Genomic DNA, 55061 nt, shown 5'->3' on the forward strand with positions numbered 1-55061 from the left:
GCGGGTCGTTCACGTACAGCGGTGCGGCGGGCGCGGGTCGGGCCGCGGGTGCGGCCCGAGCCGGCCGGGCGGATTCCGTTGGTGGTCAGGGGCGTTCGAGGATGGCGGTGACGCCCTGGCCGCCCGCGGCGCAGACCGAGATCAGGCCCCGGCCCGGCGCGTCCCGCTCCGCGAGGAGCTTGGCCAGGGTCGCCACGATCCGGGCGCCCGTCGCGGCGAAGGGATGACCGGTGGCGAGGGACGATCCGACCACATTCAGCCGGTCCCTGTCGACGGGTGCGAGCCCCTGCTTCTCCCAGGACGCCAGGGTGGCGAGCACCTGGGAGGCGAAGGCCTCGTGGATCTCGAAAAGGTCGAAGTCCCCGATGGTCAGCCCGGCGCGCTCCAGCATGCGCGGCACGGCGTACGCGGGCGCCATCAGCAGCCCGTCCTCGCCGTTCACGTAGTCCACGGCGGCCGTCTCGTACAGCGACAGGTAGGCCAGCGGCTCCAGGCCGTGGGCCTCGGCCCACTCCTCGCTCGCCAGCAGCACGGTGGCCGCGCCGTCGGTGAGCGGCGTCGAATTGCCCGCGGTCATCGTCGCGTCGGGGTGGTCCGCGCCGAACACCGGCTTCAGCGTGGCGAGTTTCTCCACCGTCGAGCCGGGGCGCAGGTTCTGGTCCCGGTCCAGACCGAGGTACGGGACGACGAGGTCGTCCAGGAAGCCCCGGTCGTACGCCGCGGCGAGCCGCTGGTGGCTGGTGGCGGCCAGCAGGTCCTGGTCCTCACGGGCCACTCCCCACTTACGGGCGGTGACCGCCGCGTGCTCGCCCATCGAAAGCCCGGTGCGGGGCTCGGCGTTGCGCGGGATGTCCGGGACGAGGTGCCCGGGGCGGACGGCGGCCAGGGCCTTCAGCCGGGCCCCCGTCGACCTGGCGCGGCGCGCCTCCAGCAGGATCCTGCGCAGCCGGTCGTTGACCCCGAGGGGCGCGTCGCTCGTGGTGTCCGCGCCACCCGCGACCGCCGAGTCGACGGCGCCGAGCGCGATCTTGTTGGCCGCGGCGATGACGGCCTGGAGACCGGTGCCGCACGCCTGCTGGATGTCGTACGCGGGGGTGCGCGGGTCCAGTGCGGAGCCCAGGACGACCTCACGCGCCAGGTTGAAGTCCCGGCTGTGCTTGAGGACCGCTCCGGCGACGAACTCGCCGACCTGCCGCCCCCGCAGGCCGAAGCGCTCGACGAGCCCGTCCAGCGCGGCGGTCAGCATGTCCTGGTTCGACGCCCGCGCGTACGGGCCGTCGGAGCGTGCGAACGGAATACGACTGCCACCGATGACCGCGACACGGCGCGGCTGCGGAAGTGCGAGGGGAATCAACTCGACCAGCTCATCTCGACAACTCCTGACCCTTGAGTAACCTTACTCAGGAGTAAATCTACGACCGAGCAGGAGTCCAGACAATGGCCGACCGCTATCTGCACTTCACCGGCACGGCATCCGGCCGCTTCCTGACCCGCAGGCTCGGCCTGCCCCAGCCCGCGCCCCTGCGCCGCTGGACGCTCGAAACCCCGTCCCTCGACGGGCCGTTGCTCCACCTCACCGCGGGCAGCTCCGCGCACGCGGACACCCTCGGCCCGGTACTCGCCACGACCGGCCTGAAGGTCACCGACCGGGCGGAACGCCCGGCCGCCGTCGTCCTGGACGCCACCGGCGTCACCACGGCCGCCGGGCTCGCCGACGTACACGCGGCGCTCCACCCCGTCGTGCGGTCGCTGGCCGGCGGCGGCCGCATCGTCGTCCTCGGCACCACGCCGTCCCCCGACGACCACCACCAGGCGGCCGCCCAGCAGGCCCTCGAAGGGTTCGTACGCTCGCTCGGCAAGGAGATCGGCCGGGGCGCCACCGCGCAGCTGCTGCGCCTGGCCCCCGGGACGGACGCCGCCTCGGCGGAGTCCACCCTCCGCTTCCTGCTCTCCCCGCGCTCCGCCTACATCAGCGGCCAGGTCGTCGAACTCACCACCGACGCACCGGGCGAGGTCGCCGACTGGGCGGCGCCGCTCACCGGGCGCACCGCCCTGGTCACCGGCTCGGCCCGGGGCATCGGCGCAGCGGTCGCCTCCGTCCTCGCCAGGGACGGCGCCCGGGTCATCTGCCTGGACGTCCCGCAGGCCGAGGAGGAGCTGACCCGCACCGCCGACCGCCTCGGGGCCACCGCCCTGCCGCTGGACATCACCGCACCGGACGCCGCCGACCTGATCGCCGAGGCCGTCCCCGACGGCCTCGACATCCTCGTCCACAACGCGGGCATCACCCGGGACCGCCGGCTCGCCAACATGCCCGCCGACCGCTGGGCCTCGGTCATCGACGTCAACCTCGACAGCGTCCTGCGCACCACGGACGCCCTCATCAAGTCCGGCACCCTGCGCCGCGGCGGCCGGATCGTCGCCACCGCGTCCATCGCCGGGATCGCGGGCAACAACGGCCAGACCAACTACGCGGCCAGCAAGGCGGGCATCATCGGCCTGGTCCGCTCCCTGGCCCCGCGTGCCGCCGCCGAGCACGGCATCACCGTCAACGCCGTGGCGCCCGGCTTCATCGAGACGAAGATGACGGCCGCCGTGCCGCTCTTCATCCGGGAGGCCGGCCGACGGATGAACTCCCTGTCCCAGGGCGGTCTTCCGGTCGACGTCGCCGAGACCACCGCCTGGTTCGCCCAGCCCGCGTCCGGCGCGGTCAACGGCCAGGTCGTGCGGGTCTGCGGCCAGAGCCTGCTGGGGGCGTGACCGATGACCGGTCTGAGCCTGTCCCTCGTCCGCGGAGCCGTCACCTCACCGTTCAAGCACGCCGGACGCCCCGGCGCCACCCTGCCGGCCACCCGGGAGACGCTCCCGGCCGCCCGCGTCGCCCCCGGCCCCCTCGCCGCGTACAACGAGATCTGCGGCTTCACCGGACCGGACACCCTGCCGCTCACCTACCCGCACGTCCTGGGCTTCCCCCTGGCCATGCGGCTGATGACGGGCCGCGACTTCCCCCTGCCGGTGCTGGGCCTGGTCCACACCTGGATCGAGATCACCGGACACCGCGAGCTGCACCCGGCGGACGCGCTCGAACTCACCGTGTACGCCGAGGAACTGACGCCCCACCGGCGCGGCACGGAGGTCACCGTGGTGACCGAGGCGCGGCTGGCGGGAGAGCTCGTATGGGAGTCACGCAGCGGCTATCTGTCCCGCCACACGACCCGCACCCAGGAAGCGCCCGGCTCCCTGCCTCCTCCGGCCGGGGAGCGCGCCCAGGACGCGCCCGGCTCCGCGTCTCCCCAGGCCGAGGAGCTGCCCGCCGTGACCGAGTGGCGGCTGCCGGCCGACCTCGGCCGGCGGTACGGGGCCGCGTCGGGCGACCGCAACCCCATCCATCTCCACCCCGTGACGGCACGGCTCTTCGGCTTCCCCCGTCACATCGCGCACGGCATGTGGACCGTCGCCCGCTGCCTGGCGGAGGCCGGCAGCGGGACGGATGCCGGCGGGCCGGGGCGGATCCGGTCCGTACGGGCCGACTTCAAGGCGCCCGTGCTGCTGCCGTCCACCGTCACGTACGCCGCCGAGGGCGCCGCCTTCCAGGTGCGCGGCCACAGCCGCGTCCACCTCACCGGCAGCATGACCCGGGAGGGCTGAGCGGGGCCGCGGCTCAGTCCTCCCGGGACTGCCAGCCGCGCCCGTGCATCAGGTTCTCCAGGCCCGCCCACGAGAAGTTCATCAGGGTGGAGGCGGCCTCCTTGGCCGAGACGCCGGGAGTGACGTTCGCCCAGCCGGCGAGCGCCTCCGCCGCCCCCACCAGCGCCTGCGCGAGCCCCGCCACATCCCGGTCGGGCAGCGCGGGATCGCTGTGCGCCTCACGCGCCGCCGCACCGATCAGACCCGTCACGAACGCAACGATCTCCTCACGCAGCGCCCCGACCTCACTGACGAACGGCTCCCCGTGCGAGCTCGCCTGCTGGTGCAGCACCGCCCAGCCGTCCGGGTTCTCCGCGGTGTGCGTGAAGAACCCACGGAGCCCCGCCCACAGTTGCCGGTCGGCCGGCATGCCCGGCTCCACCGCCGCCTGCACGGCTTCCACCAGCGCCTTCGACTCCCGGCGGATGCACGCGGTGAAGAGCTCCTCCTTGGAATTCAGGTACAGATAGACCAAGGGCTTGGACACACCGGCCAGTTCCGCGATCTCGTCCATCGAGGCGGCCCGGTAACCGCGCTGCCCGAAGGTCCGCACGGCCGCGTCCATCATCTGCTGCTCACGCACCGCGCGCGGCATGCGTTTGCTCTTCACTGCACTCACGTCGGACATCCCTCCCACCCCCTCTGCGCTACTCCTCGGTAAGGGTACGGCGCGGCCCCGCCGGCCGTCGTAAGGAAGGGTGGGGCCGGGCCACGATGGCCGGTAGTCGTCCGTACCGTCCGTCCCGTCCATCCACCCAGGGGCGGATCACCTACGCCTCCGGTCTCCCCCGAAATCACCCCAGGGTCCGATGCCTCTGCCCCCTTCCGCCGCCTAGCGTCCCTGACATGACGATCAGACTCCACGGACGGACGGCCGTCATCGCCCTGTCGGCGATGCTCCTGGCGGTCACGCCCGTCGCCACGGCCCAGGCCTTACCCGGCTCCGCGCCCTCCCAGGCCGCGCCCGCCGCCGCCACGACCCAGCTGCCCCGCCCGACCGGCCCGTACGCCGTCGGCACCGAGGTCCTGCACCTCACCGACCACAGCCGCGCCGACCCCTGGGTGCCGGAGGCCGGGGACCGCGAGCTGATGGTGTCCCTGTACCACCCCGCCCGCCCGGGACGGCCCGGCGCGACCGCTCCCTACATGACCACACGGGAGGCCGAGGCCGTGCTCGCGGGCCCCGGGCTGCCGGACGACGCCCCCGCCCTGGTCAGCTCGCTCGGCACCCATGCCCGCACGGGGGCACGGCCGGCCCGGGGGCGCTTCCCCCTGGTGCTGCTCTCCCCCGGCTTCGGCAACCCGCGGGCGACGATGACCTCGCTCGCGGAGGAGCTGGCGAGCCGCGGTTACGTGGTGGCGAGCGTCGACCACGCCTACGAGTCCGCCGGGACCGAGCTCCCCGACGGCCGGGTCCTGACCTGCGCGGCCTGCGACAGGATCGAGGCCGCGCCCTCCGACGAGGTCCGGCAGGAGCTGAGCCGGCTCGTCTCCACCGGACGGGCCGCGGACCTCTCCTTCGTGCTGGACCGGCTGACCGGCCACCGGCCCGCCTGGAAGAACGCCCGCATGATCGACCCGGAGCGGGTCGCCGTGGCCGGCCACTCCATCGGGGGCAGCGCGGCCGCCTCCGCGATGCGCGCCGACCCGCGCTTCGACGCGGGGATCAACATGGACGGCACGTTCCAGGAGCGCGTCCCCGCGTCAGGCCTCGGCGCGCGCCCCTTCCTGATGCTGGGCACCACGTCCGTCCACACCCCAGGCGGCGACGAGTCCTGGGACGAGGGCTGGCAGCACCTGGACGGCTGGAAGCGCTGGCTGGGCGTCGAGGGCTCCGGCCACTCCAGCTTCACGGACATACCCGTCCTGGAGGACCGGATGGGCGTGACGCTGGACCCCACGGTCACGCTCTCCACCGGCCGTCAGGTCCGCATCACCCGTGACTACGTCACCGCCTTCCTCGACCAGCACCTGCGCGGCCGCCACCAGCGCCTGCTGGACGGCCCCACCGCCGGCAACCCGGAGGTCGTCTTCCAGCACCCCTGACCGGGTCCCCCGACCACCCCGCGCACAGGAGCGCCCCCGGACACGGGGGTCCGGGGGCGCTCCTGTGCGTGCGTGGGTGTCACACCGTGACGGGGACGCCCTTCGGCTCCGCGTCGTGCACCTCGGGCTCCTCGACCGGGGAGGCCGACGCCGAGTTGTACGCGTCGTGGTCGAGGATCTTCTCGCGGGCCGAGACGATCACCGGGACCAGCGCCTGGCCCGCCACGTTCGTGGCGGTGCGCATCATGTCCAGGATCGGGTCGATGGCGAGGAGCAGGCCCACGCCCTCCAGCGGGAGGCCCAGCGTCGACAGGGTGAGGGTCAGCATGACCGTGGCGCCGGTGAGGCCGGCGGTGGCCGCCGAGCCGATGACCGAGACGAACGCGATCAGGATGTAGTCACCGATGCCCAGCTGGACGTCGAAGATCTGCGCGATGAAGATCGCGGCCAGCGCCGGGTAGATCGCGGCGCAGCCGTCCATCTTGGTCGTGGCGCCGAACGGGACGGCGAAGGAGGCGTACTCCTTCGGGACGCCGAGTCGCTCGGTGACCCGCTGGGTGACCGGCATGGTGCCGACCGAGGAGCGGGAGACGAAGGCGAGCTGGATCGCGGGCCAGGCGCCCTTGAAGAACTGCAGCGGGCTGACCTTGGCGACCGTGGCGAGCAGCAGCGGGTAGACGCCGAACATCACCAGGGCGCAGCCGATGTAGACGTCGGCGGTGAAGGTGGCGTACTTGCCGATCAGGTCCCAGCCGTAGTCCGCGATGGCGTAGCCGATGAGGCCGACGGTGCCGATCGGGGCGAGGCGGATGACCCACCACAGGGCCTTCTGGAGGAGCTCCAGGATGGACTCGCTGAGCGTGAGGATCGGCTGGGCCTTCTCGCCGAGCTTGAGCGCGGCGATACCGGCGACGGCCGCCATGAAGACGATCTGCAGGACGTTCAGCTCGGTGAACGGCGTGATGACGTTCTCCGGGATGATGCCGGTGAGGAAGTCGAGCCAGGAGCCCGCGTGCTCGGGCTTGGCGCCGTCCTTCGGGGTGAGGCCGGTGCCGGCGCCCGGGTTGGTGATCAGGCCGATCGCGAGGCCGATGGCGACCGCGATCAGCGAGGTGATCATGAACCAGAGCAGGGTGCGGGTGGCCAGCCTGGCGGCGTTGTTGACCTTGCGCAGGTTGGTGATGGACACCAGGATCGCGAAGAAGACGAGGGGCGCGACGGCCAGCTTCAGCAGCTGGACGAAGAGGTGGCCGACCTTGTCGAGCGTGGTGTAGAGCCAGGCGATCTCGTAGCTGCGGGTGATCCAGCCGAGCAGGACACCGAGGACGAGACCGGCGACTATCTGCACCCAGAAGGGGATGCTGGGCAGGCGGAAGCCGGAACCGGACGGCTTACCGGCTTCGGTCTCTGCGGCGGGCGCGGAATTCGCGGACACGGACACACTCCAGATGGGACGCATCGGGACGTACGGGGACAGACGTACGGTCGTGCGGTCGAACAGGGGGACGGGGGTGCGGCGCCCGCGTCAGGGGCGGCGCCGCTGCATGGTGCCGGTTCAGACGTTGCGGCAACAGACCGCGGACATACAGCGGCAGAGATCGACATGCAGGCGCGCCACGAGCGGGACGCCCGGGGCGTGACGGATGCGCACTGCGGTCAACATGTCGAATACGTTAACACTGCAACTTTGAGAACCTCAAAGGTACGCTTCTTGATCATTTATGGACGGCACTCGCACGGGCACGCGAAAACCCCGGTACGGGAGCGGCTGCTCCGGTCCGGGGCTTCGTCTGTCAGGGGTGCGGGTGTGAGGAACCTTACGCGGCGCTTACCCGGCGACGCTGTCCTCGCGGGTGCGGTTCGCCTCGAGCCTGGCCTTGGTCCGGTCGACCTTCGTCATGATCTGCTCGGACATCTCGTCACGCTGCTTGCGCAGCAGGATGTAGCTGAGCGGCGCGGAGAGCACCAGGCCGAGGAGGATGACCCAGACGACGTTCGAGCCGCCGACGCCGGAGGGCAGCACGCCGAAGTGGACGGCCACGCCGGCGACGAAGAAGCAGCCGACGAAAATCAGCAGGCGCATGGCGGTGTACCGGATCGTTGCGCTCGGCTTGGCAGCGGACACGGCTGGCCTTCTCTCTACGTCCGACGTTCCTGCGGTCGTGCAGTCTGAGTCCTGCCCGACCAGTGAAGCATGCCCCGAATTCGATCAGTTCGCAGGGTTGCCCCGGCGGGCCCGCCGGCCCTCCTCGTCACCCCGTCCCCCACCCCCCGGTCCCGGCGTCACGGGCGGAAGAGCGGGAGCAGCATGATCACGTCGTCGCGGTAGTCACCCTCGTCGACCCGGATGGCGTTCGGCACCCGGCCCACCTCCTTGTATCCGCAGGAGGCGTAGAAGCGGTCGGCCCCGGTGCCACCGCGGCAGGTGAGCCGGATGGCGTCGATGCCGTCGAGTCCCAGGGCGGCGTCGGCGGTGGCCGCCATCAGCGCGCGCCCGCACCCCTTGCCCTGGTGGCGGGGGTGGACCATCACCGTGTAGACGCCGATCCAGTGCCGCATGAGCCGGTGGGTGTTGTGGGTGAGGAAGGCGGTGGCGGTCACGGCGCCGTCCTCGTCGCGCCCGACCACCAGGTGGGTGCGACCCTCGGCCATCCCGGCGAGGTGCTTGACCAGCTCGGGCCTGACCTCGTCACCGGTGACGGGCGGCACGAAGCCGACGGCCCCTCCGGCGTTGCTGACGTCGACCCAGAGCGCGGTGATGCCGTCCCGCAGCTCGCGGTCGAAAGCGGGATCCACCTCGAATGTAAGTGCCATAAACGCAGATTAACTATTACGGGATGGGTGCTTCAAGCCGCGTCCACCACGCGAGAAAGCCCCGGCCGGGGGACGGCAGGCCGGGGCTTTCGGACAGCGGGACACCCGGGGCACCCGCTGCCGGTGCGGGGCGTCGGGCGGGCGTGCGGCCTCAGACCCGCATGGGCTGCGGCGTCTCGCGGCGATCGGCCTCCGGGCCGGGGTACTCGCGCAGGATCTCGTAGCGGGTGTTGCGCTCCACGGGCCGGAATCCGGCGTCGCGGATGAGGTCCAGCAGGTCCTCACGGCCGAGCTTGTTCGGGGTGCCGTAGTCGTCGGCGTCGTGCGTGATCTTGTACTCGACGACCGAGCCGTCCATGTCGTCGGCGCCGTGCTGGAGCGCGAGCTGAGCGGTCTGCACGCCGTGCATCACCCAGAAGACCTTGACGTGCGGGACGTTGTCGAAGAGCAGCCGCGAGACCGCGAAGGTCTTGAGCGCCTCGGCACCGGTCGCCATCGACGTACGCGCCTGGAGGGTGTTGCGGACCTTACCGTCCTTCATGTCCACGAAGTCGTGCTGGTAGCGCAGCGGGATGAAGACCTGGAAGCCGCCGGTCTCGTCCTGCATCTCCCGCAGCCGCAGCACGTGGTCGACGCGGTGACGGGGCTCCTCGATGTGCCCGTACAGCATCGTCGCCGGGGTCTTGAGACCCTTCTCGTGCGCGAGACGGTGGATGCGCGACCAGTCCTCCCAGTGGGTGTTGTGGTCGACGATGTGCTGGCGGACCTCCCAGTCGAAGATCTCCGCGCCGCCGCCGGTCAGCGACTCCAGACCGGCGTCGATCAGCTCGTCGAGGATCTCGGAGGCGGAGAGCCCGGAGATCGTCTCGAAGTGGTGGATCTCCGTCGCGGTGAACGCCTTGAGCGCCACCTCCGGCAGGGCTTCCTTGAGCGCGCTGAGCGAGCGCGGGTAGTAGCGCCACGGCAGGGTGGGGTGCAGCCCGTTGACGATGTGCAGCTCGGTGAGGTTCTCGCCCTGCATCGCCTTCGCGAGACGGACGGCCTCCTCGATGCGCATCGTGTACGCGTCCTTCTCGCCCGGCTTGCGCTGGAACGAGCAGTACGCGCAGGACGCGGTGCACACGTTGGTCATGTTGAGGTGACGGTTCACGTTGAAGTGGACGACGTCGCCGTTCTTCCTCGTACGCACCTCGTGGGCCAGCCCACCGAGCCACGCCAGGTCGTCGGACTCGTAGAGCGCGATCCCGTCCTCGCGGGTCAGCCGCTCGCCGGCCCGGACCTTCTCCTCCAGCTCGCGCTTGAGTCCCGCGTCCACCAGTGCCCCTCACATGTCTCTGTGCAGTCGTTCCGGCAGCCCACGGTACTCCCCCGCCCTCCGGGCGCGGCCACCCCCACTGCCGCTCCGCGTCAGACTTCCTCGGGAAGTTCCCCCACCCGGTTCTCCCACTTGGTGGAGAGCACGACGGTCGTACGGGTCCGGGAGACGCCCCGGGTGCCGCTGAGCCGCCTGATGGTCTTCTCCAGCCCGTCCACGTCGCCGACCCGGACCTTGAGCATGAACGAGTCGTCGCCCGCGATGAACCAGCAGTCCTCGATCTCGGCGAGGTCCTTCAGCCGGTGCGCCACGTCCTCGTGGTCGGCGGCGTCGGAGAGGGAGATGCCGATCAGCGCGGTGACGCCGAGCCCCAGCGACGCCGCGTCGACGGTCGCGCGGTAGCCGGTGATGACACCGGCGCTTTCCAGCCGGTTGATGCGGTCGGTGACGCTGGGCCCGGAGAGCCCTACGAGCCGTCCCAGCTCGGCATACGAGGCCCTGCCGTTCTCTCTGAGGGCCTGGATGAGCTGCCTGTCCACCGCGTCCATGTGACTGAAACCTTCCATTGTTCAGCAGTACCGCGAGTTTACGTGTAGAATCCAAGGCACAACAGGGTCAGACCCTGTAAATCTTTCTCATCATCCAAGAAATGCTTTCGAATCTTCAGGAGTGAACGACACCGTGTACTCGATCGAGATGGCCTACGCCCGGATGCGCGAGCTGCAGGACCTGGCCAACCGCTCGCGTGCCCATCAGCCCGCCGCCGCCCACCGCGTCGACCGTGCCCGCGCCCCGCGCATCGGCAGGAAGAAGCGCTGACCCCACCGGTTCAGCTCTGGGAGGCGCCACCGAGCTCCCCCTCCCACCGGCGGTACAGCTGGTGCGGCACCCCCGCCGCGTCCAGCACCCGCCCGGCGACGAAGTCCACCAGGTCCTGGATGTGCGTCGCCCCCGCGTAGAACGCCGGAGAGGCGGGCAGCACCACGGCGCCCGCCTCGTCGAGCGCGACCATCTGCTTCAGCGTCTGACCGCTGAGCGGCGTCTCGCGCACGGCGACGACCAGCTTCCGCCGCTCCTTGAGCGTCACGCTCGCGGCCCGCTGGAGCAGGTCCTTCGAGAGCCCCAGCGCCACCCCGGCCACACACGCCGTCGACGCCGGGACGATCAGCATCCCCTTCGCCGGGTACGACCCCGAGGACGGCCCGGCCGCCAGGTCGCCCGCCGCCCAGTGGCGTACGCCGGCGATGTCCGGCCGGAAGGTGTCGGGCTTCCCGTCCGCTCCCCGCGCCAGCCAGCTCCGCAGGTCCTCCTGCCAGTGGGCGTCGCGGAACGCGATGCCCGTCTCGTCCAGGAGCGTCAGCCGCGAGGCGCGGCTGACCACCAGATCGACGCTCTCCCCGGCGGCCAGCAGTCCGCGCAGCACCGACGCCGCGAAGGGCGTGCCCGATGCGCCCGACACCCCGACAATCCAAGGCCTGCGTTCCTGCTGAGTCATCGAAGTCCTGGCTGTCACACCGCCGAGCCTATCCGGCACCCCGCTCCAGGAACTGAGCCAGGGGCTCCGGACGTTGCAACGGATGAGGGAACAGCCATGGACAGGGGGTGACCATGACAGGCACACGGACGACCGCCACCGCACGGGCCGTCACGGCCGGCGCGGTCATGCTCGGCTGGGTCGCGCTCCTGTGGCTGCTCGAAGGCATCGACATGGCGACGGGCAACGCCCTCGACACCTACGGCGTCAGCCCCCGCGAGCCCGCCGAGCTGACCGACATCGTGCCCTCGGCGTTCCTGCACAGCGGCTGGGAGCACGTGGCGTCCAACAGCGTCCCGCTGCTGGTCCTCGGCTTCATCGCCGCGCTCGGCGGGATACGCAGGTTCGCCGCCGTGGTCCTCGTGGTGATCGTGACATCCGGGCTCGGCGTCTGGCTCACCGCGCCGCCGCACACGGTGACGCTCGGCGCGTCCGGTGTGGTCTTCGGCCTCTTCGGCTATCTGCTGGTCCGCGGCTTCGTCGACCGGCGTCCGCTGGACATCGTCGTCGGCGTGCTCATCGCCGCGGTCTACGGCTCGCTGCTCTGGGGCGTGCTGCCGACGGACTCCGGCATCAGCTGGCAGGGCCATCTCTTCGGCCTCATCGGCGGGGTGGCGGCGGCGTTCTTCTTCCGCCGCCCCCGCCGCCCGCAAGGGCCGGGCTACGTCACGGTGTGAGGCCCCGCACCAGCAGGTCGAGCAGCGCGCAGGCGAAGAGCGCTATCCCGATGAAGCCGTTGACCGAGAAGAAGGCCCGGTTCAGCCGGGACAGGTCGTGCGGCCGCACGACCCGGTGCTCGTACACGAAGGCGACGGCGACGATCACCATGCCGATCCAGTAGAAGATCTCCGCGTGCGTCGCCAGGCCGAACCACACCAGCAGCCCGGTCGTCACGACGTGGCAGACCCTGGCCCCCCACAGCGCGGCCGGGATCCCGAACCGCGCGGGGAAGGAGAGCACTCCGTGGGCCCGGTCGGCCCGCACGTCCTGGCAGGCGAAGATCAGGTCGAAACCGCCGATCCAGATGCCGACGGCCAGCCCCAGGATCACCGCGTCCCACGACCAGCTCCCGGTCACCGCCAGCCAGGCGCCGATCGGGCCGATGGCCTGGGCGAGACCCAGGATCGCGTGCGGGAAGTTCGTGAACCGCTTGCCGTACGGATAGACGACCATCGGCACGACGGCCACGGGCGCCAGGGCCAGGCAGAGGGGGTTCAGCAGCGCGGCGGCGCCCAGGAAGAACACGAGGGCCACGAGCGCGCCGGTCCAGGCGGACCTCACCGTGACCGCGCCGGTCACCAGCTCCCGGCCCTCCGTGCGCGGATTACGGGCGTCGATCTCGCGGTCGATGATCCGGTTGGCGGCCATCGCGAACGTACGCAGCCCGACCATCGCGACGGTGACGAGCAGCAGCGTGCCCCAGTGGAACGTGCCGTCCAGCTGGAACATCGCGGTCAGCGCGGCGATGTAGGCGAAGGGCAGCGCGAAGACCGAGTGCTCGATCATCACCAGCCGCAGGAACGCGCGGGGCTTGCTGCGGGGCTGGGGCACCGCGGCGGCGGAGGCGCTCACAGGCCGTACTCCTTCCAGCGGCGGTCGACCTTCGCCGCCGTATCCGGGTCGGACTCGACCATGGCCGGCCAGCCCCCGTCCCGGGTGTACCCCTCCTCGGGCAGCTTCCGGGTCGCGTCGATCCCCGCCTTGCCGCCCCAGAACTGCTGGTAGGAGGCATGGTCGAGATGATCGACCGGGCCCTCGGTGAGCAGCAGGTCCCGGGCGTAGTCGGTGTTGCCGAGCGCGCGCCAGGCCACCTCGTGGAGGTCGTGGACATCGCAGTCGGCGTCCACGACGACGATCAGCTTGGTCAGCGACATCATGTGCGCGCCCCAGACGGCACTCATCACCTTCTGGGCGTGCTTGGGGTACTTCTTGTCGATCGACACGATCGCACAGTTGTGGAAACCGCCCGCCTCCGGCAGGTGGTAGTCCACGATGTCCGGAATGATGATCTTGAGCAGGGGGAGGAAGAACCGCTCGGTGGCCCGCCCCAGCGGACCGTCCTCGGTGGGCGGCCGGCCCACGACGATCGACTGGAGCAGCGGACGCTTCCGCATCGTCACACAGTCGATCTTCAGCGCGGGGAAGGGCTCCTGGGGGGTGTAGAAGCCGGTGTGGTCGCCGAAGGGCCCCTCGGGCAGCATCTCGCCCGGCTCCAGCCACCCCTCGATGACGACCTCGGCCTGCGCCGGGACCTGGAGCGGGACGGTCTTGCAGTCGACCATCTCGATCCGCTTGCCCTGGAGGAAGCCGGCGAAGAGGTACTCGTCGATGTCCCCGGGCAGCGGCGCAGTGGAGGCGTACGTGACCGCCGGCGGCGCCCCGAACGCGATGGCGACGGGCAGCTTCTCGCCGCGCCTGGCGGCCACCTGGTAGTGGTTGCGGCTGTCCTTGTGGATCTGCCAGTGCATCCCGATGGTGCGCTTGTCGTGGCGCTGCAGCCGGTAGAGACCGAGGTTGCGGATCCCCGTCTCGGGGTCCTTGGTGTGGGTGAGGCCGAGGTTGAAGAAGGAGCCGCCGTCCTCGGGCCAGGTGAAGAGCGCGGGCAGCTGGTCCAGGTCCACGTCGTCGCCGGTCAGGACGACCTCCTGGACGGGGGCGCTGTCGGACTTCACCTTCTTCGGCGGCAGGTGGGTCATCGCGCCGAGCTTCCCGAACGCCTCCCGGATCCCGACGAAGCCCTGCGGCAGCTCCGGCTTGAGGAGGCCGCCGATCTTGTCGCTGATCTCGGCGTAGGACTTCAGCCCGAGTGCCTTGAGCAGCCGCCGGTCGGTCCCGAAGACATTCATGGCCAGGGGCATGGACGCCCCCTTGACGTTCTCGAAGAGCAGCGCGGGGCCGCCCGCCTTGTTCACCCGGTCGACGATCTCGCCGACCTCCAGATACGGGTCGACCTCGGCCTTGATGCGCTTGAGATCGCCCTCGCGCTCCAGAGCCCGGAGCAGGGAGCGAAGATCGTCGTAAGCCATACGGTCAAGTATCGGACACCGGCTACCCTGGGCCCATCACCGGGGGCGGTCCGTGCGCCCCGTCACCTCACCTCGGGGGATCTCCACGATGCTCAGGGCCCTGATCTACATCCTGCCGCTGGCGCTGACGATCTTCGCGTTCATCGACTGCCTGAACACCCCGGAGGACGAGGCGAAGCACCTGCCGAAGATCGCCTGGGTCTTCATCATCCTGCTGTTCTGGATCGTCGGTCCGATCGTCTGGCTGGCCGCGGGCAAGGTGCGCCACGCCCCCGGCGGCGGCGCTCCCTCGGAGTGGGCCCGCGGCCGCCGGAGCACCTGGGTGGCGCCCGACGACAACCCGGACTTCCTGAACTCGCTGAAGGACGGCGACAAGAAGAATGCCGGCAGGACGGCCGGCAGCACGCAGGACGCCGACCGGGCGGACGCCGAGGCGCGCCTCGCCGAGCGGGAGGCCGATCTGCGCCGCCGCGAGGAGGAGCTGAAGCGCCGGGAGAGCGGCTCCGGCCCCGAGGACCCGACGCCACCCGCCGCCTGACGGGCCGATGAGCTCATGAGCTCATGAGGACAGCAGGCGCCCCAGCCGTTCGAGCAGGGGCAGCAGAGCGGTGCGCTCCTCGGGGGTGAGGGCCTCCAGCGCGCCGTGCACCACACGCATCTCGGCACGGATCCGGTGCGCCAGCTCGGTGCCCTCCGCCGTGCGGGAGGCCACCTTGGAGCGGCGGTCGCCGGGCGCCGGGGTGCGGGTCACCAGGCCACGGATCTCCATACGGCCGATGAGCCCGGTCGCGTTGGACGCGTCGCACACCAGATGACTGGCGAGCGCGCTCATGGGCATGGGTTCATTGAGGGCGATCAGCGCCCGGGCCTGCGACGTACTGAGACCGTGGCGGCCCGCGACGGCGGTGAGGTCGTCGTGGTGACCACGGACGACGACTGCGAGGGGTTCCAGCAGTTCGTCCGGAGTAGGGACGGCGCGGGGTGCCGGTTCCGTCGTCATGGTCGGTCATCCTTCGATCGGTACGCGCGGTCCGGAGGCCCGGACCCTGTCCGCCACGCACCCGCATTCATTTGACATGCTCAACTTTGACCCGTTACATGAAGGGTATTGCTTGAGCATATCAAGCTTCACGTTCCACGCGTCTTACGTCTCGCGTCTCGTAGGGAGCACCCCCCATGCCCTCCGTACTCTTCGTCCTCAGCGGTGCCGACCACTGGACCCTCAACGACGGCACCACCCACCCCACCGGCTTCTGGGCCGAGGAACTGGCCGCCCCGCACCGCGTCTTCACGCAGGCGGGCTTCGACATCACCGTCGCCACCCCCGGCGGGGTCGCCCCCACCGTGGACAGCGTCAGCCTCACCGCCGAGAGCAACGGGGGCCAGGAGCAGGCCGACGCCGTGGCCTCCTACCTCGCCGCCATCGACGAGACGCTCCGCATCCCCGCCCGGCTGGAGGACGTGGTCCCCACCTCGTACGACGTCGTCTTCTACCCCGGTGGCCACGGCCCCATGGAGGACCTGGCCGTCGACGAGGCGTCCGGGCGGCTGCTGACCACGGCCCTGGACTCCGGCACCCACGTCGCCGTGCTCTGCCACGCCCCCGCCGCCCTGCTGGCCGCCCGCCGCGAGGACGGCAGCTGGCCGTTCGCCGGGTACCGCATGACCGGCTTCAGCAACGCCGAGGAGACGCAGGCCGGGCTGGCCGCCAAGGCGCCCTGGCTGCTGGAGAACCGCCTCGTCGAGCTCGGCGCCGACTACACCGCCGCCGACCCCTGGGCGGTGCACACCGTGCACGACCGCACCCTGCACACCGGCCAGAACCCGGCCTCCTCCGAGCAGCTGGCCCGCGAGATCGTGGCCGCCCTGTGAGCGCCGCCGGGACCGCGCGGGAGACCCCGGCCGAGGTCGTCGCCCGGCTCCGCGCCGCCTTCCGCACCGGCCGGACCAGGGACCTGTCCTGGCGCACGGACCAGCTGACGCGGCTGCGCGCGATGCTCACCGAGCGCGGCGACGCACTGGCCGAGGCCCTCCACGCCGACCTCGGCAAGAGCCGCAAGGAGGCCTACCGGACCGAGATCGACTTCACGGTCCGCGAGATCGACCACACCCTGGAGCGGCTGGCCGGCTGGCTGGAGCCCGAACCCGCCCCCGTACCGGCCGTCCTCGCCGGGGCGACCGCCCACACCGTCCAGGACCCTCTGGGCGTCGTCCTGGTCATCGCGCCCTGGAACTACCCGGTGCAGCTGCTGCTCGCCCCCGTCGCCGGGGCGCTGGCGGCGGGCAACACCGTCGTCGCGAAGCCCAGCGAGCTGGCGCCCGCCACCTCCGCCGCGCTGGCCCGGCTGCTGCCGGAGTACCTGGACGGCGACGCGCTCACCGTGGTGGAGGGCGGGGTCCCGGAGACCACCGCGCTGCTCGCCGAGCGCTTCGACCACATCTTCTACACCGGCAACGGCACGGTCGGCCGCATCGTGATGGCAGCCGCGGCGAAGCACCTCACCCCGGTGACGCTCGAACTGGGCGGCAAGTCGCCCGCGTTCGTCGACCGTGACACGGATCTGAAGACGGTCGCGGCCCGGCTGGTGTCCGGGAAGTTCCTCAACACGGGCCAGACGTGCGTGGCACCCGACTACGTCCTGACCGACCCGGAGACCGCGCCCGCCCTCACGGACGCGCTCGCCGCGGCGGTCGAGGAGCAGTTCGGTACGGACGCCTCGCAGTCGCCGGAGTACGGCCGGATCGTCAACGAGCGCCACTTCGACCGGCTGGTGGGCCTCCTGGACTCCGGCCGGACGGTGACGGGCGGCGCCCACGACCGGGACACGAAGTACATCGCCCCGACCGTGCTGGCCGACGTCGCCCCGGACTCCCCCGTGATGCAGGAGGAGATCTTCGGCCCGGTGCTGCCGGTCCTCACCGTGGACGGTCTCGACGAGGCCATCGGGTTCATCAACGACCGGGACAAGCCCCTGGCCCTGTACGCGTTCACGGAGTCCCCCGGCGTACGGGAACGGCTGCTGGCCGAGACCTCGTCCGGCGGGGTCGGGATGGGCCTGCCGCTGGCCCATCTGACCGTCTCCGACCTGCCGTTCGGCGGGGTCGGCGAGAGCGGGATGGGCAACTACCACGGCCGGTACTCCCTGGAGACGTTCAGCCACCGCAAGGCGGTCCTGGACACCCCGCTGGGCTGACCGTACGGACGACGGGAGGGCGCGACCGATGCGGTCGCGCCCTCCCGTCGTACGCGTGCGTACCGGTCAGACCCCGGCGTAGGAGTGCTTGCCGGTGACGAAGATGTTCACGCCGTAGTAGTTGAACAGCCAGCAGCCGAAGGCCACGAGGGCCAGGTAGGCGGCCTTGCGGCCCTTCCAGCCGGCCGTCGCGCGGGCGTGCAGGTAGGCGGCGTACGCGACCCAGGTGATGAAGGACCAGACCTCCTTGGGGTCCCAGCCCCAGTAGCGGCCCCAGGCGTCGCCCGCCCAGATCGCGCCCGCGATGATCGTGAACGTCCAGAGCGGGAAGACGGCCGCGTTGATGCGGTACGAGAAGGTGTCCAGGGTCTTGGCGGCCGGCAGCCGCTCCAGGACGGACGAGGCGAACTTCCCGGGCGTGCCGCCGTTCGCGATCTTGTTCTCGTAGTTGTCGCGGAACAGGTAGAGCAGCGTGCCGACGGCGCCGAGGTAGAAGACGGCGCCGCAGATGATGGCGGTGGAGACGTGGATCCACAGCCAGTAGGAGTGGAGCGCGGGCACCAGCTGGTCGCTGTCGGTGTACAGCGTGGTCGTGGCGATGCCGAGGTCCAGCAGGACCGTGGTGACCAGCAGCAGACCGATCCAGCGGACGTTCTTCCGCAGGGCCAGCAGGATGAGGTACGCGCCGACGGCCACCGTGGAGAAGGTGATCGAGAACTCGTACATGTTGCCCCAGGGGGCCCGCTGCACCGACAGGGCGCGTGCGACGACCCCGCTCGCCTCGACGGCGAAGGCGACGACGGTCAGGGAGACGGCGATACGGCCCCACAGGTCGCCCTTGAAGGTGCCGCCCGCCGCCCCGGGACCGTCCGGGACGTCACGGGTCCCGGTGGCGGAGCGCGTGACGATCCTGGGGCGGTCCAGCACGGCGGTGCCGCCCTGCTGCGCGACCTGCACCTTCACCGTGGAACCCGCGGACGCCGTGTCCTGCTTCAGCGCGGCGGCCGTGCGGCCGACCTTGCTGCGGCTGCCGAAGACCCACTCGGCGATGTGCGCGAAGAAGGCCAGGGTGTAGACGGCCATCGACGAATAGATCAGCACATTGCTGGTATGTGCCAGGTTCTCGTTGGTTGCGGCGGCGAGATTCACTTCTCAGCCCCTTCGGCAGGTTCTTCGGAAGGTGGTTCGGTCCCGGATCCGGGATCGGGCGCGGTGGGTGCCACGGCGTTGAGCGCGACCGCGAGATCACCCAGTTCCTCGGGCAGCTTCGCGGACTCGCTCCGCCCCAGGCCCGCCATCTCGACGACGGTGACGCCGTCCGCTCCCCGTACGGCCCGCACCCACACCCGGCGGCGCTGGATGAAGAGCGAACCGGCGAGCCCGAGGATGGCGGCGACGGCCCCGGTGAGCGCCCAGCCGCTGGCGGGCTGGCGGGAGATCTGGAAGCTGGCCCATTCCTCGACGCCCTCGAAGGTGACGGAGCCCGCGCCGTCGGGGAGCTTCATGGTCTCGCCGGGGCGCAGCCGCTTCTTCAGCTTGTCCCCGTTGCTGTCCTTGAATTCCTTCATCTTGGACGTGTCGAGCTGGTACACGTTCTGCGGCAGGCCGGAGTCGACACCCAGGCTGCCGTAGTAGCCGTTGAGCGCGAGGACCGGGTAGTCGAGGCCGGGGTACTGGGAGAACATCGTGCCCTGGCCGTCACCGGCGAACGTCGGGACGAAGAAGGCCTGGAAGCCCAGCTGGGTCTTCACGCCGTTCTTGTCCTTGTAGCCGTCCATCACCTTGATGGCGCCGGTCGAGGTGACGTTGTTGTCGATGGGCAGCAGGGGCACGGAGCTCTTGTAGACCTCCTTGCCGCTGCCGTCCTTGACCGAGATCACCGGGGCGTAGCCGTGGGCGTTGAGGTAGACCTTCGTACCGTCGACGACGAGCGGCTTGTTGACCTCGATGACCTTCTGCTTCTCCTCCCCGTCGGCGCCCTCGGCGTACGTGACCCTGGCCTCGTAGGTACGGGGCGTGCCGCGCTGGGGGCCGCTGCGCTCGTACGTGCCGACGAAGTCCTTCAGGTCGAAGCTGAACGGGGTGAGGTCGTCGTTGTCGAAGAGCGAGCCGGACTTGAAGTCGTCGTACTGGGTGATCGTGTTGGCGAACCCGTCGCCCTCGACCACGAGCTTGCCGCCCTCGGACTTGAAGAGCTGCCCGCCGGCGAACGCGACGAGCATGACGATCAGCGCGATGTGGAACAGGAGGTTCCCGGTCTCGCGCAGATAGCCCTTCTCGGCGGCCACCGCGTCACCGGCCGTGTGCGAGCGGAAGCGCCGGTTGCGCAGGAGGGCGAGCGCGGCCTCACGGACCTGCTCGGGCTCGGCGTCGGTGCGCCAGGTGGTGTACGCGGGCAGCCGGGTCAGCTGCTTCGGGGCGCCGGGCGGCCGGCCGCGCAGCTGGCCGATGAACTGCCCGGTACGCGGGACGATGCAGCCGATCAGCGAGACGAACAGCAGGATGTAGATCGCGGAGAACCACACCGAGCTGTAGACGTCGAAGAACTGCAGCTTCTCGTAGATCGGCGTGACCGTGGTGTGGGCTTCCTTGAAGGTCTGCACCTTCAGTTCGTCCACGCTGTTCTGCGGGATCAGGGAGCCGGGGATCGCGCCGAGCGACAGCAGGAAGAGCAGGATCAGCGCGACCCGCATCGAGGTGAGCTGCCGCCAGAACCAGCGGGCCCAGGCGATGACTCCCATCGCCGGCACGGCGGACGCGGACTCCTCGCGCGGGGCGGTGGAGAGCTGTTCCCCGGCCCGGCCGAGGTCGCGCTCGTCCGTGGTGTTCGTGTTGCTCATGGACTCAGATCCCCACAGTGAAGCCGTTTGACCAGGCCTGCATCTCCTGGATGAGCGCGTCCCACGCGCCCGTCAGCAGGAGTACTCCGGTCACGATCATCATGCCGCCGCCGATGCGCATGACCCATGCGTAGTGGCGCTTGACCCAGCCGAACGCGCCGAGCGCCCGGCGGAAGGCGATGGCCGCCAGGACGAAGGGGACACCGAGTCCGAGACAGTACGCGACGGACAGCACCGCCCCCCGGCCGGCCGTGGCCTGCTCGAAGGCGAGCGCGTTGACGGAGGCGAGCGTCGGGCCGAGGCACGGCGTCCAGCCGATCCCGAAGAGGGCGCCGAGCAGGGGCGCTCCCACCAGGCCGGTCACCGGACGCTTGTGGATCCGGAACTCGCGCTGCGTCATCCAGGGCATGAGGCCCATGAAGAAGATCCCCATGAGGATCATCAGGACGCCGAGGACCTTGGAGAGCGTCCCGCTGTACTCCTGGAGCGTCTGGCCGAAGAAGCCGAAGAGCGCGCCCCCGGAGACGAACACGACGGTGAAGCCGAGCACGAAGAGGGAGGCCCCGGCGACGGTTCTGCCGCGCCGCCGCTCGGCCAGGTCGGCGCCGCTGACGCCGGTGACGTAGCTGAGGTAGCCGGGCACCAGCGGCAGGACGCACGGCGAGAAGAAGGAGACGAGACCGCCCAGCAGGGCGATGGGCAGCGCCACTATGAGCGCCCCGCTGAAGACCGTCTCGTTTCCGCCGGTGACCGCGGCCAGGTCGAGCACCGGAGTCACTTGTCCGCGACCAGGGGGTCGATCATCTTCCGCAGCTTCTCCGCGTCGAGCGCGGCGAGCGAGCGGGCGGCGAGCTTCCCGTCCCGGTCGATGACCACGGTCGACGGGATGGCCTGGGGGTTCAGCGTGCCCTTCGGGAAGCGCAGGAGCAGCTTGCCGGTCGGGTCGTAGATGCTCGGGTAGGTGACCCCGAAGTCCTTCTCGAAGCTGAGCGCGAGGGACTTCTGGGGGTCCCGGGTGTTGACGCCGACGAACTGGACGCCCTCGGCCTCGGTCGCCTTCGCCACCTTCTCGAAGTGCTTGGCCTCGGCGCGGCAGGGGCCGCACCAGGAGCCCCAGAAGTTCAGGACGACGACCTTGCCCTTGTAGTCGGCGACGGCGAGGTCCTTGCCGTCCAGGGTGGTGCCGTCGAGCTTCGGAGCATCCGTGCGGTCAGCCTTGGCGACGGTGGAGATCCCTCCGCTGCCGGTGACGAAGTTCGTGTTGCCGCCGCCGCCGGCCTTGGTGCCGCCACTGCACGCGGACAGGATCAGGACACCGGCCACGGCGGTGGCGGCCAGCAGGGCGGAGCGGCGTCGGGGTGCACGGCCAGAGCTCATGTGAAAAGTTTCGCATGGCAGTTCCGGAGATCTTGGGCACCCCCCTCGGTGCCCGTAAAGCCCCTTGTCAGGCCTGTTTAAAGAAGGCGTTCCAGCCGCCCTCGGGAGCCTGTCCCACCTGGAGCGAACGGAGCTTCGTGAGCACCGCCGGGTCCTGTACGTCGAGCCAGTCGACGAACTGCCGGAAGGAGACGAGGCGCACATCCGGCTTCCCCGCGATGTGCTTGAGCGCTTCCTCGACGGCGTCCATGTAGATGCCGCCGTTCCACTCCTCGAAGTGGTTGCCGATATAGAACGGCGCGCGGTTCGTCTCGTAGGCACGGTCGAATCCGGCGATATACGCGTCGGTGGCCTGGGTACGCCACCCCGGATAGCGCGAGGGCATGCCGTTGGTCGAATTCTTCGACTGGTTGGCGAGGATGTTGTAGTCCATGGAGAGGACTTCGAAGGTGTGGCCGGGGAACGGAATGCCCTGGAGCGGAAGGTCCCAGACGCCCTGGCGCTTCTCGGGCCACATCTGGGTGCCGCCCGGCGAGCTCGCGTCATAACGCCAGCCCAGCTGCTTCGCGGTGGGCAGGAGATTGTCCTGGCCGAGCAGACAGGGCGTACGACCCCCGACCAGTTCCTTCCGGTAGTCGAACGGCAGCGGTTCGAGATCGTCCCATCCGCTGTTGGTCCGCCATTCGGTGACGAACGACACGGCCTGGTCGATCTCGCTCTGCCATTGCGCGGGCGTCCAGTTGCCGACCGATCCGGAACCGCCGCAGAAATGGCCGTTGAAATGCGTGCCGATCTCGTGCCCGTCCAGCCAGGCCTGACGGACGTACTTCAGGGTCTGCTTGACGTGGTCGTCGGAGAGATAGCCGATGTCGGAGGCGCCCCGGGGGTTGTTGGGCGGGCGGTAGAGGGACTTCTTCGACTCGGGCAGCACATAGAGCCCGGAGAGGAAGAAGGTCATCGCCGCGTCGTGTTCCTGGGCGAGTTCGAGAAAGCGCGGGAAGAGCCCGTTGCCGACCTCGCCCGCCCCGTCCCACGAGAAGATCACGAACTGCGGCGGCGTCTGGCCGGGTTCGAGCGGAACGGGAGCGGCGGGCTGATTCGGCTGCTTTCCGGTGTCGGCCGTGGAGCCGTCACCGATCAGCCTGACCTGTTTCTTGGGAGGGCCCCCGCCATTCCCGTGCGTCCCTTTGCCGCCCTTGGCGCCCTTCTCGGGATCCGGCTTGCCACTGTCCGAAGAGCCGAGGGAGCCGCAGCCGGTCATCGACAGTGCGGCTGCGGCTCCGATACCGGCCCCGAGCAGGCCCCTTCGGTTGATTTCACGCATAGCGTCCCCATCTGCGGTCGTATTACCTCAAGGCCATACAAACTGGCGATGGCTTAGATGAGGAAACCAACACGACGGTTCCACCGATAATCACAAAAGTTGTTACGTGAACACACCCTTACAGGTGCTGCACGCGGCCCACCAGAACGACGTGCGGCCCGGGGCGCGGAGACGTCTACGCCCCGAATGCCTTGGACTTCCCCTTGACCGGCTTCGCCCCCGCGAGGAGGTGCGCCGGCACCAGGTCCCGGGCCGGCTCGGTGTACCCGACGGACACGATCTCGTCGCCCTGGTACGTGAAGGTCGTCAGCGAGGCCAGGGTGCACTGCCGCTTGCGCGGGTCGTGCCACAGCCGGCGCCGCTCCACGAAGCTCCGCACGATCCAGATCGGCAGCTGGTGGCTGACGCAGACCGCCTCGTGGCCCCGGGCGGCGTCGCGCGCCGCGTCCAGGGCGCCCATCATCCGTACGACCTGCTCGATGTACGGCTCACCCCAGGACGGCTTGAAGGGGTTGGTCAGGTGCTTCCAGTTCTCGGGCTTGCGCAGCGCGCCGTCGCCGACCCCGAAGGTCTTGCCCTCGAAGACGTTGGCGGCCTCGATGAGCCGACCGTCGGTGGCCAGGTCCACGCTGTGCGACTTGGCGATCGGCGTGGCGGTCTCCTGGGCGCGCTCCAGCGGGGAGGCCACGACGTACGTGATGTCGCGCTTCTCCAGGTGCTCGGCGACCCGGTCGGCCATCCGGCGGCCCAGGTCGGAGAGGCTGTAGCCGGCGCGGCGTCCGTAGAGCACGCCGTCCGGGTTGTGCACCTCACCGTGGCGCATCAGGTGGACGACGGTGATGTCCTTCGCACTGTTCCCGCTCATGCGGTGGCCTCCGATGCGGCACGGGCGGCGGCGGGCAGCGCGGCGGCGATCCGCTCGATCGCCCGCTCGTCGTGGGAGGTGGAGACGAACCAGGACTCGAAGGCGGACGGCGGCAGGTACACGCCCTGCTCCAGCATCGAGTGGAAGAACGCGGTGAAGCGGAAAGCTTCCTGCTTCTTCGCGTCCTCGTAGTCGCGGACGGGCTCGTCGGTGAAGAAGACGGAGAACATGTTGCTCGCCGCCGACACCGTGTGCGCGACGCCCTCCTTGGTGAACACCTCGCCGACCAGGGAGCGCAGCTCCGCGGAGACCGCGTCGATCTTCGCGTACGCCGCGTCGTCCAGCAGTCGCAGCTGGGCGAGGCCCGCGGCGGTGGCGACCGGGTTACCGGAGAGGGTGCCCGCCTGGTAGACCGGGCCGGCGGGGGCCAGGTGCGCCATCACGTCGGCGCGGCCTCCGAAGGCCGCGGCCGGGAAGCCGCCGCCCATGACCTTGCCGAAGGTCATCAGGTCGGGCCGCACCCCGTCGATGCCGTACCAGCCCGCCTTGGACGTACGGAAGCCGGTCATCACCTCGTCGGAGATGTACAGCGCGCCGTTGGCCGCGCAGATCTCCTTCAGCCCGGCGTTGAAGCCGTCCGACGGCGGGACGACGCCCATGTTGCCCGGCGACGCCTCGGTGATCACACAGGCGATCTCCCCGGGCTGCGCGGCGAACGCGGCGCGCACGGCCTCCAGGTCGTTGTACGGCAGCACGATCGTGTCGCCGGCCTGGGCGCCGGTCACACCGGGCGTGTCGGGCAGACCGAAGGTGGCGACCCCGGAGCCGGCCGCGGCCAGCAGCGCGTCGACGTGGCCGTGGTAGCACCCGGCGAACTTCACGACCTTGGCGCGCCCGGTGAATCCACGGGCGAGCCGGATCGCGGACATGGTCGCCTCGGTGCCGGACGACACCAGCCGCACCTGCTCCACCGGCTCGATCCGGGCCACGATCTCCTCGGCGAGCGCGACCTCGCCCTCACCCGGCGTACCGAAGGAGGTCCCCCGGGCCACCGCCTCCTGGACGGCCGCGGTGACCTCGGGGTGCGCGTGGCCGAGGATCATCGGCCCCCACGAACACACGAGATCGACGTACTCACGGCCGTCGGCGTCGGTGAGGTACGGACCCGTACCGGACACCATGAACCGGGGCGTACCGCCCACGGCCCGGAAGGCGCGCACGGGGGAGTTCACGCCGCCGGGGGTCACGACGGACGCCCGGTCGAACAGGGACTGCGAAACTGGGGCTTGGTATGAATACGCCACTTTGGTCCTGATCTGCGATTCGGAGTTCGGCGGCCTGACCGGATTTATCGGCCGCCGGTGAGCAGGGAGCGCGCTCTCCCCGTATGAGGCTCGTACAACGAAAGGGCGTCAGTCTCCTCGAGTCTGCGAAACTGAGTCGTCATAGGGAAAGCTCACACATGCCATGGTGTCAGAGGCGTCGACGGTCTTGCGGACAGGTGTTTCACCGCACGCCCGTGGGGGAGGTCACTGACGATGATCGGGTTGCGCGGCGGGGCTGTGTCTCCTAAGAAGTAGTCGGGTGGATGAGATATGCATCGCGGTGGCGGAGTGGGCGAAGGGACCGACGGCCTGGGGCCCGAGCCTGCCCGGCGAGGGCGGCACCGGCGTAAGGCCGAGCGCGAGGCCGAGCGCGTGCGGGAGGCCCAGGCGGGCGGCGTCGACGGTTCGGGGAGCAGGAGCAGTGGACGGGTGGGGGTGACCTACAAGTACTTCGGTGCCCCCGACGGGGCCACCGCCGCACGCGTGCCCATCTCCATGCGCCCCGAGGAGCTCGGTGGCGACGAGCTGGGCATGGGCGGCATGTTCAGCAAGATCAAGCCCGAGACGGTGGCGGCCATGGTCCTCACCGGCATACAGGGCATACCCCTGAACAAGGTCCCCCCGCTGGAGCTCGTCGTGCTCCACCCCGACTACGCGGTGGTCAAGCTCCCGATGACGGTGGTCGACCCGCTGCGGGACGTCGGCGAGGAATCGGTCGGCGCGGCGGCCTTCATCTGGTCCACGGTCCCCGACCGCGGCGGCCCGCGCGACGCGTTCAACGTCTACCAGCTGCTCCACGAGTGGCAGGACTTCTCCCACCGGCTGCACGACGCCGGGCACCAGGCGTACTGCCTCGTGTGGCCCTGAGAACGGCCGTCCGCGATGCCTGTCCCCTTCTTCCGGCCGAGGCGTCCGGGGTGTGGCCGGAGGCCGTCCGGGCAGGCGTAAGAGGGTGAACGGCGAACGAGAAGTTCTGGAGGACGGCAGGCGTCCGGCCCGGGGGCCGGATGAGGCCGTCGGCTCGTACGCTCCGGAGAAGCCGGTGCGCAGGGGCCGTACCCCCGGCGTGCCGCGGAACGCGGCCGCCGCTCGCGACGCCGTCGTCCGGGTCCTGCGGGAGCGGTTTTGCGGAGGGCGCGGGGAAGAGCCGGCCGAGGTCGTGGTGGGCGACGCGCTGCTGGTGACGTCGGAGCTGGTCACCAACGCCGTCAGGCACGGCGGCGGGCTCACCGGATTCACCACGGAGATCACCGCCGAAGGCCTCCTCCTCACCGTCAGCGACGCCAGCACCCGGCCACCGGTCACGGCGGAACGCGATCCGGCCGTGGTCACGGTCGGCGGCTACGGCTGGCTGCTGGTGCGCCGCCTGGCGAAGCGGGTGTCCGTCACGTACCTCCCCGACGGCAAGCACATCGCCGCGCTGATCCCCCTCGCCTGAGCGGCGCCACGGCGCCGGACGGAGGGGCGGGCGCTCCGCAGCCGTCAGCCGGAAGGAGCGGGCGGCGTGCCCTCCTCCTGCTCGGTCCGCCGGCCGGCCCCGTCGAGGACGAAGAGCCGCGCCGTCCCGGTGATGTCCAGGATCCTGCGGAGGAAGGCGGGCGGGTTCTCCAGGTGCAGCGCCACACCGCGCGACGTCGTACCGCGGTGGATCTGCAGGAGGCCGGCCACACCCATCGAGTCGCACAGCCGCAGCCCGGAGCAGTCGAGGACGAGGTCCCGCGGGCCGGGATCGGCGGCGAGGCAGGCCTGCGCCCGTTCCACGAGCAGATCGCTCGTGTCGAAGTCCAGGTCACCGGCGAGACGCAGCCGTACGGCGTCCGGGCCGGCCTCGACCCCCACGGTGAACGGCGGACGGGGACGTTCGGTCATCCGAAGGCTCCGGTGGTCGGGCCGGCGGTCGCCGGGAAGGCGTCCAGGACGGTGCGTGCCCGGCCGAGCAGCCGGGTGGTCCGGGGAAAGTCCTTGAGCTCCGCGCCCAGGACGTCCAGGACCGGTCTCAAGGAGGCCGCCGGGACCCGCCGGGCCTCCAGGATTCCCGCGGTCCACGCCAGGAAGTCGGTGAAGAGCTCGTCGTCGTCCATGTAGAGGGCCACGCCCAGGTAGTCCACGACATGGGCGATGTCCTGCGCCGTGTGCTCGCGCTGCTCCTCCGTGTAGGCGGCCGACGCCGGGAAGCGTGTCTCCAGCTGGGCCAGCACCTCCCGCACCAGCTGCGGCCTGCTGCGTACGACGAGGGTGTACTCCTGGTCCCCGAGGTGCGGCAGATCGTCGATCTGCTGCCTGCCGGCGGCCGGGACCGCGATGCCGTCCGCGATACGGCGTGCCGCGGAACGCGCGTCGGGTTCCCAGGCGTCGGCGCCCAGCCGGCGTGCGTGCCGTCCGTCGGGGCCGAACGCCGCCCCGCCCGCCAGCACGGGCACCCCGACGGCCTGGCAGGCGGTGATCGCCGCGTGCGCGGTGGGCAGCCTGGTGGGGATCGAGGAGGACAGCGCCACCACGTCCGCGCCGTTGCTGTGCAGGTGTCCGATGAGATGGGGCGTGGGCACCTGCGCCCCGAGGAAGTCGACCCGCCATCCGCGCAGCGTGAGGACCTCGGCCAGCAGACGGGCCGGCAGCACGTGCCACTCCTGGTCCACACAGGCCACGGTGACCCGGCCCAGCCGCGGAGCGGTGCGCACGGCAGGGTGGTGGGCGAGTGCGGCGATGACCCGTTCGGCGATGGCGCTCGCCGCGTGCTCCTGCGCCACGCTCAGGCGGTTGGCGGCCCATTCGGTGCCGACCCTCGCCTGTACGGGCGCGATGACGTCCAGGAGCACGCTCTCCGCGTCGACCCCGTCGTCCAGGGCGGTGAGGACCACCGAGGCGGCGGCGTGTTCGTCCCGGTCGGTCACCGCCGACCACAACCGGTCCTGGAGGCCGCGCATCCCGGGCGCGGCAAGCGTGTGTGTGCTCATGCCGTGTACCTGCCCCGGGTGTGGCCGTCCACCGCACTGAGATGGGTGGTCAGCGGGGCCGTGATGGCGACGAGCGCCATGTCGTCGTGCCGGCCGTCGTGCAGCCACTGGGAGGCGAGCACCTGGACACGCTCGACCACGGCCGCGCCCGGCATGCCTCCGCACTCCGCCAGGGCCCGCATCAGCCGCTCCTCCCCGAAGAGCTCGTCGCCCAGGGGCCCGCCGCGCGCCTCGGTCACCCCGTCGGTGTAGAGGAGACACGTCTCGCCGGGCAGGAGGTCGGTCTCCACGGTGCCGGCCTCGATGTGGGGCAGGGCCCCGACCAGCGTCCCCCGGGTCTCGATCTCCTCGACGCGGCCGTCGTTGCGGATCACCAGGGGGGCGGGGTGGCCCGCCGACGTCAGGCGCAGACGCACCCGGTTCTCCTCGCGCCGGACCGATGCCAGCACCAGGGTCGCGAAGCGGGTGTGGTGCGAGTTGAGGAGCGCCCCGTTGAGCAGGCGCAGCATCTGCTCGTGGTCGCCGGCCATCGGCGTGAGCGCCTGGAGCGTGTTGCGGATCTTGCCGGTGAGCACGGCCGCGTCCAGCCCCTTTCCGCACACGTCGCCGAGGACGGCCAGTGACGCGTCGTCGGGCGTGCTGCCGGGGTGTACGTCGTAGAAGTCGCCGCCCACCCGGTCCCGGTCGGCGGAGGGCCGGTAGCCACCGGCGAACTCGACGCCGTGCACCCGGTTCAGCTCGGGAGGCAGCAGGTCCCGCATCAAGGTCCGGGTGATGTCGCTCTGTTCCGCGTACAGCCGCGCGGCGGACAGGGCGGCGCCGGCCCGGGAGGCGAACAGCCGGGCGAAGACCTCTTCGCTCTCGTCGAACCCGGCGGCTCCCGTGCCGCGCAGCAGGACCAGGACACCGGCCGGGACCCCGTGGCCCGGCAGAGGGGTGACGACGGCCGACCCGACGGTGCCGGTGAAGTCCTCCGGCAGAAGCCACGCGGGCAGTGAGGCGGGATCGATCCACCGGGAGGGTACGGGCGGGAAGCCCTGGAGCGCCTCGCTCAGACCGGGCACCTCCTCCGGGTCCGCCGTCACCGTGCCGCACACCGCTGCCCGGCCCTCGACCGCGTACGCCAGGGGCAGCTTCCGGCCCACGGCGGGCCCGATGACGACGGCGGCCTCGGCGAGGTGCCGGGAGGCGAGCTGGGCGGTGACGCGCATGCAGCGGTCGGTGTTCAGGGAGGCCAGGAGCACGTTCGACGCCTCGGCCAGGAAGGTGGTGCGCGTACGCTCAGCGGCCAGTTCGTCCTCGGCGAGCTGCCGGTCGGTGACATCGGCCAGCCACCACACCGTGCCGCCGTCGCGGCCGGGGGCCGGCTGCGCCTCGAAGCTCCGCGCACCGATCCGCCCCTGGAAGGCGGCGCGGCGCGGGCCGGCCGGATCGTCGTCGACGTCCGTGGGACGGGCGGGGCCGGCCGCCTCCTGATGGGCACGTGCCAGCCAGGCCGGGCCCGTCTCCGTCAGGGGGGCGCCCCGGAGCGCGCCGCCGAGGAGCGCCTCGGCGGCGGGGTTGAGGTCGACGACCGTTCCGGCCGTGTCGACGACGAGCACGGCGTACGGGGCCTGACCCCAGAGGCCGGCCCCGGATGCTGGATCCTGCTGCGTTCTCGTGTCGATGGTTTCCTTCAGAGGTGCCATGAGGGGGGACCCGCCCTCGGCGAGCCGCACCACCTTCCCGCTGGATGACATTCACTTTCCCAGCGGCAACCATTGCCCAGCACAGGAGCTCATGGCAACCCGCCCTCCTGCGCGGGAGGGGGCACGGAGCGGCGCGCACACCGTCCGTACCGAGGAGCTTCACACGAGGCACACAACCCTCGGGGGCCTGCCCGCACGAGCACCCTCGGCACGTCCCCGCGTCCGCGCAGGCTCAGCCGCTCCCGGCGAGCCGGCCGCTGAGGGAGCCGTGGAGGTCGGCGCTCCGCTCGTCGAGGCCGGTGATCTCCACGCTCTTCCCGCGCTGTTCGTACTTCGTGGTGATGGCGTCCAGCGTGGCGACCGCCGAGGCGTCCCAGATGTGCGCCTCGGCCAGGTCGATGACGACCAGCGGCGGATCGGCGGCGTAGTCGAACCGGCCGACGAGGTCGTTGGACGAGGCGAAGAAGAGCGCGCCGAAGACGGAGTAGACGACCCGGCCGCCGTCCGGGTCGGTGACGGAGGTGACGTCGGCCAGGTGGGCGACCCTCCTGGCGAAGATGACCATGGCGGTGACCGAGCCGACGACCACGCCGACGGCCAGGTTCTCGGTGGCGACCACACAGACCACCGTGATCACCATGACCGCGATCTCCCCGGCGGGCATCCGCTTGAGGGTGCCCGGGGCGACGGAGTGCCAGTCGAAGGTGGCGAAGCACACCATGACCATCACGGCGACGAGGGCCGCCATCGGGATCCGGGAGACGAGCGGCCCGAACGCGATGCACAGCACCATGAGGAAGACGCCGGCGAGGAACGTGGACAGCCGGGTGCGGGCGCCGGACACCTTCACGTTGATCATGGTCTGGCCGATCATGGCGCAGCCGCCCATGCCGCCCAGGAAGCCGGTCACGATGTTGGCGATGCCCTGGCCGACCGACTCACGGGTCTTGCTGGAGTGGGTGTCGGTGATCTCGTCGACCAGCTTCGCCGTCATCAGCGACTCCATCAGGCCGACCAGCGCCATGGCCAGCGCGTAGGGGGCGACGGTGGTCAGCGTGTCCAGGGTGAAGGGCACGTCCGGCAGGCCGGGCACAGGCAGCGACGACGGCAGCGCGCCCTTGTCACCGACCGTCGGTACGGCGATGCCGGCGGCGACGGTGACCGACGTCAGGATGACGATGGAGACCAGCGGGGCCGGCACCGCCCTGGTGATCCTCGGGAAGAGCACCATCAGGACCAGACCGCCGACGACCAGCGGATACACCGGCCAGGGAACGTCGCTCAGTTCGGGGACCTGGCCCATGAAGACCAGGATCGCCAGCGCGTTCACGAAGCCGACCATCACGCTGCGGGGCACGAACCGCATCAGCCTGGCGACACCGAGCGCGCCCAGGACGACCTGGAAGACCCCGCCCAGGATGACCCCGGCGATCAGGTAGCCGAACCCGTGCTCCCTGTTCAGCGGGGCGATGACGAGCGCGACCGCGCCGGTCGCCGCGGAGATCATCGCGGGCCTGCCGCCGACGACGGAGATGACGACGGCCATCGTGAAGGCGGCGAACAGACCGACCGCCGGGTCGACCCCGGCGATGATCGAGAACGAGATCGCCTCGGGGATCAGCGCCAGCCCGACGACCAGACCGGCCAGGGCCTCCGTACGGAAGACCTTCGGGGACAGCCAGACGGGCCGGTGACCGCGCAGCCGGGCGGCCGGGGAGAGTACGGATGAGCGCAAGGGAGGCGTGACCTGTCGTTGCTCGGGCACGCCCGGCGGGCCGGGATGTGCGGAGGATGCCTGATCGCGGCGGAGGCATCGTCGGCCCCGGCGACCGGCGCCGGACAACTCTACGCCCGGACCGGAGCGGGCCCGCCGGACGACGTACGGCCGGACCGCAGCAGGCCGCCGGACGACGTACGGCCGGAGCGCGCGGGCGCGTGGCCCCTGCCGAGTCCCCCGCCCCTGTCAGGGGCGCGGCAGGGGCGCCCTTCGGCCATTCATTGGCCGAAGAATGATCTCCAGCCCGGCCGCGAGGTCTGCCGATGCAAGGAGCACGATCCCGAGGAGGCCCCGCATGGACGACCTGCTGCTGGCCCTGTCCGTCCCGGCCGTGGTCATCGCGAGCGGGGTGTACGCCGTCTGCGACTGCCGGCGGCAGCGCCGGCGCCCGCCGCCCCCGTACACCCGCCGGGCGGCCCGTCTCGCGGCGCATGACGCCGTGGCCCTGGCCGAGTCCGTCGTCGACAGCGCGTACGCCGCGCTCGGCGGGCTCTACGCCGACCCGGCCGCCCCGCACCCGGCCGCGCCCTCCCCCGCCGTCAGCCGCGTGACGGACCCCAGCCGGGGTCCCGGCCCGTCACGGCCAGCACCCGCTCGAAGGCCGTAGCCCCGGCGGGCACCGGGAACGGCTCGCCGAACACCTTCATCTCCCGCGCCTGCGGGGCCATCGCCGCCAGCCCCGGCTCCAGCTCCGCCAGGACGTCCCCGTCCGGCTCGAAGTCCTGGCCCGTCGCCCGGGCCAGGTCCCAGGCGTGCACGGTCAGGTCGCCCAGCACCATGAGCCCCACCGTCCTCGCCGGCATCGACATGCCGCCGGTCACCCCCTCCTCCGCACCGGGCTCGGCCCAGGCCTTCACCAGCAGCGCCGTCGCGTCCTCGAACCGGCCGCGCCAGTCCCCCGTGACGACGTCGTCGGTCCCGCTGAAGTCGGGGGTCCCCTTGGCCGCCAGGACCCGGAAGTTGTCGATGACGAGGAAGAGGTGGTTCAGCAGGGCCCGTACGTCGTACTCGGTGCACGGGGTGGCGTCGCCCAGCCGGTCGTCGTCGATGCCCCGCACGACGGGAACCGCCCGCCCGGCCGCTTCCTCGAGGAGTTCACTGATCGTCTTCATGTCTCCGACCATGCGCCAGGACACGGCAGGGCGTCTTGAAGAAACGCGACAGCGCGGCAGGCAGGCGCCCTAGGATCCCCCCATGGCCGGACCCCGACGGGAGACGCGGGGCATCGTCGACGCCCCCGAACTGTTCACCCACGTACATCTGCGTCTGCGCGATCCCGCCCCCGCGCTCCGTCCTCATCTGGAGCACTACTGGCTGATCGACTGGGACCTCTCCGAGCCGTACACCTCGCACGTGGTGCCGCACCCGAGCGTCCATCTGGTCTTCCAGCGGACGGAGCCGGGCGGCGGGGCGGAGCCGGAGCGGTCCGCCGAGGTGTACGGCATCGTGCAGGGCCTGTTCAGCCGGCGGCTGGAGGGCAGGGGGCGGGTCTGCGGCGTGAAGTTCCGGCCGGGTGCCTTCCGGCCGTTCGCCCCTGACCGGCCCGTGTCGGAGTGGACCGGGCGCAGGGTCCCCGCGGACGAGGTGCTGGCCGTCCCGGAGGATCTGCCCCGCGCCTCCACCGCAGCGCGGGCGGTGCTCGATCCGCCCGACGAGGACGCCCGGGTCGCCGCGCTCGACGCCTTCCTGCTGCCCCTCCTCCCTCCGCCGGACCCACAGGCCGAACGCGCGACGGAGCTCGCCGAGCTCGTCCGCACCGACCGCTCGCTGCTGCGGGTCGACGCCCTCGCCCGCGCCGGAGGACTGTCCGTCCGCTCGCTCCAGCGGCTCTTCTCCACCTGTGTCGGGGTCGGGCCGAAGTGGGTCATCCTGCGCCACCGCATCCACGAGGCGCTGCAGCGCGCCGGGACGGACCCGGAACCCGACTGGGCGGCGCTGGCCGCCGACCTCGGCTACAGCGACCAGGCGCACCTGGCCAGGGACTTCGCGGCCACGGTGGGGGTCCCGCCGACGGCCTTCGCGCAGCGCTGACGCCGCACCGGCCCGCCGACGGAAACCTCTCGCCGCCCCGCCGCGCGCAGTGGCATCCTGACCGGGTGAACGGACCTGAGATCACCCTCGAAGTGGCCCCGGAACTGCGGCTCTTCGTCGCCCACGACCGCCGCCGCGGACGCACCGCCGTCACCACCGACGGCTCGTCGACCCTCGGGCATGTCGTGGAGTCGCTCGGCGTCCCGCTCACCGAGGCCGGGCAGCTCCTCGTCGACGGCCGCCCCGTGCCCGTGTCCCACATCCCCGGCGCGGGCGAACTGGTCGAGGTGCGGGCGGTCCGGCGCCCCCAGCAGGTCCCGGGCGCGCCGCTGCGCTTCCTGCTCGACGTCCATCTGGGGACGCTCGCCCGCCGGTTGAGGCTCCTGGGCGTGGACGCCGCGTACGAGAGCGAGGACATCGGCGACCCGGCGCTCGCCGCCCTCTCGGCCGAGCAGCGGCGCGTCATGCTCTCCCGCGACCGGGGGCTGCTCCGGCGCAGGGAGATCTGGGCGGGGGCGTACGTCTACAGCGACCGGCCCGAGGAGCAGCTCCGCGACGTCCTGGGCCGCTTCGCCCCCGTCCTGGCCCCGTGGACCCGCTGCACCGCATGCAACGGGGAGCTCACGGAGGCGGACAAGGACGCGGTGAGCGCCCGGCTGGAGCAGGGCACGCAGGCGTCCTACGACGTGTTCGCCCAGTGCACCGCCTGCGGCCGGGTGTACTGGCGGGGCGCGCACCACGCGCACCTGGAGGCCATCGTCGCGGACGCCGTACGCGAGTTCGGCGGGACGGGGGGCCGGACGCCGACGGCCTGAGCGAGACCCCCCGGGGGGGAGCCCGGTCGGGCTCAGAAGGCGTACGCGTCCCCCGTGGACAGGGCCAGCACCTCATGCGTGTCGTTGCGCCGGTTCCGGTCGCTCGCACCGCCGTTCCACACGGTGTCCACCCGCACCACGACCTCCTCCGGCCGGCCCGTGAGACGCAGCCCGAGGGCCGTGCGCCTCGCCGCGCCGGCCACCCGGAGCGGACCGGTGCCGCAGAGCACCGTCCGGCTGTCGGCGCGCAGACACCCCTGGGGCAGCCGCTGCCCGGCCGCGAGCGGGACGGAGAAGCGCAGCCGCACGGTCGCGTCGGCGAGGGGTGACGGTCCCCGGTTCCCGGTCCGCAGCTGGACCCCGAGCCGCTCGTCCTGGAGGGAGACGCGGCCGTGATGCGACACGTCCGCCTCCGGCGCGATCCTTCGCGGTGCGGGCTCGGCCACGGCGGACAGCCCCGGGCCCAGCACCACAGCCGCCACCATCGCCATAAGGGCGGGCACCCTCAGCACTGCTGCACTCGTCACTCGCATCCGGCGAACATACCGATGATCCGCCAATCACCCCTGCGTACGGACCGGTTCGCCGCGCTTCCCCACCCGCACGGCCCACCCGCGCCGTCCACCGGCGCCCCGGCGGAGCCGGCCGGCAGCCGCCCGCCCGGGCGTGACACCCTGCTCCCATGCTCGTCGCCCGTTCCGTCGCCCTCTTCGTCGTGGCCGCCCTCTTCGAGATCGGCGGTGCCTGGCTCGTCTGGCAGGGCGTGCGCGAGCACCGCGGCTGGATCTGGATCGGGGCGGGCGTCATCGCCCTCGGCGCGTACGGCTTCGTGGCCACGCTCCAGCCGGACGGCGACTTCGGCCGCATCCTCGCGGCGTACGGCGGGGTGTTCGTGGCCGGTTCGATCGTCTGGGGCATGGTCGCCGACGGCTACCGCCCGGACCGCTGGGACGTGACCGGCGCGCTGATCTGCCTGGCGGGCATGGCGCTGATCATGTACGCCCCCCGCAACCACTGAGCTGACCGCGCACACGCCGTCCGCAGCCACGGAAGCTGATCACGCGCCCCTCGCAGCCACGGAACAGGCACGCCCCCGGCCCCTGAACCGGCACCCGGAGCCCCGTCCTATCCTGGGCCCCGTACCGATCAGCTGCCCGAGGAGTTCGCATGGCCGCCACCCCCATCGCCGTCATCACCGGCGCGAGCAGCGGCATCGGTGCCGCGACCGCCAGGCAGCTGGCCGCCGCCGGACACCGCGTGGTGCTCACCGCGCGCCGCAAGGACCGCATCGAGGCCCTGGCCGCCGAGCTCACCGAGGCGGGCCACCAGGCGACGGCGTACGCCCTGGACGTCACCGACCGCGCGGCGGTCGACGAGTTCGCCACCGCGTTCCGGTCCCTGGCCGTGCTGGTCAACAACGCCGGAGGGGCACTGGGCGCCGACCCGGTGGCCACGGGCGACCCCGACGACTGGCGCCAGATGTACGAGACCAACGTCATCGGCACCCTCAACGTCACCCAGGCCCTGCTCCCCGCGCTCACCGCGAGCGGCGACGGCACCGTGGTGATCCTCTCCTCGACGGCCGGCCTCTCCACGTACGAGGGCGGTGGCGGCTACGTCGCGGCCAAGCACGGCGAGCACGTGCTGGCGGAGACCCTCCGGCTGGAGATCGTCGGCACCCCGGTCCGGGTGATCGAGGTCGCGCCCGGCATGGTGAAGACCGAGGAGTTCGCCACCACCCGCTTCCGCGGCGACACGGAGAAGGCCGCCAAGGTCTACGCGGGCGTCGACGCCCCGCTCACCGCCGACGACGTAGCCGACACGATCACCTGGGCCGTGACCCGCCCGAGCCACGTCAACATCGACCTGCTGGTGGTCCGCCCCCGCGCCCAGGCCTCCAACTCCAAGGTCCATCGCACCACCTGAGTCGCTCCCCGGCCCCCCGGCCGGAAGCGCGGCACGGGGCCGGCCCACGGCCGGCCCCGTCTCAGCCCTTCACGCACACGACCTGCTTGAGCTTCGCGACGACCTCGACGAGGTCCCGCTGCTGGTCGATGACCTGCTCGATCGGCTTGTACGCCGCCGGGATCTCGTCCACCACACCGGAGTCCTTACGGCACTCCACGCCCCGCGTCTGGTCCTCCAGGTCCTGCGTGGAGAACTTCCGCTTGGCCGCGTTCCTGCTCATCCGGCGGCCGGCCCCGTGCGAGGCGGAGTTGAACGACTTCGCGTTCCCGAGGCCCTTCACGATGTACGAGCCGGTCCCCATGGAGCCCGGGATGATCCCGAACTCCCCCGAACCCGCACGGATCGCGCCCTTCCGGGTGACCAGCAGGTCCATGCCGTCGTACCGCTCCTCCGCCACGTAGTTGTGGTGGCAGGAGATGACCGGCTCGAACGTGACCCTGGCCTTCTTGAACTCCTTCCGGACCACGTCCTGGAAGAGGCCCATCATGATCGAGCGGTTGTACTTGGCGTACTCCTGCGCCCAGAACAGGTCGTTGCGGTACGCCGCCATCTGCGGGGTGTCGGCGACGAAGACCGCCAGGTCACGGTCGACGAGGCCCTGGTTGTGCGGGAGCTTCTGGGCCTGCCCGATGTGGAAGTCGGCAAGCTCCTTGCCGATGTTCCGGGAGCCGGAGTGCAGCATCAGCCACAACGATCCGGCCTCGTCGAGACAGAACTCGATGAAGTGGTTTCCCGATCCGAGCGTTCCCATCTGCTTCGTGGCGCGCTCCTGACGGAACTTGACCGCTTCGGCGATCCCGTCGAACCGCGACCAGAAGTCGTCCCAGCCACTGGTCGGGAAGCCGTGGAGCCTGCCCGGGTCGACGGTGTCCTCGTGCATGCCCCGGCCCACCGGGATCGCCTGCTCGATCTTCGACCGCAGCCGCGAGAGGTCCCCCGGCAGGTCGTTGGCCGTCAGCGACGTCTTCACTGCCGACATCCCGCAGCCGATGTCCACGCCCACCGCGGCCGGGCAGACCGCGCCGTGCATCGCGATCACCGAGCCGACCGTCGCGCCCTTGCCGAAGTGGACGTCCGGCATGACCGCGAGCCCCTTGATCCAGGGCAGCGTGGACACGTTCCGCAGCTGCTGCATCGCGACGTCCTCGACCGACGCCGGATCCGCCCACATGCGGATGGGAACCTGCGCACCCGGCACCTCTACATACGACATAACTCCTCGATTCCCCCGAAAAGGACTGAAAGCGCAAAACCGGTGCCGAGGTCGGCATACAGGTCGGCCGACCGGCATTCACAGCGGCGCGTGCGATACACATTGTGTCCATCGGCCGCCATCGAGCGGCAACCCGTTTTCGTACCGAAGGGAGCCTGGGACCGTGCGACACATGGCGTACGTACCCGGCGTCGCGCTTCTCGTGGCGCTCGTCGCCGGCTGCAGCGCCGGCTCCGACGCCGACGACCCCGCCGCCGACAGCAAGCCCGGCAGCCCGACGGTCTCGGCCGCGCCTCCCGGGAAGTACCGGACGCTGCCCGAATCGTGCAGCGCCGTACCGCGCTCCACACTCAAGGACCTGCTGCCGGGCGCCGCCGACCTGCCCCAGGAGCAGCAGGACAAGGTGTACGAGGGCACGGCCACCGTCACCTACGACACCGACCGCAAGGTCGGATGCCGCTGGAAGTCGGACGCCCCGGACGCCTCCCGGAACCTCTCCATCGACTTCGAGCGCGTCGTGTCGTACGACCCCGCGGTGAGCGACGACGACCGCGCCCGGGAGGTGTACGCGAAGAAGGAGGACGCCGCCGCCCTTCCCACGTCGTCCGGTGTCACCCCCAGCGAGACCCCGAGCGGGTCGGCCTCCGCGTCGGCGTCGGGCAGCGGCACCCCGTCCGGGTCGCCGAGCGGCATATCCTCCGCCTCGCCCTCCGCCGATCCGTCCGGCAGCCCCTCCGGCACCGACCCCGACGAGGACCTCAGGCCGCGGCTGCTGGACGGGCTCGGGGATGCCGCATTCCTGGACGATGCGCTCACCCGGGCAGGTTCCACCGCACAGCACCGCACCGTGAGCGTGGTATTCCGCACATCGAACGTCATCGTGACCGTCCAGTACACCGAGCAGCCGGCCCGGGTGACCGAGGTTCCCGACAGCAGGGAACTGCAGGAGAAGGCCCAGGCCCTGGCGCGGAAACTGGACGAGGCCCTCAGCGACTGACCGGGCTCCGGCCGCCCCGGGCCGGAGCTCCCCGAACGGCTTCGGGCCTCCGGCCGGAGGCGGCATCCGGTCGCCGTCCGTCGTACCGTGGCCCCCGAACTGCGTACGGACCGACGTACCGCCCGACGAACCGCCCGACCACCCGCACGACCGAGACCGCCGTGCCGTCCGAGTGAAGGAACCATGCACCGATCAGCCCCGCGACTCTCCCGCATACTCGCCTGCGCCGCCGTCCCGGTGATGCTCGTCGTCGCCGGCTGCTCGTCGGACTCCGGCGACGCGAAGGCCTCGGACTCCTCGACCTCGCCGAGCGCGCAGAAGTCGGAGCCGGAGGTCGAGCCCGCGAAGTTCACCGAGCTGCCCGACGCCTGCACGTCGATCGCCAGGAAGACGATCGAGGACCTGGTCCCCAAGACCAAGACCAAGGGCGGCACCCCGGGCAAGTCCAGCGACACCACGAGCCGCGGCGGCTGCTCCTGGAACGGCCTGGACGACAACGGCGTCAAGGGCTCGCAGTACCGCTGGCTCGACGTCGGCTTCACCCGCTTCGACTCGGACCAGTCCCTGGGCAGCGGCGCCAAGCGCGCGACGGACGAGTACACCAAGCAGGTCTCCAAGGCGCAGGCGACCGAGGGCGCGGAGAAGCCCGCGGCCAAGCCCGTCGCCGCCCTCGGTGAGCAGGCCACGGCCGTCACGTACGGCCTCACCAAGTCGAAGGAAGACTTCGAGTACGCGACGATCGTGGCCCGTACGGGGAACGTCGTCGTCAGCGTCACCTACAACGGCGCCGGGTTCGCGGGCGCCAAGACGCCCTCCGCCGCCGACATCCTCAAGGACGCCCAGAAGGCCGCCAAGGAGGCCGTCGCCGCAGTCGGCGCCGACGCCGGCGACTCGGACGCGTCCTCGGCCTCCCCCTCCGCCTCGGCCTCGGCCTCGGCCAAGTCGTGACCTGAGCCCGGCAGGAGGGCCAACTCCCCTGCCCCAGGGCCCTTTACCGAAGCCCGGTGCCGTCGTGAGCACCGGGCTTCGGCCCCTCCCCACGCAACGGGCCCGGCCGGCATGTGCCAGGCTGTGCCCGCGCCGGATGCCGAAGTGGAGCCGGTTCGTCGAATGTCGGGAGGGGATCGCGGGTGGCCGCAATGCAGCTGACACGCACACACCGCGTACTCATCGGGGTCGTCGTCGCCGGCGCCGTGCTCATCGCCGCGATCGGTTTCGCCGGCTCGTACGCCGCCGTCCGCGAACTCGCGGAGGAGAAGGGCTTCGGCGAGTTCTCGGTCGTCTTCCCGATCGGCATCGACGCGGGCATCTGCGTCCTGCTCGCGCTGGACCTCCTGCTGACGTGGATGCGCATACCCTTCCCGCTCCTGCGTCAGACCGCCTGGCTGCTGACCGCGGCGACGATCGCCTTCAACGGCGCCGCCGCCTGGCCCGATCCGCTGGGCACCGGCATGCACGCCGTGATCCCCATCCTGTTCGTCGTCGCCGTCGAGGCCGCACGGCACGCGGTGGGCCGGATCGCGGACATCACCGCCGACAAGCACATGGAGGGCGTCCGCCTCACCCGCTGGCTGCTCTCCCCCGTCCCCACGTTCAAGCTGTGGCGCCGGATGAAGCTGTGGGAGCTGCGCAGTTACGAGCAGGTCATCAAGCTCGAACAGGACCGGCTGATCTACCAGGCTCGCCTCCAGGCCCGGTTCGGCCGCAACTGGCGCCGCAAGGCCCCCGTCGAGTCGATGATGCCGCTGCGCCTCGCGAAGTACGGCGTCCCGCTCGCCGAGACCGCCCCGGCCGGCCTCGCCGCCGCGGGCACCGAACCGGCCCTGCTGCCGCCCGCCCCGGCGGTCGCGGAGACCGAGCAGCAGCACCCCCAACTCCCGTACGCCCCGCAGCAGCAGCCGCAGGAACAGCCCGTCCCGTACGACACGTACGACCAGCACGAGGAGCAGCACCAGCAGGCCCAGCAGCAGTACCCCCAGGAGGACCCCGGCTCGCACGACAGCCCGTGGTTCGCCGCCCCGAAGGTGCTGGACGAGGCGTACGAGGGTGCCTACGACCCCGGATACGACGAGGGCATGGACCCCACCCCGGTGATGATCCCCTCGGGCCCCGGCCGGACCCGCCCGCTCGGCAACGTCGGCACGATCGGCGCGTTCCCGCACCCCCGCTCGGCCGAACCGGAGGCCGGGGAGCCGCAGCAGCCGGAGCAGGACGCCGGCCAGGAGGCCGACCCGGCCGAATGGGCCGAGGACGAGATCGAGTTCAGCGAGATCGCGTACGAGGTGTTCACCGCGTACACGCACCAGCACCAGGACTACCCGAGCGCCGAGGTGCTCGACATCCACCTCTCGGACGGCCACAACGTCCGCCACCCGCGCAGTGCCGCTCTGCTCCGCCGGATGCTGCCCGGCTTCAAGCAGCGCTTCAACATGGACGAGGCCGCCAACCACATCGCGTGACGGCGGGCGGACAGAGGAACGGGCGGGCCGCTGAGCGGCCCGCCCGTCCTCATGCCGTCCCGGTGCTACGCGCCGAGCAGCGTCCGCACCCGGTCCGCCCCGACCGCGAGCAGCAGCGTGGGCAGACGCGGCCCGGTGTCCCGGCCGACGAGCAGCTGGTACAGCAGGGCGAAGAAGGAGCGCTGGGCGACCTTCAGCTCGGGCGTCGGCTTGGCGTCCGGCTCCAGTCCCTCCAGCACCTTCGGCACGCCGTAGACCAGCGTGGTCAGCCCGTCCAGCGACCAGTGCGAGTCGAGCCCTTCCAGCAGCAGGCGCAGCGACTCACGGCCCTGCTCGTCCAGGGAGCCGAGCAGCTCCTTGTCGGGCTCGCCGCGGACGATGGTGCGGGCCTCGGCCGGCACCTGGGTGGTGATCCAGTTCTCCGCGCGGTCGAGCCGGGGCCGCGCCTCGTCGAGCGAGGTCAGCGGGTTCTCCGGGTCGAGCTCGCTGAGGATGCGCAGCGTCTGGTCCTCCGCACCGGCGGTGATGTCGGCGACCGAGGCAAGCGTGCGGTACGGCAGCGGGCGCGGGGTGCTCGGGAGCTCCCCGGCGGCCGTGCCGACGGCCCGGGCGTAGGCGGCGGCGTCGGCGGGCAGCACCGTGCCGTCGGCCACCTTGCGGGCCAGCGAGTCCCACTCGTCGTACAGCCGCTGGATCTCCTGGTCGAAGGCGATCTTGAAGGACTGGTTCGGCTTGCGGCGCGCGTACAGCCAGCGCAGCAGCGGCGCCTCCATGATCTTCAGCGCGTCGGCCGGGGTCGGCACGCCGCCCTTGCTGGAGGACATCTTCGCCATGCCGGAGATCCCGACGAACGCGTACATCGGGCCGATCGGCTGGACGCCGTCGAAGACCTCGCGCACGATCTGGCCGCCGACGACGAAGGAGGAGCCCGGCGAGGAGTGGTCCACGCCGCTGGGCTCGAAGATCACGCCCTCGTAGGCCCAGCGCATCGGCCAGTCGACCTTCCAGACCAGCTTGCCGCGGTTGAACTCGTTGAGCCGGACCGTCTCGGCGAAGCCGCACGCCGAGCAGGTGTAGTTCAGCTCGGTCGTGTCGTCGTCGTACGCCGTGACGACGGTGAGGTCCTTCTCGCAGTTGCCGCAGTAGGGCTTGTACGGGAAGTAGCCCGCGGTGTTCGAGCTGCCGTCGTCCTCGTCCGCCGCGCCGGAGCCCTCGGCGGCCTCCAGCTCGGCCTCGTCGACCTTCTTCTGCTGCGGCTTCTTGCCCTTCGCGCCCGCCGCGCCGTCCTTCTTGGTGCGGTAGCGGTCCAGGACGGCGTCGATGTCCGCGCGGTGCTTCATGGCGTGCAGGATCTGCTCGCGGTAGGTGCCCGCGAGGTACTGCTCGGTCTGGCTGATGCCGTCGTACTCGACGCCGAGCTCGTCCAGGGCCTGGGTCATGGCGGCCTTGAAGTGCTCGGCCCAGTTCGGGTAGGCCGACCCGGCCGGGGCGGGCACCGAGGTCAGCGGCTTGCCGATGTGCGCCTGCCAGGAGTCGTCGACGCCCTCGACGCCGTTCGGCACCTTGCGGTAGCGGTCGTAGTCGTCCCACGAGATCAGGTGGCGCACGGTGTATCCGCGGCGGCGGATCTCGTCGGCGACCAGGTGCGGGGTCATGACCTCGCGGAGGTTGCCCAGGTGGATCGGGCCCGACGGGGAGAGGCCGGAGGCGACGACGACCGGTTTGCCAGGCGCACGTCGCTCCGATTCGGCGATGACATCGTCCGCGAAGCGGGAGACCCAGTCGGTCTCGGTGCTGCTCTGACTCGAAGCCACGGTCGGCACGTCCTTCTCTCGTGTAGGACTCGTAGGGGCGACCCCCATGAGGGGCGCTCCCATTCTCCCAGGTACCACCCGCAGCGCGAAAACGGCTTTACACCCCGTGGGATACTGGAGTGATCCTTTGTCCTCTACCGAAACGGCAGCCGGCTCATGGCCTCGGTCCCTTCCCTCGCTTCCACGCTCCAGCAGCAGCTGGCGGACGCCCTGACGGCAGCTCTGCCGGAGGCCGGCACCGCGGACCCGCTGCTGCGCCGAAGCGACCGGGCCGACTTCCAGGCCAACGGGATCCTCGCGCTCGCCAAGAAGCTCAAGGGCAACCCGCGCGAGCTGGCGACGAAGGTCACGGACGCCCTTCCTGCGGGTGAGCTGATCAAGGACATCAAGGTCTCGGGCCCCGGCTTCCTCAACATCACGCTGACCGACGGGGCGATCGTCCGGACGCTCGCCGCGCGCGCCGCCGACGGCGACCGGCTCGGCGTCCCGCTGAAGGCCGACCCGGGCACCACCGTGATCGACTACGCCCAGCCGAACGTGGCCAAGGAGATGCACGTCGGCCACCTGCGGTCGGCGGTCATCGGCGACGCGATGGTCCAGATCCTGGAGTTCACCGGCGAGAACGTCGTCCGGCGCCACCACATCGGCGACTGGGGCACCCAGTTCGGCATGCTCATCCAGTACCTCTTCGAGCACCCGGACGAGCTGAAGCACGAGGGCGACGAGACGGACGGCGAGGCGGCGATGTCGTCGCTGAACCGGGTCTACAAGGCGTCGCGGGTCCTCTTCGACTCCGACGAGGAGTTCAAGGCCCGGTCCCGTGACCGGGTGGTCGCGCTCCAGGCCGGGGACCCGGAGACGCTGGCGCACTGGCAGCGGTTCGTCGACGAGTCGAAGATCTACTTCTACTCCGTCTTCGACAAGCTCGACATGAAGATCGACGACCCGGACATCGTCGGCGAGTCCGGCTACAACGACATGCTGGAGGAGACCTGCCGGATCCTGGAGGAGACGGGCGTCGCCGTCCGCTCCGAGGGCGCGCTGTGCGTGTTCTTCGACGACGTGAAGGGCCCGGACGGCAACCCGGTCCCGCTGATCGTCAAGAAGACCAACGGCGGCTACGGCTACGCGGCGACCGACCTCTCCGCGATCCGGGACCGGGTCCAGGGCCTCAAGGCCGACTCCCTGCTGTACGTGGTGGACGCCCGGCAGTCCCTGCACTTCAAGATGGTCTTCGAGACGGCCCGCCGCGCCGGCTGGCTGAACGAGGACGTCAAGGCCCACCAGCTCGCCTTCGGCACGGTCCTCGGCAAGGACGGCAAGCCGTTCAAGACCCGTGAGGGCGTCACGGTCCGGCTGGAGGACCTGCTGGACGAGGCCGTCGAGCGGGCCACGGCCGTGGTCCGGGAGAAGGCCGGGAAGGTGGGCCTGTCCGAGGAGGAGATCGTCGAGAACGGCCGGTACGTCGGCGTGGGCGCCGTGAAGTACGCGGACCTGTCGACCTCCGCCGTACGGGACTACAAGTTCGACCTGGACCAGATGGTGTCGCTGAACGGCGACACGTCGGTGTACCTCCAGTACGCCTACGCCCGGATCCGCTCCATCCTGCGCAAGGCGGGCGACGCCAGGCCCGCCGCGCACCCGGAGCTGGAGCTGGCCCCGGCGGAGCGTGCGCTGGGTCTGCACCTGGACCAGTTCGGCGAGGTCCTGGCCGAGGTGGCCGAGGGATACGAGCCGCACAAGCTGGCCGCGTACCTCTACCAGCTGGCCTCGCACCTCACCACGTTCTACGACCAGTGCCAGGTGCTGAGCGACGAGAACGCCCCGGAGGTCGTCGAGAACCGGCTCTTCCTGGTCGAGCTCACCGCCCGCACCCTGCACCAGGGCATGAAGCTCCTCGGCATCAGGACGCCCGAGCGCCTCTAACCTCTCGGCTGCCGCACGGGCCCGGCGGGGATCGGATGATCCCGGCCGGGCCCGTGCGCGTTCCTGCGGCCGGTCGGTCCGCAGCCGGCCGGTCGGTCAGCCGGTCAGTCGAACGCAGCGGCGAACATGCCGGCCTCGTAGGAACCCCCCTTCTGGTGGGTGATCACGGCGAGCCGGTTGGCGGCGTTGATCAGGGCGACCAGGGAGATCAGCGCGGCAAGCTGGTCGTCGTCGTAGTGCTTGCGCACCTGGTCCCAGGTCTCGTCGGAGACGCCCTGGTGGGCGTCGGCGAGCCGCGTGCCCTCCTCGGCGAAGGCCAGCGCGGCCCGCTCCTCCTCGGTGAAGACGGTGGACTCCCGCCAGGCGGCGACCAGGTGGAGCCGGACCGCGGTCTCCCCGGCGGCCGCGGCCTCCTTGACGTGCATGTCGATGCAGTGACCGCAGCCGTTGATCTGGCTGGCGCGCAGCGACACCAGCTCCTGCGTCGACTTCGGCAGTGGCGACTGCTGGACGACCAGGCCGGCGCCCGCGAACCGCTTGGCGAATCGGGAGCCGATCCCGTTCTCGAACAGGTTGAACCGTGCGTCCATGACGTCGTCCTCTCTCGGGGTGGTGCACTGGACGGACACAAGACCCCGGCGGGCCGCCACGTGTGACAGACGGGACTGTGACCTGCGCCACCGCCCCGGCATGTCACAGAACGGGGGCGGCCGGCGTCCTGTGCCCGTGAACCGTCGAGCGCGAACAGGCAGGAGCAGCCGGGTGAACAGCGGACACGAGCACACGGAGCACGCGCAGGACCCGCAGGACCCGCAGCATGCGCAGGACGCGCAGGACACGGCGGGGCGGACCGGTGCGGACCCCGCCACCGAGGCGTTCGTCGCCCACCGCAACCTGCTGTTCACCGTCGCCTACGAGATGCTCGGCTCGGCCGTCGACGCGGAGGACGTCCTCCAGGAGACCTGGCTGCGCTGGGCGGGCGTCGACCTGGGGACGGTGCGGGACCGGCGCGCGTACCTCGTCCGGATCACCACACGCCAGGCACTGACCCGGCTGCGGACGCTCGGCCGCCGCAAGGAGTCGTACGTCGGCACCTGGCTGCCCGAGCCGCTGCTCACCTCGCCCGACGTGGCCGAGGACGTGGAGCTGGCCGACAGCGTCTCGATGGCGATGCTGCTGGTGATGGAGACGCTGACACCGAGCGAACGGGCGGTGTTCGTGCTGCGCGAGGTGTTCGCCTTCGGGTACGACGAGATCGCGGACGCCGTGGGCAAGAGCCCGGCCGCGGTCCGCCAGATCGCGCACCGCGCGCGGGACCATGTCGCGGCACGCCGGCCACGCGGGACGGTGCCCCCGTCCGAGACCCGGGAGGCGCTCGACGCGTTCCGACGGGCGGTCGAGACGGGCGATCTGCAGGGCCTGGTCGACATCCTCGCGCCGGATGTCGTCCTCCTGGGCGACGGCGGCGGGGTGAAGCAGGCCATCCTCAGGCCGGTCGTGGGCGCGGACAAGGTGGCCCGGCTGCTGGTCGGCGGGCTGGCCAGGGTCACCGAGCTGTCGATGGGCCCGGTGCACGTCAACGCCGCCCCGGCGCTGGCCCTCCGGCTCGACGGGGCGCTCGACAGCGTCATGGCGGTGCGCATCGACGACGGCCTGATCACCGGGCTCTACGCCGTGCGCAACCCCGAGAAGCTGTCCCGCATGGGGCGCGAGACCGCCCTGCGCCGCTGAGCCGGAGCGGCCTCCGTCACTCCTCCTCCGGCACCCACTGGGCGGTGTCGGGGCGGTAGATGAAGCTCGGCCGCGTCTTGAGACTGCTCGTACGGAACGGCTCGCCCCGGTCGTCGATGCGCAGGGTCCCGCTCCGGCCGCCGCTCGTCCACTCCAGCTCCAGGTACCAGGTCACGTCGTGCCCCTCCACATGCGCGTCGATGTGGAACACCTCGACGTCGGTGGAGCTCACCCGGTACGGGAAGTCCTTCGCGGGCACGACCACACCGGCGTCCTCCCCGGCGACGGGCTTCGAACGCGGCCGGCTGTCGTCCAGGTCGATGTCGAAGCTCTGCGGGGTGATGCCTCCCCCGCAGCCGTTCCCCATCGAGTACGCGTTCCAGGGGAGCGCCGCGTTGCGCCCCAGCACCCGTACGTGCAGGGCGTTCAGCACGACCGCCTCGTCGGACGTCCCCTGGAGCGTGAGTGCGAGCTTCATGTCGCCGCCGTCCACGCCCCCGAGGGCCCGCGCCCAGCTACGGCGGTCCTGGGGCGGGGGGTTCGGCGGGACGTCGTCGGGCTTCTCGTCCAGGAGGTAGTACTGCCCGCAGGGTTCCTCCCAGTTGTACGAGCTGATGGTGGCGTGCACCGGTACGCCACTGCTCTGCGGCGCGCGCGAGGACGGTGAGGGGGTGGCGCTGCTCCTCGCGGTGGGCGAGGAGGCCGTCCGGTCGGGCGTCGGCGACGGACTGGCGCTGCTGCTCGGCAGGGCGCTCCCGCTCCCCCTGCCGGTGGGGACGACCGGCACGTAGCTGTGCGCCGTGTCCGCCCGTCCGTCGTCGGTGGCCTCGTCGCGCCCGAGGCTGTGGACGGTGAGGGCCAGTGGGACGGTGAGGGCCACGACCGCCACCGCGGTGAGCAGGACGCGCAGCTTCCTGGAGGCCCGCCGGCGCGGAGCGGGTACGGCGCCGGGGCCCGGCTCCTGCGGCGTCACGTCCTCGGGCACCGTTCCCGCTGCCGGTGCCGGTGCCGCTGCAAGCCCCGGTGCGGGTGCTGGTCCGGGTGCCAGGTTCTGTTCCGGTGCCGGTGCCGGGCCGGACGCCTGTTCCGGTGTAGGTTCCGGTTCCGGTTCGGGGCGTGGCTCCGCTTCCGCTTCTGCCTCCGCCTCGGCCCTCTCCGGAAGCGTGTCCGGCGCCGCGGGTCGCTCGGCGGCCCCGCCCGCCTCCGGCTTCCGCGCACCCCGGCGCTTCGCCTCGTCGGCGAGGATCCACTTCCGGTGCAGCGCCACCAGCTCGTCGGCGGAGGCGCGGCAGACCCGCGCGAAGCGTTCGACGGGGGCGTACTCGTGCGGGACCGCGTCACCGTTGCAGTACCGGTGCACCGTCGAGGTGCTCATGTGCAGCTTCTGGGCGAGCGCTCCGTAACTGAGCCCGGACCGCCCCTTCAGCTCCCTGAGCTGCGCCGCGAACTCCTGGATCTCTGTGCCCACCTGGACCGTTTCCCCTTCTGTCCGTTCCCGGAACGCGTTCCAGGGACGTGATGTTCGCGCAGGTCAGAGTACGTGCGAACGTTCCAGTGTCCCGCATGCCCCGCCAGCCGTTGCGACGGAAATCCGGGCCTGGACAAGATGTGGACACACCGCGGCGTTCCCCACGACCCGCACATCCCACCCTCGTCCGTCCCGGGAGCCGTCATGCGTACCCGACCCGCGCTCAGCCTGACCGACGCAGTCGCCGCAGTGGTGCTGATCGGCTGCGTCGCAGTCGTCATCGCACTCCTGCAGAGCATCTGATCACGCGTCACCGACCAGTAGACCCGCCCGCACGTCAGGGCGCCAAACGGCGCCCCGGGCACCAGACACACCGAACGGGGAGAACCTCTCATGCGTAACCTCCACTTCCGCCGCGCCGCCCGCACCTCCGTCCTCGGCGGCGCCGCCCTGGTCGCCACCCTCGCCCTGACGGCCTGCCAGGGAGGCGACACGGCCGCGGCCGACAACGCCGCCGGCTCCGCGCCGCAGAAGCCCGCCGCCGGCACCTCGGCGGCCCCCGCCTCGGACAGCACGAAGACGGACGGCTCGGGCACGTCCGCCTCCGGTTCCGGTTCGGAAACCGCCAAGGAGTCCGGTTCCGCCACCCGGACCCCGGCGGCGAAGAAGCCGCAGGACAGTGACACCGGCAGCGGGTCCCTGCCGACGTGCACCGGCGCGAACACCAAGTTGACGATCACGAGCGTCCAGCGCCCCGTCAACCACATGCTGCTCACCGTGACCAACACCGGCTCGAAGGCGTGCAACGCCTTCTACTACCCGTTCCTGAAGTTCGGTGAGGCGCAGTCAGCCCCCCCGGTCGTCGAGGACAGCAAGCCGCAGGCCGTCGTCACCATCTCCCCCGGTGAGTCCGCCTACGCCGGCGTGACGACCTCGTCGGCCGACGGCAGCGGCACGGGCGGCTACTCCACCCAGGACCTGGCCGTCGGCTTCCAGGACAGGAACTCCGGGGCGGCCGGCGGGATGGTGGACGTCCCGCTGGGCAAGGACGTGTACGTCGACAGCACCCTGACCGTCACGTACTGGCAGTCCGAGATGGACAACGCCCTCATGTACTGATCCCGCGGCACATCTCCGCGGCCCCGCCTCACCCGGAAGGCTCCGGCTCCGTCCCCGACGGATCCGGAGCCTTTCCGTGCGGCGTTCCCGCCTTCGTGTGGAGGACGTCGCGGGCCTGGTCCGCCGCACGGGTGATGTTCTCGGAGACGAAGTCGAGGAACCGGGCGACGCCCTCCAGGCGCGTGGCGGCGGGGGTTCCGGGGCCGAGGACGCCGACGCCCTGCTGCACGGTCTCGATGATCCGGTCGGTGGCGCGGGCGCTGGCGATCATCGACTGGTACCAGACGTCGTCGTCGACGACGTACAGGTCGCGGCGCCGTTCGTCCCGCTCCCGGCGGACGAACGCCTGGCTCTCCAGGTACGAGATGGCCTTGGACACGGAAGCCGGGCTGACCTGGAGCCGCTGCACCAGTTCGGACGCGGTGAGGCTGCCCGCGTCGGTGATGGTGAGGCAGGCCAGCACGCGGGACATCATCCTGGGCATGCCCGACTGGACGAGGGCGGTGGTGAACACCTCCTCGAACTCGCGCACGGCACCGTCGTCGCGCCCGTCGCCCCGCGAGGGCGCCTCCGTGGACGCCTGCCCGCGCCGGGTGGCGCGGTGTCCGGTGGCACGGTGGGCGAGGTCGGCGCGGTAGGCGGTGGGCCCGCCGTTGCGCATCACCTCGCGGGTGACCGTCGAGGTCGGACGGTCCAGGCCCCTGGCGATCTCCGCGTACGCGAGGCCGTCGGCCAGCCCCAGCGCGATCTGCCGGCGTTCCTGCTGGGTGAGTCTGCCTCCCGGCATCGCGATCTCTCCTTCGTCGCCCGTGGAGCCCCCAGCATAGCGTTCACTCACATCCCATTGCAACGAACTGCGATGAACGCGTTGCATTAGGCTCGATCCCATTGCAATGAAATACCCTCAACTGCCTGCGGTTACGGGCCTGCAGTGCAACAACCTCGTTGCCCGAACAGTGAATGCAACGTAGCGTTTCCATCATCAGAAACACGGATCGAAGGAGCGCACGATGCATACGTTCGACACTCCGGCCCCCGTCTCGGCCGTCCTCGGCATCCCCGCCGGACGCATCCGGTTCATCGCCGCGGACCGGGCCGACACCACGGTCGAGATCAGGCCCGCGGACGCCGCGAAGAACCGCGACGTGAAGGCGGCGCAGCGGACCGAGGTCGTCTACGGCGACGGGGTCCTGCGGATCGACGCCCCGGAGGCGGCGAACCGGATCCTCGGGCCCTCCGGATACGTCGAGGTGACCGTCCAGCTGCCCGCAGGCTCCCACGTCGAGGCACGGACCGCCGACGCCGAGTTCCGGGGCGTGGGCCGGCTCGGCGACGTCACCCTCGACAGCGCGCGGGGCTCGGTCAAGCTCGACGAGACGGCGCGTGCCCGCCTGAGCCTCCAGGCGGGCGACATCTCGGTCGGCCGTCTGGGCGGCCCCGGTGAGATCCGCACCAGCAAGGGCGACATCCGCGTCACCGAGGCCGTCCACGGCACGGTCGAACTGCGCACCGACCACGGCGAGATCGCGGTCGGAGCCGCCCGCGGGGTCTCCGCCTCCCTCGACGCCGGCACCGGCTACGGCCGGATCCACAACACGCTCCGCAACACCGAGGGAGCCGACGCCGGACTCACCATCCACGCGACCACCGCCTACGGCGACATCGCCGCCCGCAGCCTCTGAAGGAGTCCCTCATGACCGACCTGGCCATCGCGGCGTACGGACTGCGCAAGTCCTACGGCGACAAGACCGTGCTCGACGGGGTCGACCTGGCCGTCCCCGCGGGGACGATCTACGCACTGCTCGGCCCGAACGGCGCCGGCAAGACCACCGCCGTGAAGATCCTCTCCACCCTCATCACCGCAGGACCGGGCACCGGCGACATCCGCGTCGGCGGCCACGACCTGGCCACCGACCCCCAGGCGGTGCGCGCCGCGATCGGCGTCACCGGACAGTTCTCCGCCGTCGACGGCCTGATCACCGGCGAGGAGAACATGCTCCTCATGGCGGACCTGCACCACCTCTCCCGGAGCGAGGGGCGGCGCACCACCGCCGAACTGCTGGAGCGCTTCGACCTGGCCGAGGCCGCGAAGAAGCCCACCTCCACCTACTCCGGCGGCATGAAGCGGCGCCTGGACATCGCCATGACCCTGGTCGGCGGCCCGAGGATCATCTTCCTCGACGAGCCGACCACCGGCCTCGACCCCCGCAGCCGTCACACCATGTGGGGCATCATCCGCGAACTCGTCTCCGACGGCGTCACCGTCCTCCTCACCACCCAGTACCTGGAGGAGGCCGACGAACTCGCCGACCGTATCGGCGTACTGCACAACGGCACGATCGCCGCCGAGGGGAGCGCCGACGAGCTGAAGCGGCTCGTCCCCGGCGGACACGTCCGGCTCCGCTTCACCGACCCGGCCGCGTACCGCAGCGCCGTCTCCGCCCTGCGCGACGTCACGGGCGACGACGAGGCGCTGTCCCTGCAGATCCCCAGCGACGGCAGCCAGCGCGCTCTGCGCTCCGTCCTCGACCGGCTGGACTCGGCCGGCGTCGAGGCGGACGAGCTGACCGTGCACACCCCCGACCTCGACGACGTCTTCTTCGCCCTGACCAGCAGCGCCGACATCCCCGACCAGCCCAAGGAGGCCGTCCGATGAGCTCCCTCTCCCTCGCCGTACGCGACTCGTCCACGATGCTGCGGCGCAATCTGCTGCATGCCCGGCGCTACCCGTCCATGACCCTGAACCTGCTGCTCACCCCGGTGATGCTGCTGCTGCTCTTCGTCTACATCTTCGGCGACACCATGAGCGCGGGCATCGGCGGCGGGGACCGCTCCGCCTACATCGCCTACCTCGTCCCCGGCATCCTGCTGATGACCATCGGCTCCACCATGGTCGGCACCGCGGTGTCCGTCTCGGGCGACATGACCGAGGGCATCATGGCCCGCTTCCGCACCATGGCCATCCACCGCGGTTCGGTGCTCTTCGGACATGTCGCGGGGAGCGTCCTCCAGGCGGTCATCAGCGTCGTACTCGTGGGCGCCGTGGGTGTCGCCATGGGGTTCCGCTCCACCGACGCGACCGCCCTGGAGTGGATCGCGGCCTTCGGGCTGCTGGCGCTGGTCGCCCTGGCGTTCACCTGGATCGCGGTCGGGATGGGCATGGCCAGCCCCAACGCCGAGGCGGCCAGCAACAACGCCCTGCCGCTGATCCTCCTGCCGCTGATCTCCAGCGCGTTCACCCCGATCGACTCGATGCCCGGCTGGTTCCAGCCGATCGCCGAGTACCAGCCCTTCACCCCCGCCATCGAAACGCTGCGCGGACTCCTCCTCGGCACCGGGATCGGCAACAGCGGGTGGATCACCATCGCCTGGTGCCTGGGTCTCACCGTCCTCGGCCACCGCTGGTCGAAGGCCCAGTTCGACCGCGACCCGAGGTGACCCGGGCCGCCCTTCAGCTCCTGGAGGAGCCGAGCTGTTCACGCACCCACGCATGACCAGGATTGACGTGCGGCCGGCCGTCCACGAAGACGGTCGGCACCGTCTCGTTCCCGCCGTTGACCTCGCGCACCACCGCCGCCCCGGCCGGGTCACGCCAGATGTCGACCCAGTACAGCCGGCGGGCGCTGCGGCCCAGCCGGATACGCAGCCGTATGCAGAACTTGCACCCCGGCCGCCAGTAGACGACCGGCCGCCCGTCGGCCGCGCTGCGGCTCCGGGCCTCCAGCGCACCGATGGACCGCGGGAAGATCAAGGGCGAGTTCACGCCCGCGAGCAGCACGAACACCAGCAGGAAGGCCACGGCCCGGCCGGGACTCCCCTGCGCGAGCTGCCCGGCCGCGACGACCGCACCGCAGAACACCAGCAGGGACGGCAGTATCCACGCGCGCATCATGGTCACGCAGGCTACCCGGAGACCGCCCGCTCAAGAACGCCTCGCTCAGGGGCTCTTGACGATCACACGCTCCGCAGCGGGTATCCCCTTGGCCCACCAGTGCCCGTAGCGCCCGTAGACCTCCGGATCACGGCCGGCGAGCAGCGTGGACAGCTTCTCCGCCTCCTCGGTCAGCCCCTGCCACGCCGCCTTCCCGAGCTCGTGGAAGGCGGTCAGTTCGAGCCCGCCCCCGGCCGGGCGCCACACCCCGGCGACCCGCCCGTCCACGAGCAGGCAGGGCAGCACATCACCGTTGCGGCGGACGACCAGCGGCCGGTACTCCTCCGGCACGACCCGCCCGGCCCCGGCATGGGACAGCAGCGTGCTGTCCCACATCGGCAGAAGCCGGGGCGGAGCCGGGGTGTCCTCAGGGGGCACGGTGGCGTCCGCCAGGTCGTACAGGACGGCACGGCCGGGGCCCGCCACCCGCACCACCGGGCCGTCGAGCTCGCTCAGCGCCTGGGTGATCGGCGGGCGGTCCAGCATGGTGAACCGGGCGAAGTCCTGCGCCGACGCCGGCCCGAACGCCCCGAGATAGGCGAGCAGCAGCCGCCGCACCCCGGCAGCCGCCTCCTCCCGCCGAACGGCCGTGGGCGCGGCGAGATAGCTGTTGCGCTGCGCGAAGGACCACGGTCCACCGGCCGGCGCGTGGTGCACGGGCGCGTACGTGCGCAGCGCCCACCACACCCGGCGCGCGTGCTCCCCGAACCGCCCCGCGAGCTCGCTCTCGACCTCGGCGCCGGTACGCGGCCGCTTCAGGAACCCGGCGAGCTCCGGGAGCAGCGCGTCCGCTTGGGCGTCCGTCAGCCCGGTCGCGGTGAAGCGGCGGTCGTACAGCCGCGACGACCGCAACCGGGCCACCATGGCCGCGTGGTACGGCGCGTAGTCCTCGGCATGGACGGCGTGCAGGGTGATCCGCATGAGGGACGCCTTCACGACCCGGCGCTCCGCGAACGCCGCGTCGAGATCCTCGGGCACGAAGTCCCGCACCCGGTTCCACAGCGCCAGGTACGGCGACGCCGGTGACTGCGCCTGAAGAGCACAGACCCGGCGCACCGCCTCCGCCACATCGAGACGCCGGCGCTCCAGCAGGAGCTGACGGTCCAGAGTGGCCAGGAGGAGCCGTCGGTCGGTGAGAGTCATGGCCCGGGATTATGCCCGCGGCGGCCGTGGCGGGCATCCCCGTTCCCCGGACGTCTGAGTACGAGCGCTCATGTGCGGCCCTGCTCCGCCGCGTTGACTCGTACGCATGCCGGAAGACCTCCAGAACCCCCGCACTCCGCACGCCTGGGCCGGGCCGCTGATCTCCACGCTCGTGACCCTGCCCGCGGCGGCGCTCGCGCTGTTCTTCGGCGGGCTGTCCCCCATGGCGTGCGACTCCTGCAACGGCGCACAGGCTGACGGCTTCACCGACTCCTTCAACGCGGCGTGGGCCGTCCTCTGCACCGGTCTCGTGCTCTCCCTCGTCGTCCTCGTGGCCGGCTGGGCCCTGCCCTGGCGCCGACGGCACGCCGCCGCCCGGGTGCTCCTCTGCGTGGCCGCGCCCACCGTCGTCTGCGTCGCCGTCGTGGCGTTCACCGCTCTCGTCGACTGGCCCTGACCCCCCGGGCACCCCGGCGGCCCTCCGGTGTCCGATCCGTCCAAGACGGCGGCCCGGGAGCCGGTTAACTTCGGTGCCATGACCACCTCCGGAACCAGCACCGTCCACGTCACCGTCCACATCGACCGCCCCGCCGACGCGGTCTACGCCTACGCCTCGGACCCGGCCCACCTGCCCGCGTGGGCGGCGGGGCTGAGCGCGTCGATCGAGGAGAGCGGCGACG

The 55061-nt window shown here is 71.2% G+C and carries 57 protein-coding genes (1 of these 57 running past the window's edge); 26 read left to right on the top strand and 31 right to left on the bottom strand.

From position 1 onward, the window contains the following. Nucleotides 1-85 precede the first annotated feature (85 nt). Nucleotides 86-1363, bottom strand: coding sequence for an acetyl-CoA C-acetyltransferase (locus JKV81_RS15175; protein ID WP_202076405.1), 1278 nt, complete (start codon nucleotides 1361-1363; stop codon nucleotides 86-88). A 74-nt stretch (nucleotides 1364-1437) separates the two neighbouring features. On the opposite strand from JKV81_RS15175, the gene JKV81_RS15180 reads away from it, so the two are divergent. Both JKV81_RS15180 and JKV81_RS15185 read left to right on the top strand, forming a co-directional pair. Continuing rightward, nucleotides 1438-2760 (top strand): 3-oxoacyl-ACP reductase, encoded by a 1323-nt coding sequence (locus JKV81_RS15180; protein WP_202076370.1) that lies wholly within the window; start codon nucleotides 1438-1440, stop codon nucleotides 2758-2760. A 3-nt stretch (nucleotides 2761-2763) separates the two neighbouring features. Next, entirely contained in the window at nucleotides 2764-3648 is an 885-nt protein-coding gene (locus JKV81_RS15185; protein WP_202076371.1) for a MaoC family dehydratase, read from the top strand. A 13-nt stretch (nucleotides 3649-3661) separates the two neighbouring features. Here the strand turns inward: JKV81_RS15185 and JKV81_RS15190 are convergent, their stop codons facing one another. Next, nucleotides 3662-4306, bottom strand: a complete 645-nt coding sequence (locus JKV81_RS15190) for a TetR/AcrR family transcriptional regulator (protein ID WP_099177751.1) — start codon at nucleotides 4304-4306, stop codon at nucleotides 3662-3664. A gap of 227 nt (nucleotides 4307-4533) precedes the next feature. On the opposite strand from JKV81_RS15190, the gene JKV81_RS15195 reads away from it, so the two are divergent. Then, the gene (locus JKV81_RS15195) at nucleotides 4534-5733 is read left to right on the top strand and encodes an alpha/beta hydrolase family protein (RefSeq protein WP_236056712.1); all 1200 of its coding nucleotides are present in this window, start codon (nucleotides 4534-4536) and stop codon (nucleotides 5731-5733) included. Between the two features lie 79 nt (nucleotides 5734-5812). On the opposite strand, the gene JKV81_RS15200 is transcribed toward JKV81_RS15195, so the two are convergent. From JKV81_RS15200 to JKV81_RS15220, 5 genes are all read right to left on the bottom strand, one after another. Next, on the bottom strand, nucleotides 5813-7168 hold the full coding sequence (locus tag JKV81_RS15200) for a dicarboxylate/amino acid:cation symporter (RefSeq protein ID WP_129264115.1): 1356 nt from the start codon (nucleotides 7166-7168) through the stop codon (nucleotides 5813-5815). Between the two features lie 393 nt (nucleotides 7169-7561). After that, entirely contained in the window at nucleotides 7562-7858 is a 297-nt protein-coding gene (locus JKV81_RS15205) for a DUF4229 domain-containing protein (protein WP_202076372.1), read from the bottom strand. 158 nt (nucleotides 7859-8016) lie between these two features. Then, on the bottom strand, nucleotides 8017-8547 hold the full coding sequence (locus tag JKV81_RS15210; protein WP_202076373.1) for a GNAT family N-acetyltransferase: 531 nt from the start codon (nucleotides 8545-8547) through the stop codon (nucleotides 8017-8019). 151 nt (nucleotides 8548-8698) lie between these two features. Continuing rightward, entirely contained in the window at nucleotides 8699-9862 is a 1164-nt protein-coding gene (mqnE, locus tag JKV81_RS15215) for an aminofutalosine synthase MqnE (protein WP_124277514.1), read from the bottom strand. Nucleotides 9863-9954: 92 nt separating this feature from the next. Continuing rightward, nucleotides 9955-10410 (bottom strand): Lrp/AsnC family transcriptional regulator, encoded by a 456-nt coding sequence (locus tag JKV81_RS15220; protein ID WP_099177703.1) that lies wholly within the window; start codon nucleotides 10408-10410, stop codon nucleotides 9955-9957. A 121-nt stretch (nucleotides 10411-10531) separates the two neighbouring features. Between JKV81_RS15220 and JKV81_RS15225 the strand changes: the two genes are divergently transcribed. After that, the gene (locus JKV81_RS15225) at nucleotides 10532-10681 is read left to right on the top strand and encodes a hypothetical protein (protein WP_164493718.1); all 150 of its coding nucleotides are present in this window, start codon (nucleotides 10532-10534) and stop codon (nucleotides 10679-10681) included. A gap of 10 nt (nucleotides 10682-10691) precedes the next feature. Here the strand turns inward: JKV81_RS15225 and JKV81_RS15230 are convergent, their stop codons facing one another. Beyond that, nucleotides 10692-11357: a UbiX family flavin prenyltransferase gene (locus JKV81_RS15230; protein ID WP_202076406.1), complete on the bottom strand. Its 666-nt coding sequence runs from the start codon at nucleotides 11355-11357 to the stop codon at nucleotides 10692-10694. A gap of 113 nt (nucleotides 11358-11470) precedes the next feature. Between JKV81_RS15230 and JKV81_RS15235 the strand changes: the two genes are divergently transcribed. Next, on the top strand, nucleotides 11471-12073 hold the full coding sequence (locus JKV81_RS15235; RefSeq protein ID WP_202076374.1) for a rhomboid family intramembrane serine protease: 603 nt from the start codon (nucleotides 11471-11473) through the stop codon (nucleotides 12071-12073). Here the strand turns inward: JKV81_RS15235 and mqnP are convergent. Both mqnP and JKV81_RS15245 read right to left on the bottom strand, forming a co-directional pair. After that, the gene (mqnP, locus tag JKV81_RS15240; RefSeq protein ID WP_129264123.1) at nucleotides 12063-12968 is read right to left on the bottom strand and encodes a menaquinone biosynthesis prenyltransferase MqnP; all 906 of its coding nucleotides are present in this window, start codon (nucleotides 12966-12968) and stop codon (nucleotides 12063-12065) included. The two genes, JKV81_RS15235 and mqnP, sit on opposite strands and share 11 nt — an antisense overlap. Continuing rightward, nucleotides 12965-14422: a menaquinone biosynthesis decarboxylase gene (locus tag JKV81_RS15245; protein ID WP_202076375.1), complete on the bottom strand. Its 1458-nt coding sequence runs from the start codon at nucleotides 14420-14422 to the stop codon at nucleotides 12965-12967. Before JKV81_RS15245 ends, mqnP begins: the two co-directional genes overlap by 4 nt. An 88-nt stretch (nucleotides 14423-14510) precedes the next feature. On the opposite strand from JKV81_RS15245, the gene JKV81_RS15250 reads away from it, so the two are divergent. After that, nucleotides 14511-14960, top strand: a complete 450-nt coding sequence (locus JKV81_RS15250; RefSeq protein ID WP_202076376.1) for a PLD nuclease N-terminal domain-containing protein — start codon at nucleotides 14511-14513, stop codon at nucleotides 14958-14960. 21 nt (nucleotides 14961-14981) lie between these two features. Here the strand turns inward: JKV81_RS15250 and JKV81_RS15255 are convergent, their stop codons facing one another. Further along, entirely contained in the window at nucleotides 14982-15422 is a 441-nt protein-coding gene (locus tag JKV81_RS15255) for a MarR family winged helix-turn-helix transcriptional regulator (RefSeq protein WP_202076377.1), read from the bottom strand. Nucleotides 15423-15598: 176 nt separating this feature from the next. On the opposite strand from JKV81_RS15255, the gene JKV81_RS15260 reads away from it, so the two are divergent. Together JKV81_RS15260 and JKV81_RS15265 are read left to right on the top strand one after the other, a co-directional pair. Then, nucleotides 15599-16294 carry a type 1 glutamine amidotransferase domain-containing protein gene (locus tag JKV81_RS15260; protein ID WP_124277520.1) on the top strand — a complete coding sequence of 232 codons (696 nt, stop codon included), beginning with the start codon at nucleotides 15599-15601 and terminating at the stop codon, nucleotides 16292-16294. Continuing rightward, a complete protein-coding gene (locus JKV81_RS15265) occupies nucleotides 16291-17616 on the top strand; it encodes an aldehyde dehydrogenase family protein (protein WP_202076378.1) in 1326 nt (441 codons plus the stop codon). The genes JKV81_RS15260 and JKV81_RS15265 overlap by 4 nt, the downstream gene beginning before the upstream one ends. A 66-nt stretch (nucleotides 17617-17682) precedes the next feature. Here JKV81_RS15265 and ccsB read toward each other — a convergent pair whose 3' ends face one another. From ccsB to hemL, 7 genes are all read right to left on the bottom strand, one after another. After that, the gene (gene ccsB / locus JKV81_RS15270) at nucleotides 17683-18765 is read right to left on the bottom strand and encodes a c-type cytochrome biogenesis protein CcsB (RefSeq protein ID WP_129264131.1); all 1083 of its coding nucleotides are present in this window, start codon (nucleotides 18763-18765) and stop codon (nucleotides 17683-17685) included. Then, nucleotides 18762-20456, bottom strand: coding sequence for a cytochrome c biogenesis protein ResB (resB, locus tag JKV81_RS15275; RefSeq protein WP_202076379.1), 1695 nt, complete (start codon nucleotides 20454-20456; stop codon nucleotides 18762-18764). Before resB ends, ccsB begins: the two co-directional genes overlap by 4 nt. A gap of 4 nt (nucleotides 20457-20460) precedes the next feature. Then, nucleotides 20461-21225 (bottom strand): cytochrome c biogenesis CcdA family protein, encoded by a 765-nt coding sequence (locus JKV81_RS15280; RefSeq protein WP_372444168.1) that lies wholly within the window; start codon nucleotides 21223-21225, stop codon nucleotides 20461-20463. Nucleotides 21226-21230: 5 nt separating this feature from the next. Beyond that, a complete protein-coding gene (locus tag JKV81_RS15285) occupies nucleotides 21231-21833 on the bottom strand; it encodes a TlpA family protein disulfide reductase (protein ID WP_129264135.1) in 603 nt (200 codons plus the stop codon). A 67-nt stretch (nucleotides 21834-21900) separates the two neighbouring features. Then, nucleotides 21901-23157 (bottom strand): polysaccharide deacetylase family protein, encoded by a 1257-nt coding sequence (locus JKV81_RS15290; RefSeq protein ID WP_124277525.1) that lies wholly within the window; start codon nucleotides 23155-23157, stop codon nucleotides 21901-21903. A gap of 175 nt (nucleotides 23158-23332) precedes the next feature. Beyond that, the gene (locus JKV81_RS15295) at nucleotides 23333-24022 is read right to left on the bottom strand and encodes a histidine phosphatase family protein (RefSeq protein WP_124277526.1); all 690 of its coding nucleotides are present in this window, start codon (nucleotides 24020-24022) and stop codon (nucleotides 23333-23335) included. Continuing rightward, nucleotides 24019-25242, bottom strand: coding sequence for a glutamate-1-semialdehyde 2,1-aminomutase (hemL, locus tag JKV81_RS15300; protein ID WP_372444169.1), 1224 nt, complete (start codon nucleotides 25240-25242; stop codon nucleotides 24019-24021). The genes JKV81_RS15295 and hemL overlap by 4 nt, the downstream gene beginning before the upstream one ends. Nucleotides 25243-25617: 375 nt before the next feature. Here hemL and JKV81_RS15305 point away from each other — a divergent pair, with 375 nt between their 5' ends. Beyond that, nucleotides 25618-26214 (top strand): hypothetical protein, encoded by a 597-nt coding sequence (locus tag JKV81_RS15305; RefSeq protein WP_129264137.1) that lies wholly within the window; start codon nucleotides 25618-25620, stop codon nucleotides 26212-26214. A gap of 85 nt (nucleotides 26215-26299) precedes the next feature. Beyond that, the gene (locus JKV81_RS15310) at nucleotides 26300-26785 is read left to right on the top strand and encodes an ATP-binding protein (protein WP_241748473.1); all 486 of its coding nucleotides are present in this window, start codon (nucleotides 26300-26302) and stop codon (nucleotides 26783-26785) included. Between the two features lie 44 nt (nucleotides 26786-26829). Here JKV81_RS15310 and JKV81_RS15315 read toward each other — a convergent pair whose 3' ends face one another. The 4 genes from JKV81_RS15315 to JKV81_RS15330 form a co-directional block, all read right to left on the bottom strand. Continuing rightward, nucleotides 26830-27216: an STAS domain-containing protein gene (locus JKV81_RS15315; protein ID WP_202076381.1), complete on the bottom strand. Its 387-nt coding sequence runs from the start codon at nucleotides 27214-27216 to the stop codon at nucleotides 26830-26832. Next, complete coding sequence (locus tag JKV81_RS15320) at nucleotides 27213-28301, bottom strand: cobalamin B12-binding domain-containing protein (protein ID WP_202076382.1); 1089 nt, start codon at nucleotides 28299-28301, stop codon at nucleotides 27213-27215. Before JKV81_RS15320 ends, JKV81_RS15315 begins: the two co-directional genes overlap by 4 nt. Next, a complete protein-coding gene (locus JKV81_RS15325) occupies nucleotides 28298-29989 on the bottom strand; it encodes a SpoIIE family protein phosphatase (RefSeq protein ID WP_129264143.1) in 1692 nt (563 codons plus the stop codon). The genes JKV81_RS15320 and JKV81_RS15325 overlap by 4 nt, the downstream gene beginning before the upstream one ends. 232 nt (nucleotides 29990-30221) lie before the next feature. Next, nucleotides 30222-31724: a SulP family inorganic anion transporter gene (locus JKV81_RS15330; protein ID WP_202076383.1), complete on the bottom strand. Its 1503-nt coding sequence runs from the start codon at nucleotides 31722-31724 to the stop codon at nucleotides 30222-30224. A gap of 337 nt (nucleotides 31725-32061) precedes the next feature. On the opposite strand from JKV81_RS15330, the gene JKV81_RS15335 reads away from it, so the two are divergent. Continuing rightward, nucleotides 32062-32373 (top strand): hypothetical protein, encoded by a 312-nt coding sequence (locus tag JKV81_RS15335; RefSeq protein WP_202076384.1) that lies wholly within the window; start codon nucleotides 32062-32064, stop codon nucleotides 32371-32373. Here the strand turns inward: JKV81_RS15335 and JKV81_RS15340 are convergent. Beyond that, complete coding sequence (locus JKV81_RS15340; protein ID WP_129264149.1) at nucleotides 32306-32878, bottom strand: TIGR03086 family metal-binding protein; 573 nt, start codon at nucleotides 32876-32878, stop codon at nucleotides 32306-32308. The two genes, JKV81_RS15335 and JKV81_RS15340, sit on opposite strands and share 68 nt — an antisense overlap. Before the next feature lie 82 nt (nucleotides 32879-32960). Between JKV81_RS15340 and JKV81_RS15345 the strand changes: the two genes are divergently transcribed. Together JKV81_RS15345 and JKV81_RS15350 are read left to right on the top strand one after the other, a co-directional pair. After that, nucleotides 32961-33797 carry a helix-turn-helix domain-containing protein gene (locus JKV81_RS15345; RefSeq protein ID WP_129264151.1) on the top strand — a complete coding sequence of 279 codons (837 nt, stop codon included), beginning with the start codon at nucleotides 32961-32963 and terminating at the stop codon, nucleotides 33795-33797. Nucleotides 33798-33862: 65 nt separating this feature from the next. After that, entirely contained in the window at nucleotides 33863-34612 is a 750-nt protein-coding gene (locus JKV81_RS15350) for a Mut7-C RNAse domain-containing protein (protein WP_099177680.1), read from the top strand. Nucleotides 34613-34644: 32 nt separating this feature from the next. Here JKV81_RS15350 and JKV81_RS15355 read toward each other — a convergent pair whose 3' ends face one another. Further along, nucleotides 34645-35145, bottom strand: a complete 501-nt coding sequence (locus tag JKV81_RS15355) for a hypothetical protein (RefSeq protein ID WP_202076385.1) — start codon at nucleotides 35143-35145, stop codon at nucleotides 34645-34647. Between the two features lie 149 nt (nucleotides 35146-35294). Between JKV81_RS15355 and JKV81_RS15360 the strand changes: the two genes are divergently transcribed. Next, nucleotides 35295-35630 (top strand): YnfA family protein, encoded by a 336-nt coding sequence (locus tag JKV81_RS15360; RefSeq protein WP_129264153.1) that lies wholly within the window; start codon nucleotides 35295-35297, stop codon nucleotides 35628-35630. 149 nt (nucleotides 35631-35779) lie between these two features. After that, nucleotides 35780-36538 carry an SDR family NAD(P)-dependent oxidoreductase gene (locus JKV81_RS15365; RefSeq protein ID WP_124277536.1) on the top strand — a complete coding sequence of 253 codons (759 nt, stop codon included), beginning with the start codon at nucleotides 35780-35782 and terminating at the stop codon, nucleotides 36536-36538. Nucleotides 36539-36599: 61 nt separating this feature from the next. Here JKV81_RS15365 and JKV81_RS15370 read toward each other — a convergent pair whose 3' ends face one another. Next, entirely contained in the window at nucleotides 36600-37793 is a 1194-nt protein-coding gene (locus JKV81_RS15370) for an RtcB family protein (RefSeq protein WP_202076386.1), read from the bottom strand. A 172-nt stretch (nucleotides 37794-37965) separates the two neighbouring features. Here JKV81_RS15370 and JKV81_RS15375 point away from each other — a divergent pair, with 172 nt between their 5' ends. The 3 genes from JKV81_RS15375 to JKV81_RS15385 all read left to right on the top strand — a co-directional run bounded on the left by JKV81_RS15375 (nucleotide 37966) and on the right by JKV81_RS15385 (nucleotide 41249). After that, nucleotides 37966-38790 (top strand): DUF3558 domain-containing protein, encoded by an 825-nt coding sequence (locus tag JKV81_RS15375; protein ID WP_202076387.1) that lies wholly within the window; start codon nucleotides 37966-37968, stop codon nucleotides 38788-38790. A gap of 183 nt (nucleotides 38791-38973) precedes the next feature. Beyond that, complete coding sequence (locus JKV81_RS15380) at nucleotides 38974-39738, top strand: DUF3558 domain-containing protein (protein WP_129264163.1); 765 nt, start codon at nucleotides 38974-38976, stop codon at nucleotides 39736-39738. A 182-nt stretch (nucleotides 39739-39920) separates the two neighbouring features. Beyond that, on the top strand, nucleotides 39921-41249 hold the full coding sequence (locus JKV81_RS15385; RefSeq protein WP_202076388.1) for a DUF2637 domain-containing protein: 1329 nt from the start codon (nucleotides 39921-39923) through the stop codon (nucleotides 41247-41249). A gap of 65 nt (nucleotides 41250-41314) precedes the next feature. On the opposite strand, the gene lysS is transcribed toward JKV81_RS15385, so the two are convergent. Further along, nucleotides 41315-43072 carry a lysine--tRNA ligase gene (gene lysS, locus JKV81_RS15390; RefSeq protein WP_202076389.1) on the bottom strand — a complete coding sequence of 586 codons (1758 nt, stop codon included), beginning with the start codon at nucleotides 43070-43072 and terminating at the stop codon, nucleotides 41315-41317. A gap of 147 nt (nucleotides 43073-43219) precedes the next feature. Here lysS and argS point away from each other — a divergent pair, with 147 nt between their 5' ends. Beyond that, complete coding sequence (gene argS / locus JKV81_RS15395) at nucleotides 43220-44989, top strand: arginine--tRNA ligase (protein ID WP_202076390.1); 1770 nt, start codon at nucleotides 43220-43222, stop codon at nucleotides 44987-44989. A 104-nt stretch (nucleotides 44990-45093) separates the two neighbouring features. Here argS and JKV81_RS15400 read toward each other — a convergent pair whose 3' ends face one another. After that, nucleotides 45094-45579 (bottom strand): carboxymuconolactone decarboxylase family protein, encoded by a 486-nt coding sequence (locus JKV81_RS15400; RefSeq protein ID WP_202076391.1) that lies wholly within the window; start codon nucleotides 45577-45579, stop codon nucleotides 45094-45096. 172 nt (nucleotides 45580-45751) lie between these two features. Between JKV81_RS15400 and JKV81_RS15405 the strand changes: the two genes are divergently transcribed. Further along, complete coding sequence (locus JKV81_RS15405; RefSeq protein ID WP_241748474.1) at nucleotides 45752-46720, top strand: RNA polymerase sigma-70 factor; 969 nt, start codon at nucleotides 45752-45754, stop codon at nucleotides 46718-46720. 16 nt (nucleotides 46721-46736) lie between these two features. Here JKV81_RS15405 and JKV81_RS15410 read toward each other — a convergent pair whose 3' ends face one another. Further along, complete coding sequence (locus JKV81_RS15410; protein WP_202076392.1) at nucleotides 46737-48188, bottom strand: helix-turn-helix domain-containing protein; 1452 nt, start codon at nucleotides 48186-48188, stop codon at nucleotides 46737-46739. 393 nt (nucleotides 48189-48581) lie between these two features. Between JKV81_RS15410 and JKV81_RS15415 the strand changes: the two genes are divergently transcribed. Further along, nucleotides 48582-49307: a DUF4232 domain-containing protein gene (locus tag JKV81_RS15415; protein ID WP_129264174.1), complete on the top strand. Its 726-nt coding sequence runs from the start codon at nucleotides 48582-48584 to the stop codon at nucleotides 49305-49307. A gap of 28 nt (nucleotides 49308-49335) precedes the next feature. Here JKV81_RS15415 and JKV81_RS36545 read toward each other — a convergent pair whose 3' ends face one another. Beyond that, complete coding sequence (locus JKV81_RS36545; protein ID WP_129264176.1) at nucleotides 49336-50094, bottom strand: GbsR/MarR family transcriptional regulator; 759 nt, start codon at nucleotides 50092-50094, stop codon at nucleotides 49336-49338. Nucleotides 50095-50317: 223 nt separating this feature from the next. On the opposite strand from JKV81_RS36545, the gene JKV81_RS15425 reads away from it, so the two are divergent. The 3 genes from JKV81_RS15425 to JKV81_RS15435 are packed head-to-tail and all read left to right on the top strand — an operon-like array spanning nucleotide 50318 to nucleotide 52745. After that, nucleotides 50318-50989, top strand: a complete 672-nt coding sequence (locus JKV81_RS15425; protein ID WP_202076393.1) for a DUF4097 family beta strand repeat-containing protein — start codon at nucleotides 50318-50320, stop codon at nucleotides 50987-50989. A gap of 11 nt (nucleotides 50990-51000) precedes the next feature. Next, nucleotides 51001-51963: an ATP-binding cassette domain-containing protein gene (locus tag JKV81_RS15430; RefSeq protein WP_202076394.1), complete on the top strand. Its 963-nt coding sequence runs from the start codon at nucleotides 51001-51003 to the stop codon at nucleotides 51961-51963. Beyond that, nucleotides 51960-52745 carry an ABC transporter permease gene (locus JKV81_RS15435; RefSeq protein ID WP_202076395.1) on the top strand — a complete coding sequence of 262 codons (786 nt, stop codon included), beginning with the start codon at nucleotides 51960-51962 and terminating at the stop codon, nucleotides 52743-52745. The genes JKV81_RS15430 and JKV81_RS15435 overlap by 4 nt, the downstream gene beginning before the upstream one ends. Nucleotides 52746-52758: 13 nt before the next feature. Here the strand turns inward: JKV81_RS15435 and JKV81_RS15440 are convergent, their stop codons facing one another. Then, on the bottom strand, nucleotides 52759-53199 hold the full coding sequence (locus JKV81_RS15440; RefSeq protein WP_129264184.1) for a glutaredoxin domain-containing protein: 441 nt from the start codon (nucleotides 53197-53199) through the stop codon (nucleotides 52759-52761). A 45-nt stretch (nucleotides 53200-53244) separates the two neighbouring features. Beyond that, nucleotides 53245-54381 carry a winged helix DNA-binding domain-containing protein gene (locus JKV81_RS15445; RefSeq protein ID WP_129264186.1) on the bottom strand — a complete coding sequence of 379 codons (1137 nt, stop codon included), beginning with the start codon at nucleotides 54379-54381 and terminating at the stop codon, nucleotides 53245-53247. Between the two features lie 106 nt (nucleotides 54382-54487). On the opposite strand from JKV81_RS15445, the gene JKV81_RS15450 reads away from it, so the two are divergent. Together JKV81_RS15450 and JKV81_RS15455 are read left to right on the top strand one after the other, a co-directional pair. Then, nucleotides 54488-54838 carry a hypothetical protein gene (locus tag JKV81_RS15450; RefSeq protein ID WP_202076396.1) on the top strand — a complete coding sequence of 117 codons (351 nt, stop codon included), beginning with the start codon at nucleotides 54488-54490 and terminating at the stop codon, nucleotides 54836-54838. Between the two features lie 78 nt (nucleotides 54839-54916). Next, nucleotides 54917-55061, top strand: the start of a protein-coding gene (locus tag JKV81_RS15455) for an SRPBCC family protein (protein ID WP_129264190.1). 266 nt of this gene lie beyond the right edge of the window; only the first 145 of its 411 coding nucleotides appear in the window; it begins with the start codon at nucleotides 54917-54919; its stop codon lies off the right edge, out of view.

This window comes from Streptomyces silvae (assembly GCF_016745505.1).
Classification (GTDB): domain Bacteria; phylum Actinomycetota; class Actinomycetes; order Streptomycetales; family Streptomycetaceae; genus Streptomyces; species Streptomyces silvae.

Excerpts from the sequence above, each read along its gene's own strand:
- JKV81_RS15180 (WP_202076370.1), top strand. The coding sequence starts at position 1,438 with ATGGCCGACCGCTATCTGCACTTCACCGGCACGGCATCCGGCCGCTTC.
- JKV81_RS15185 (WP_202076371.1), top strand. The coding sequence starts at position 2,764 with ATGACCGGTCTGAGCCTGTCCCTCGTCCGCGGAGCCGTCACCTCACCG.
- JKV81_RS15195 (WP_236056712.1), top strand. The coding sequence starts at position 4,534 with ATGACGATCAGACTCCACGGACGGACGGCCGTCATCGCCCTGTCGGCG.
- JKV81_RS15210 (WP_202076373.1), bottom strand. The coding sequence starts at position 8,547 with ATGGCACTTACATTCGAGGTGGATCCCGCTTTCGACCGCGAGCTGCGG.
- JKV81_RS15220 (WP_099177703.1), bottom strand. The coding sequence starts at position 10,410 with ATGGACGCGGTGGACAGGCAGCTCATCCAGGCCCTCAGAGAGAACGGC.
- JKV81_RS15230 (WP_202076406.1), bottom strand. The coding sequence starts at position 11,357 with ATGACTCAGCAGGAACGCAGGCCTTGGATTGTCGGGGTGTCGGGCGCA.
- JKV81_RS15235 (WP_202076374.1), top strand. The coding sequence starts at position 11,471 with ATGACAGGCACACGGACGACCGCCACCGCACGGGCCGTCACGGCCGGC.
- JKV81_RS15245 (WP_202076375.1), bottom strand. The coding sequence starts at position 14,422 with ATGGCTTACGACGATCTTCGCTCCCTGCTCCGGGCTCTGGAGCGCGAG.
- JKV81_RS15250 (WP_202076376.1), top strand. The coding sequence starts at position 14,511 with ATGCTCAGGGCCCTGATCTACATCCTGCCGCTGGCGCTGACGATCTTC.
- JKV81_RS15255 (WP_202076377.1), bottom strand. The coding sequence starts at position 15,422 with ATGACGACGGAACCGGCACCCCGCGCCGTCCCTACTCCGGACGAACTG.
- JKV81_RS15260 (WP_124277520.1), top strand. The coding sequence starts at position 15,599 with ATGCCCTCCGTACTCTTCGTCCTCAGCGGTGCCGACCACTGGACCCTC.
- resB (WP_202076379.1), bottom strand. The coding sequence starts at position 20,456 with ATGAGCAACACGAACACCACGGACGAGCGCGACCTCGGCCGGGCCGGG.
- JKV81_RS15285 (WP_129264135.1), bottom strand. The coding sequence starts at position 21,833 with ATGAGCTCTGGCCGTGCACCCCGACGCCGCTCCGCCCTGCTGGCCGCC.
- JKV81_RS15290 (WP_124277525.1), bottom strand. The coding sequence starts at position 23,157 with ATGCGTGAAATCAACCGAAGGGGCCTGCTCGGGGCCGGTATCGGAGCC.
- JKV81_RS15295 (WP_124277526.1), bottom strand. The coding sequence starts at position 24,022 with ATGAGCGGGAACAGTGCGAAGGACATCACCGTCGTCCACCTGATGCGC.
- JKV81_RS15305 (WP_129264137.1), top strand. The coding sequence starts at position 25,618 with ATGCATCGCGGTGGCGGAGTGGGCGAAGGGACCGACGGCCTGGGGCCC.
- JKV81_RS15315 (WP_202076381.1), bottom strand. The coding sequence starts at position 27,216 with ATGACCGAACGTCCCCGTCCGCCGTTCACCGTGGGGGTCGAGGCCGGC.
- JKV81_RS15320 (WP_202076382.1), bottom strand. The coding sequence starts at position 28,301 with ATGAGCACACACACGCTTGCCGCGCCCGGGATGCGCGGCCTCCAGGAC.
- JKV81_RS15325 (WP_129264143.1), bottom strand. The coding sequence starts at position 29,989 with ATGGCACCTCTGAAGGAAACCATCGACACGAGAACGCAGCAGGATCCA.
- JKV81_RS15335 (WP_202076384.1), top strand. The coding sequence starts at position 32,062 with ATGGACGACCTGCTGCTGGCCCTGTCCGTCCCGGCCGTGGTCATCGCG.
- JKV81_RS15340 (WP_129264149.1), bottom strand. The coding sequence starts at position 32,878 with ATGAAGACGATCAGTGAACTCCTCGAGGAAGCGGCCGGGCGGGCGGTT.
- JKV81_RS15345 (WP_129264151.1), top strand. The coding sequence starts at position 32,961 with ATGGCCGGACCCCGACGGGAGACGCGGGGCATCGTCGACGCCCCCGAA.
- JKV81_RS15355 (WP_202076385.1), bottom strand. The coding sequence starts at position 35,145 with ATGCGAGTGACGAGTGCAGCAGTGCTGAGGGTGCCCGCCCTTATGGCG.
- JKV81_RS15360 (WP_129264153.1), top strand. The coding sequence starts at position 35,295 with ATGCTCGTCGCCCGTTCCGTCGCCCTCTTCGTCGTGGCCGCCCTCTTC.
- JKV81_RS15365 (WP_124277536.1), top strand. The coding sequence starts at position 35,780 with ATGGCCGCCACCCCCATCGCCGTCATCACCGGCGCGAGCAGCGGCATC.
- JKV81_RS15370 (WP_202076386.1), bottom strand. The coding sequence starts at position 37,793 with ATGTCGTATGTAGAGGTGCCGGGTGCGCAGGTTCCCATCCGCATGTGG.
- JKV81_RS15375 (WP_202076387.1), top strand. The coding sequence starts at position 37,966 with ATGGCGTACGTACCCGGCGTCGCGCTTCTCGTGGCGCTCGTCGCCGGC.
- JKV81_RS15380 (WP_129264163.1), top strand. The coding sequence starts at position 38,974 with ATGCACCGATCAGCCCCGCGACTCTCCCGCATACTCGCCTGCGCCGCC.
- argS (WP_202076390.1), top strand. The coding sequence starts at position 43,220 with ATGGCCTCGGTCCCTTCCCTCGCTTCCACGCTCCAGCAGCAGCTGGCG.
- JKV81_RS15400 (WP_202076391.1), bottom strand. The coding sequence starts at position 45,579 with ATGGACGCACGGTTCAACCTGTTCGAGAACGGGATCGGCTCCCGATTC.
- JKV81_RS15415 (WP_129264174.1), top strand. The coding sequence starts at position 48,582 with ATGCGTAACCTCCACTTCCGCCGCGCCGCCCGCACCTCCGTCCTCGGC.
- JKV81_RS36545 (WP_129264176.1), bottom strand. The coding sequence starts at position 50,094 with ATGCCGGGAGGCAGACTCACCCAGCAGGAACGCCGGCAGATCGCGCTG.
- JKV81_RS15425 (WP_202076393.1), top strand. The coding sequence starts at position 50,318 with ATGCATACGTTCGACACTCCGGCCCCCGTCTCGGCCGTCCTCGGCATC.
- JKV81_RS15430 (WP_202076394.1), top strand. The coding sequence starts at position 51,001 with ATGACCGACCTGGCCATCGCGGCGTACGGACTGCGCAAGTCCTACGGC.
- JKV81_RS15435 (WP_202076395.1), top strand. The coding sequence starts at position 51,960 with ATGAGCTCCCTCTCCCTCGCCGTACGCGACTCGTCCACGATGCTGCGG.
- JKV81_RS15440 (WP_129264184.1), bottom strand. The coding sequence starts at position 53,199 with ATGATGCGCGCGTGGATACTGCCGTCCCTGCTGGTGTTCTGCGGTGCG.
- JKV81_RS15445 (WP_129264186.1), bottom strand. The coding sequence starts at position 54,381 with ATGACTCTCACCGACCGACGGCTCCTCCTGGCCACTCTGGACCGTCAG.
- JKV81_RS15450 (WP_202076396.1), top strand. The coding sequence starts at position 54,488 with ATGCCGGAAGACCTCCAGAACCCCCGCACTCCGCACGCCTGGGCCGGG.